The following is a 57,671-nucleotide window of genomic DNA, read 5'->3' as shown; positions in this document are numbered from 1 at the left end:
CCTAATTTGCTGATTAATGGTAGCTCTGGAATTGCTGTGGGGATGGCGACTAATATCCCACCGCATAATTTAAATGAAGTGTTGGAGGCTTGTCTAGCTTTGCTAGAAAATCCAGAAACAACAGTAGATGAATTAATTGATTTAATCCCTGCGCCTGATTTCCCAACGGCCGGCATTATCTATGGCACAACGGGTGTTAAAGAGGGGTATCGCACAGGTCGTGGGCGCGTTGTGATGCGTGGCCGCACCCATTTTGAAGATATGGATAAAGGCGGTAACCGTCAATCCATTATTATTGATGAACTACCATATCAAGTAAATAAAAAGACCTTAATTGAGAAAATAGCAGAGTTAGTCAATGATAAAAAAATCGAAGGCATTTCTGATTTACGTGATGAATCTGACAAGTCTGGTATGCGCGTTGTCATTGAATTAAAGCGTGGTGAAGTGCCAGAAGTTGTGTTGAATAATCTCTATAAGCAAACGCAATTACAAGATACCTTTGGTATGAATATGGTTGCTTTGTTAGATGGTCAGCCTCGTTTATTAAACCTCAAGCAAATTCTTGAAGCATTCTTGCGTCATCGTCGCGAGGTGATTACGCGTAGAACTGTTTTTGAATTAAGAAAAGCACGCGATCGAGGTCATGTGTTGGAAGGCTTGGCTGTTGCTTTAGCGAATGTGGATGAAATGATTGCCATCATTAAAGCTGCGCCAACACCACCAGAAGCAAAAGAAAAATTAATGGAGCGCGCATGGACATCGCCAGTAGTCGAGGAAATGCTCAAACGTGCGGCAATGGAGGCCTCACGCCCTGATGGTTTGTCGGTCGACTTTGGCTTAACGCCGACTGGCTACAAACTCTCTGGTGTACAAGCGCAAGAAATTCTACAGATGCGTTTGCAACGTTTAACCGGCTTAGAGCAGGATAAAGTTGTTAATGAATATAAAGAAGTGATGGATGTGATCGCTGACTTATTGGATATTTTGGCAAACGCGCACCGTGTCACAACAATGATTAAAGATGAATTGACTGAAATAGGTAAAGGTTTTGGTGATAAGCGACGCAGTGAAATTGTTGAAAACACACAAGACTTATCACTAGAAGATTTAATTACACCACAAGATGTCGTGGTAACTCTGTCGCATACCGGTTACGTAAAATCACAGTTGTTAGAAGAATACCGTGCTCAAAAACGCGGTGGTCGAGGTAAAACAGCCGCGCCAACAAAAGAAGATGACTTTATTGATAAGTTATTTATTGCCAATACCCATGATTATATTTTATGTTTTAGCAGCCTGGGACAAGTCTATTGGTTGAAAGTGTATGAAGTGCCGCAAGGTAGTCGAATTGGTCGTGGTAAACCGATTGTTAATTTATTCCCGTTAGCAGAAGGTGAAAAAATTAACGCCATACTGCCAGTAAAAGCGTTTACTGAGAATGAATATATTTTCATGACAACAGCCAAAGGCACCGTTAAGAAAACAGCATTAACCGAGTTTAATAAACCCCGTAAATCAGGCATTATTGCCATTAAGTTAGATGAGGGTGATTATCTGATTGGCGCTGAAATTACGAATGGTAAAAATGACGTTGTTTTAGTATCTGATGGTGGTAAAGCGGTTTGGTTTAGCGAAGATGATGTGCGCCCAATGGGTCGTGCTACGCGCGGTGTGCGCGGCATGAAACTTGCCGCTGGTCAGCAAGTGTTGTCGTTGTTGATTGCTGACGATGATCAGCAGTCGGTATTGGTTGCAACTGAAAATGGTTACGGTAAACGGACGATATTATCCGATTTCCGTCATTCAGGTCGGGGTACACAAGGCGTAAAAGCAATTGCGATTAGTGAACGTAATGGTAAAGCGATTGCGGCTAGATTAGTGAGTGCAGAAGACGAGATTATGTTGATTACAACTGGTGGCGTGCTGATACGTACACGTGTGAAAGAGATTCGTGATATGGGGCGTGCGGCACAAGGCGTGACGCTGATTAATTTAGGTCAAGGTGAAAAATTATCTGGGCTGGAAAAAGTAGTTGAAACAGAAGATGACGAAGAATAGCGACGCAACAGATGAAGAAAATCTATAATTTTTCAGCTGGGCCGGCGGTGTTGCCGCCATCCGTATTAAAACGTGCGCAAGCAGAGATGTTAGATTGGCACGGCAGTGGCATGTCGGTGATGGAGATGTCACATCGCGGAAAAGAGTTTTTAAGTATTTTAGCGAAAACAGAAGATGACTTTCGACATTTGCTCAATATACCCAAGACTTATAAAGTGCTTTTTCTACAGGGTGGAGCGATTGCTGAGAATGTGATGGTTCCTCTTAACTTGTTGAATGGAAAACGTGCCGATTATGCGATTACAGGAAGCTGGAGCCAACGCAGTGTAAAAGAAGCAAAAATGGTAGGCAATATTGATGTTGTGGCCAATAGTGAGCCATTTACATATGTACCAAACTTTGCAGATTGGACATTAAATACAGAAGCTGCTTACTTGCATATCTGCACAAACGAAACAGTGAATGGTGTCGAGTTTGATGGTTTGCCTGATGCTGGTGATGTACCGATTGTAGCCGATATGTCTTCCCATATTCTTTCTCGCCCTATCGATGTGTCAAAATATGGCGTTATCTACGCTGGGGCACAAAAAAACATTGGGCCAGCTGGATTGTGTATCGTGATTGTTCGAGAAGATTTGCTCAATCAAGCATCACCCTCAACGCCTGGTGTTTTTCATTGGAAAGAGCAAGCGGAAAATCAAAGCATGGTGAATACCCCGCCCACCTATGGTATTTATATGGCGGGATTGGTATTTGAATGGTTACTTGACCAGGGCGGTGTTGTCGCGATTGAGCAGTTAAATATTGCAAAAGCTAATTTGTTGTATAACTACATTGATTCAACTGATTTTTATATTAACGATGTCGCTATTAAAAATCGCTCACGCATGAACATTCCTTTCTTCTTGAAAGATGAAACACTGAATGATGCGTTTATTGCGGGAGCAGAAGCCAATGGTTTGTTGCAACTAAAAGGACATCGTTCCGTTGGAGGTATGCGTGCTAGCATATACAATGCAATGCCTTTAGAAGGGGTGCAGGCACTCGTCGATTACATGCAAATTTTTGAGCAATCGCATTAGCTAAAATTTAAAAATGACAGATTTATTAAAAAAGTTTAGACAGAAAATTGACGCAATTGATGCGCAAATACTGAAGCTTATAAACGAGCGAGCAAATCTTGCGCGAGAGATTGGCCACGTTAAAGAGGATGGTGTTATTTATCGTCCTGAGCGAGAGGCACAAGTGTTGCGAGCTATGCAAGCCGCTAATGCAGGGCCGCTTTCAAGTGAAGCGGTGAGCAATGTATTTCGTGCAGTTATGTCTAACTGCCGGGCACTAGAAAAAGAACTATCAATTGCTTTTTTAGGGCCGATTGGCACCTATACCGAAGAAGCGGCATTGAAACAGTTTGGGCAGGGTTGTCATGCTATTGTTTGTGGCACAATTGATGAAGTATTTAGGACATTAGAAGCTGATCAAGCAGATTATGCTGTTGTGCCTGTTGAAAATTCAACGGAAGGCGCCGTGGGTCTAACATTAGATTTATTACTCTCTAGCTCGCTAAAAGTATGTGGCGAAGTAACACTACCTATTCATCACTGCCTATTATCAAAACAAACAGACATTGGCCAAATTTCCCATGTTTTTTCGCATGGGCAATCACTCTCGCAATGTCACCAATGGCTCAATAAAAACTTGCCAACTGTGCAAAGAGAAGCTGTTACCAGTAACGCGTTTGCAGCAAAAATGATTCATGACTTGGTGGCTACAGATGGTACGTTTGCCGCAGCCATTGCCAGCAAAAGAGCGGCAGAATTATTTGATCTGAATATACTCGCATCGAATATTGAAGATGATCCAAAAAATACGACACGGTTTTTAGTATTGGGTAAACATGATGTGGCTGCTTCAGGTAAAGATAAAACATCATTGGCGCTTAGTACAAAAAACAAGCCTGGCGCAATGTTTGATTTGTTGGAGCCTCTTTCACGTCATGGTGTCAGCATGACCAAATTAGAATCTCGGCCTTCAAAACAAGGCTTGTGGGATTATGTATTTTTTATTGATATTGAAGGCCATCAAACTGACACAAAAGTTGCGGTTGCTATTGCTGAATTAGCGGCACGAGCGTCTGTCATAAAAGTGCTTGGGTCTTATCCTGTTGCGATTGTTTAATTTTTTGATAGACATAAATATATATGAGCAAATCATCTAATCTTGCACCATCTTATATCCGTGCTATAGCGCCTTATCAAGGCGGTAAACCTATTTCCGAAATTGCGCGTCAATTTGGTATTGATGAAGCGGACATCGTGAAATTGGCATCCAATGAAAATCCTTTGGGTATGAGCCCTAAAGCACAGGCAGCAATTGACGATGCAATACTTGATATTGCACGTTACCCCGATGGTAATGGGTTTTTGTTGCGTGAAGCAGTTAGTCAAAAATTTAATGTTAGGCCAGCACAAATTGTGTTTGGCAATGGGTCGAATGATATTTTAGAGTTATCGGCTCGTGCGTTTTTACAAGTAGGTGATGAGGCTATCTATTCACAACACGCTTTTGCTGTTTATGCATTGGTGACACAGGCAGTTGGTGCGACAGGTGTTGTTGTCCCAGCAAAAGCATTTGGACATGATTTAGATGCTTTTTTAACCGCCATTACACCAAAAACGCGCTTAATTTTTATTGCCAACCCAAACAATCCAACAGGCACACTCATTGAAAAAACCGTCTTAAAAAGATTTTTACAGCAAGTGCCTAGCAATGTTTTGGTTGTGTTGGATGAAGCTTATGATGAATATTTGTCGGCAGATCATAAATCCGAAGCGATTAGTTGGTTAGCCGAGTTTGATAATCTTCTTATTTCACGCACATTTTCTAAAGCTTATGGTTTGGCTGGCTTGCGTGTTGGCTTTGGTTTAATGCATGCCGATATCGCTGATATTTTAAACCGCGTGCGCCAACCATTTAATGTGAATTCACTTGCACAAGCGGCGGCAGTTGCTTCGTTAGACGATGATGACTTTGTCATGAAAAGCTATGCGGCCAATCAAGCAGGGATGTTGCAATTAACAAAAGGCCTTGATCAATTGGGCTTAAAACGTATTGATTCTTATGCTAACTTTATTAGTTTTTCTGTTAACAATGCGGCAGCAGTTAATCAGCAATTATTGGAACGCGGCATCATTGTGCGTCCCATCGCCAATTATGAAATGCCTGATTATTTACGCGTTAGTATAGGGCTATTTTCTGAGAACCAGCGTTTTTTAGAAACGCTAGCATTAATTGTAAAAGACAATGACTGAATACGAGAAACAAAAACTTGAGAAGCTGGCAACAGATGATGTTCGCATTATTGAAATCAAACCTTTAATTAAACCAGCTGAAATCATTGAGAAGCTAAAAGAGAGTGACGTTAGTACAGAGAATATTTTAGCAACACGCACGGCTATTCATCGTGTATTACATGGTGAAGATGATCGTCTTTTGGTGGTTGTTGGTCCTTGTTCTATTCACGATACCAAAGCAGGCTTAGAGTATGCGCGTCGACTATTAGCGGTTCGCCAACATTTATCAGATGATTTGCTAATCGTGATGCGGGTGTATTTTGAAAAGCCAAGAACAACAGTCGGCTGGAAAGGCTTAATCAATGACCCACATTTAGATGGTAGTTATGATATTAACTTAGGCTTAGAAAAAGCCCGCCAGTTTTTATTAGATGTCAATGAGCTTGGAATGCCAGCGGGTATGGAGTTTTTAGACACAATAACGCCACAATATACCGCTGATTTAGTTAGCTGGGGTGCCATTGGTGCGCGCACAACTGAATCACAAGTGCACAGAGAGTTGGCATCTGGCTTATCCTGCCCAGTTGGTTTTAAGAATGGCACTGATGGCGGTGTAGGCGTTGCAATTGATGCAATTAAAACAGCGAGTAGCCCGCATCGATTCTTATCGGTGACTAAAGAAGGCGAATCTGCCATTATTGTGACATCCGGTAATGATGATTGTCATATTATTTTGCGCGGAGGAAAAGTACCCAATTATGAGGCGCAGGATATTGATACAGTTGGAAATCAACTAAAAGAAGCAGGGCTATTGCCTAAAATTATGGTTGATTGCAGTCATGCCAATAGTCAGAAACAATACGCGCAACAAATCAATGTAGCAGCCAATATTTCAAACCAAATGATCAATGGAGAACAACGCATAGCTGGTGTCATGTTAGAGTCGCATCTAAAACCAGGTAAACAAGTACACACGCCTGGTTGCGAGCTTGTTTATGGCCAATCCATTACTGATGCATGCTTAGGCTGGGAAGATACTGAGCATATTTTATTGCAACTCGCTGATGCAGTTCGGCAGCGTCGTCAAGCATAATGGCACATTGATAAGGTGTGCTTTATCAGCTTTTTGTCTAGATTAATCGCTTGTCAAAGCATCATGAAAATCACTAGCACGAACTCATTGTAGCTTGCATGGATGATTGAGAACCAATGGTTAAGATAAGCCTCATATTAACAACTTAGTTAATTTTGATGATGACAAGGATATGATGATGTGGACAACACCCGTAGTAACAGAAATGCGTTTTGGCTTTGAAGTTACGATGTATGTAATGAATAAGTAATCTATTTTCTAAAGACCGTGAAGTGAGGCGGTCTTTTTTGTTTTTAATTTTATTAGTCAAAGAAACCAATGTATATACACGTATTAGGCTCAGGCGCTGGTGGTGGATTTCCTCAGTGGAATTGTAATTGCGAGAACTGTAAAGGTGTTCGCGCCGGCACAATCAAAGCTTCGCCACGCACACAATCATCCATTGCAGTTAGTGCCAACGGTACTGATTGGATATTATTTAATGCTTCACCAGATATCAAGAAACAACTCGACAGTTTTCCAGGTTTTCAACCCGCCCGCATGGTGCGTGACACTGCGATTACAGCGATTGTGATAACAGATGCACAAATCGATCATGTGACTGGTTTATTAACGCTACGTGAACATAATAAGCCTTGGGATATCTATTGTACGGATGCTGTTAAAGAAGACTTAACAACTGGATTCCCTGTTTTTAATATTTTGGGGCATTTCCGGGGGATTAATAATCACGAAATTGCGACGGATCAATCCATATTCACCATTCCAACTGCCGAAGGTATTGAGTTTACTGCTGTACCATTGCTGAGTAATGCGCCACCTTATTCACCACATCGAGACAATACTGTGCCTGGTGACAATATCGGTATGCTGATTAAAGATACGCGCACAGGTAAAAGTCTATTTTATGCGCCCGGCTTGGGCGTAGCTGAACCGCATGTGTTGGATTATATGCGTAACGCAGATTGTATTTTAGTAGATGGCACTGTTTGGACCGATGATGAAATGTCTAAAGAAGGCATAAGTAATAAGCGCGCCAGCGAAATGGGTCACCTAGATCAATCTAGTGACGGCGGCATTATGAGTATTTTAAATGCTATGCAAAAACCAAGAAAAATTTTGATTCATATCAATAACACCAATCCGATTCTGAATGAAGATTCACCGCAGCGAGCAACATTAAATGCAGCAGGCATTGAATTAGCTTACGACGGTATGGACATTACACTTTAGGAGAATCAACAATGACTGAAACTAACAACAACCTACAACCTTGGTCACGTGAAGAGTTTGAAGAGAAGCTGCGTGAAAAAGGCAGAGGCTATCATATTTATCATCCTTTTCATGTGATGATGTATGAAGGCAAACTCACGAAAGAGCAATTGCAAAGCTGGGTGGCTAATCGTTTTTATTATCAAATTGCCATTCCAATGAAAGATGGCGCAATATTATCAAATTGCCCAGATGTTGAAGTGCGTAAACAATGGATTGTGCGTATTACCGACCATGATGGTATCGATGGTGCAATGGGTGGCATTGAAGCGTGGATTGAACTGGGTAAAGCCGTAGGATTGACACGCGAGCAAGTGACTAGTTTAGAGATGGTAAGTCCTGGTGTGCGTTTTGCAGTAGATGCCTACATCAATTTTGCTAAACAACGTCCATGGCAAGAAAGTATTTGTTCTAGCTTGACTGAGTTGTTTGCACCGCATATTCATCAGCAGCGTATCAGTTCATGGCCTAGTATGTATCCATGGATAGATGAAACGGGTTTAATCTACTTTAAAAAACGGTTAACAGAAGCTCGTCGTGATGTAGAGCAGGGTTTGGATGTGACGCTGAATTACTTTAGTACTTCTCGTGAAATGCAATTGAGAGCGTTAGAAATTTTGCAGTTTAAGTTGAATGTTCTGTGGGTTATTGCAGACTCAATTATGTTGGCATCTACAACGATAACGACAGAAGGACGCGCCTATAATCGTCAGCCTGTCATTCATTTTAATTAAAAGAAAAGCAAATTGATGGAAAACAATATTAAACATACTGACATTTATGACATTGCTTTGCATCACCGCTTTCAGTGGGAAGAAGCACAAAATAGTTATGTCATTTTATTTCCAGAAGGTATGGTGAAATTACATGGCGGTGCTGGAGAAGTAATTAAGCGTGTTAATGGAAAAGCAACAGTTGGTGAGATTGTCAGTGAATTAAAAGCGGCATTTCCAGATGCAGAAAATATCGAGGCAGACATCATTGGGATGTTTGACATGGCAGTAGGTAAAGCTTGGTTACGTCAAGTTAACTAAGGACTTAGGAGTAACACATGACACAAAATTCATTAGGTGAATCAGCGGTACAAAAAACAGTGCAAGCACAAGCTAAAAACAATGGTGTGGCTGCCAATATTACGCAAACACAACCATTATGGCTACTTGCAGAAGTCACATACCGTTGTCCTTTGCATTGTGCATTCTGTTATAACCCTACCGATTATGATAAGCATACACAAAATGAGCTTTCTACTGAACAGTGGATAAAAGCCTTGCGTGATGCCAGAAAAATGGGCGCTATTCAATTAGGTATTTCAGGTGGCGAGCCGTTATTGCGCGATGATATCGAAGATATTGTGATTGAGGCGAAAAAACTCGGTTATTACAGCAACTTAATTACCTCAGGCGTTGGGTTAACTGAAAAACGGATTCAGGCATTTAAAGAGGGTGGTTTGGATCATATCCAGCTTTCTATGCATGATATTACCGAAGAAATTAATAACTTTATTACTAATACGAAAACCTTTGAGCTCAAGAAAAAAGTGGCTGCTATGATTAAAAATCATGGATATCCGATGGTATTGAATGTAGTGATACACCGTTATAACATTGGCCACATGAAAGAAATTTTGGAAATGGCTGAGGCCTTGGGTGCAGATTATATTGAGTTGGCAAACACCCAATATTATGGTTGGTCTTTGGTTAATCGTAGTCAACTCATGCCGCTTAAAGAGCAAGTGGAAGAGGCAGAAAGAATTACCAACGAATTTAGAGAAAAAGCTGGCAGTAAGATGAAAATATTTTTTGTGGTGCCAGATTATTTTGGCGATAGACCCAAAAAATGTATGAATGGCTGGGGCGAAGTTTTCATGATTGTCACTGCAAATGGTGACGTATTGCCTTGCCATTCTGCTCGCGTATTGCCTAATATGGAATTTCCAAACGTTCGCGATCAAGGCTTGGAATATGCCTGGAAGGAAAGTCCTGCATTTAATAAGTATCGTGGTGATGATTGGATGAAAGAGCCATGCCGTAGTTGCCCAGAAAAAGAGAATGATTTAGGCGGTTGTCGTTGTCAGGCGTTTTTACTTTCTGGTGATGCAGAAAGTGCAGATCCTGTTTGTTCGCTTTCACCCAATCATTATCTGATAGAAAAAGCGATTGAGGATTCAAAAAATCCAGTGTTATCTGAGCAACCTATTATCTTTAGAACGGATAAAAACTCTAAGAAATATGTGGCTGGCGACAAAGAGCGTGTTGAAGATTTTCATGCGCTACCTTAAACATTAAAACGTTATAATCAAAGGCGCAGAAACTGCGCCTTTTTTCATACTAAAAGAAGTTATTTTGAAAGCACACTCAATATTTTTAGCTTATGCACTCGCGGCACTGGCAGCATTGGCTCCTTTTGCAATTGACACCTATTTGCCCGCTTTTCATGTCATAGGCGAGGCGCTTGGTGCCACTGACTTGCAAATTCAACAAAGTCTGACTTTTTATTTGCTACCCTATGCGGCCATGACTTTATGGCATGGTGCAATATCAGATGCCATTGGACGGATTACCACCATTAAATGGGGGTTAGGTATTTTTGTATTGGCTAGCATTGGCTGTGCATTGGCGCCTAATGTTGAGACACTATGGTTTTTTAGAGCCATGCAGGGGGTAAGTGGCGGGGCAGGGAACACCGTTGCGCGCGCAATGGTAAGAGACTTGTTTGAAGGTCCGCAGGCGCAACGTGTCATGGCTACAGTGCAAATGCTATTTGGTATTGCCCCTGCAGTAGCACCCATTATTGGCGGGATTTTATTGGGGATAAACTGGCAGTTTATTTTTATATTTCTCGCTATTTATGCAAGTTTTAGTTTGTGGGCAGCTGTGAAATTTTTGCCTGAAACGATGCCACCAGAAAAGCGATTGACACTTTCTGTAAACAACATAATAGCGAGTTACAAGATTATCTTTAGCGATAGAGAGTACATGAAGCTGATCATTGCAATAGGTGCCAATTTTTCAGGCTTCTTTCTATACGTATTAGCAAGCCCAGTTTTTTTAACCAAGCATCTACATTTATCACCACAACAATATGGCTATCTATTTATTCCTACTGTGATTGGTATGATTGCTGGATCATACTTAGCTAAACGTCTAGCGGGCGAGTGGCCATCAGATAGGGTTGTGAAATTAGCATATGCGTGGATGATCTCTATTGCTTTGCTCAATGTTATTCTTTGCCTCACCCAGTCAGCTAGTTCTGTTATAAATATTGTACCAATTGCACTGTATAACATCGGAATGGCGGTATGTATGCCTATTCTTTCGCTAGCAGCATTGGATAGGCATGCTAAGATTCGCGGGACAGCCTCTTCAGGGCAGGCGTTTATGCAAATGTTGTTATCGACTGTTTCAGCTGGCATAGTTGTGCCATTTGTTTGGTATGCACCATCAGGATTAGCGATGGCAATGTTAGGGTATGTGTTAGTTGGTTTATCTGTTATTACAATGACTCGCTTGTGGCAAAAAAGCCATTTGAAATAGCTGATTAAACGTCAGTCATTGCTTGCCAGCTCAAATAAACACGACAATCAAATTCAAGTTGATGGTAGTTTGGTTCCATATGTTCACATAATTGATAAAAGGCTTTGTTGTGATCCCGCTCTTTCATGTGCGCCAGTTCATGCACCACGATCATCCGCAAAAATGCTTCTGGCATCTTTTTGAATAAATCAGAGATACGAATTTCTTTTTTGGTTGTCAGTTTCCCACCTTGTACACGAGAAATAGACGTATTTAAGCCAAATGCATGTTGCTGCATGGTTAAACGGCTATCATAAGTTACCTTAGCCAGTGCAGAGACATTACGCATATAACGTTGTTTAATGTCATTGCAATACACAAATAGCGCTTTGCTTGTTTGAATAGCATGTGATCGCGGATAACGAGAATCAAAATAGTCCTCAAGTTTATTTTGTGCTTGAAGCTGTCGAACTTGTTCTTGTAATGCTAAAGAGTAGTGTTGGATATAATGAAATTCTGACATGATAAAAATAATCAAATAAAAAAAATAAGCAATCAGCGTGATGTCATCAACTGTTTCTAAAGCGACGACAAGCGCACAATATCATTATCAAATATTAAAAGATAGTATCAGCAAAGCTCGCTTCTATTCTGACTTTTCGGCGCTACAACACTATCAATATTTAAAACCATTAATACTGTACTAATGCGATAAAAATCAGTAGGATTTAACCAAATGATTACCCATAGTATCGCAATTCTATTTTTTCGTTAATGTAATCACTTCAATTTCAAGTAATACGTGCAGGATGCATATGATAAAAAATAAATTACTTTGGCTTGTATTCATCACTAGCACCAACGCTCAGGCGGGAGGGTTTGCCTTAATGACGCAAAATGCCAGCGGAATGGGAAATGCCTACGCTGGCGCAGCAGCTGAGGCAGAAGATGCAAGCACTATCTTTTTTAATCCGGCAGGTATGACTTATATAGACGGCACTCAAATGGTGGGTGCCATACATCTGATTAACCCTAGTATAGCGTTTCATGATAAAGGTTCATTGGGTGCAACAGGCGATCAAGGCCCTAATGCAGGTAGTTTGGCATTGATACCAAACTTTTATATCATGACCGAGCTAACACCTGCTATTAAACTAGGCCTTGGTGTGAGTGTGCCATTTGGGCTTACAACGGAATATGATGATCATTGGATAGGGCGTTTTCAGGCCAATAAATCAGAGCTTAAAACGGTTAATATCAATCCTTCCATTGCTTTTAAAGTGAATGATCAGCTTTCTTTCGGATTAGGTCTTTCTGCAATGCGTGCGGAAGCAACATTGACGCGATCCGTTAATTTTGGTCTTGCGGGTGAAGGAAATGTGAAGGTTGAGGGTGATGACTGGGGTTTTGGTTTTAATTTGGGCGCAATTTATCAAGCAACAACAGACACCCGTATTGGATTTGCTTATCGCTCGAATGTGAAACAAAAGCTTGAAGGTAAAGCAAGCTTTATACGACCCGCACTTGTTCCTAATGCAGGCGCTGCTGCTGATGGCAACGTCATTGCAAACATTGATTTGCCCGAGACTTTGTCAGCAAGTATATTTAGTCACATCAATGCTAAATGGGACGTGATGGCAGATATAACATGGACCCGATGGAGCCGTTTTCAAGCGTTGCGCATTTTGAGAGATAACGGATCGACTTTGTCGGTGACGCCAGAAAACTGGGAAAATACGCTACGCTATGCTATGGGTGTTAATTATCGCTATAGCGACACTGTTAAATTACGTGCTGGATTAGCTTATGATGAAGAAGCAAACAGTGATGCATTTCGTTCGGCTCGTACGCCAGCTAATGATAGGACATGGTTGACTTTAGGTGCAGGCTGGCAACTATCGCCAGCATCAACAATGGATATTGGTTATGCACATTTGTTTATGCGTAATGCCCGAATTGATAATAATCAATTAGATAGCGGCAATGGAAGGCTAATTGGTGAGTTTCAAGGAAGTGTCGATATACTGAGTTTGCAATATACGCATCTTTTTTAATCGTTTAATCGCACGATTCTAAATAAAAAAAGAGACGCAATGTCTCTTTTTTTAATGACTATTATGTATTACTCAATTAGCAAATCTAATTTTCCTGGTACGCCATTCATCGCATCTGCATCTTCTAATGGCTCTTTGCGCGCAGAAATAATGGGCCAAGTCTTAGCCAGGCGGGCATTTAACTCAATAAAATGCTGTTGATCTGCTGGCACATCATCTTCAGCGAAAATTGCCTCTGCTGGGCACTCTGCAACACACAGTGTGCAATCAATACAGTCATCAGGATTAATCGCTAAGAAATTTGGGCCTTCTACAAAACAGTCGACAGGGCAAACATCTACACAATCAGTATATTTACATTGAATACAATTTTCGGTGACTACATACGTCATTTTTCATTCCTTTTGTTAATCTTTTGTCATTTTAATCTAATTTTCGCTTTATACAATCATGCCTGCACCAACCGTGCTATTCGTACTTTCATCAATCACAATAAACGCGCCAGTGGCACGATTGGTTTTATAGCTGTCTATCATTAATGGTTGTGCAAGTTTGAAGCTTAAACGGGCAATATCATTCATTTTTAAATCATTGGTTTGCTGTTCTTCTAATGTATTCACATCCACTTTATAATGAATCGCACCAATTTTAGCTTTCGACTCACGTGTTGTATGGCGCACGATATAAGTACGCGCTGTAGACAGTGGCGTTTCGCCCAGCCAGCATACAAATGCTTCAATTTGCTTGACGGGCTCTGTTGCTTCATTGCTTTTTACAATCATATCGCCACGAGAAGTATCAATTTCATCTTCTAATAGCAATGTAATACTTTGTTCAGTGATCGCGCTTTGTAGTTGCTTATCGCCAAGCTGAATTGCTTTTACAGTTGATTGATAGCCATTTGGCAATACAGTCACTGCATCACCGACTGCAATTTCACCAGATTCTATCCTGCCCATAAAGCCTCTAAAATCATGTAAATCGGCATCGGCACTTGCATGCGGACGACAAACAAATTGCACAGGGAAACGGAACTGTTCGGATTGTTCAGTGTGTGCGGCAGGTGCTTTTTCTAGCATTTCTAATAGCGTTTCACCCTGATACCAAGACATATTATCCAAACGATCAACCAGCATATCTCCATTGAGTGCTGACATCGGAATAAAGCGAATATCACGTGCACCAGCCAAGCCAATTTCTTTTGCAAACTGGGTATAGTCTGCACAAATCTTGTCATAAACGTCTTGACTGTAATCAACCAAATCCATTTTATTAACAGCAACCACAATATGCGGAATACCAACCAAATGGGCTAAGTAGCTATGGCGACGTGTTTGCGTTAATACACCTCTGCGGGCATCAATCAAAATAATCGCAAGGTTTGCTGTCGATGCTGCTGTCACCATATTACGCGTATATTGTTCATGCCCAGGCGCATCGGCGATGATATATTTACGTGTGCCAGTACTAAAATAACGATAGGCGACATCAATCGTAATGCCTTGCTCACGTTCTGCTTGTAAGCCATCGGTGAGTAATGACAAGTCAACTGCCGCCATACCACGTTTTTTAGAGGTGTTAGAAATATTGGTCATGGTGTCGGCAAGGATGGTTTTGCTATCAAATAGCAAACGCCCAATCAGGGTGCTTTTTCCGTCATCCACACTACCACATGTCATAAACCGTAATAAAGAGTCGTTGTGCTGCATGGTATCTGCTTGGTTGTTATCTTGGTGTATTGTAGTCATTAGAAATAACCCTCTTTCTTACGTAGCTCCATAGAGGCATCAGAGGTTTGGTCATCCAAACGCGTTGCCCCGCGTTCAGTAATCGTGGTTGTAGCGGTTTCAATCACAATTTTCGCAGTAGTATCGGCATCAGAATAAACGGGAGCAGTACATGTAATATCGCCAACCGTTCTAAAGCGCACTTGTTTGCTAACAATTTGTTCGCCAGCTTTAGGTTTGTTAATGATTTCTCCACTTGCCAGTGGCACATTAGCTGGAATAATGTCGCCATTGCGGAGAATCACATCACGTTGATGCGCAAAGTAAATGCTGGGCAATTCTAATTGTTCGCGTTCAATATATTGCCATACATCCATCTCGGTCCAATTGGAAATGGGAAAAGCACGGATATTTTCGCCCTTATGTGAGCGTGCATTGTATAAATTCCATAGTTCAGGACGCTGATTTTTCGGATCCCATTGACCAAACTCATCACGAAAACTCATGATGCGCTCTTTGGCTCTCGCTTTTTCTTCATCACGCCTTGCGCCACCAATGCAGCAATCAAATCCAAATTCCTCAATGGCTTCTAATAAAGTCACTGATTGATGTTTATTACGTGGCTCATCTGGGTGCTTGAGCACTATTGTGCCGCGTGCCATCGAATCTTCTAATGAGCGCACAATCAATCTTTCGCCAATTTCTGCTACGCGGCGGTCGCGAAAATCAATCACTTCTTGGTAATTGTGACCGGTATCAATATGCATTAAAGGGAAGGGAAAGCGGCCTGGTCTAAACGCTTTTTCTGCTAAACGCACAATACAAAGTGAATCTTTGCCACCAGAGAATAGAAGCACAGGATTACTGCATTGACCTGCCACTTCACGCAAGATATGAATGGCTTCAGCTTCTAGCCAATCTAAATGAGATAATGTTTTTTTAGTCATATTATTCAATATTTTATTGTATATATTTAATTTAAATTCTTATTTCTTTACATGCAGTCCGCACTCTTTGCTATTGGGGTCTTCCCACCACCAACGGCCAGCACGAACATCTTCGCCCATCGCTACCGCGCGCGTGCAAGGTGCACAACCAATGCTTGGATAAAACTGATCATGAAGCGCGTTGTAAGGCACTTCATACATACGAATATAAGCCCAAACTTCTTGCTCAGTCCAATCGCTCAATGGATTAAACTTTTCCAGCTGGTTGCCTTCATCAAAAGCGCGTATTGGCAAGCTGGTACGCGTAGCCGCTTGTTCTGCGCGCATACCAGTCACCCAGGCGCCTTTATTGTTTAATGCACGTTTGAGCGGCTCTACTTTACGCATAAAGCAGCATGCCTTACGTAATTCAACACTCTCATAAAAAGCGTTAATACCTTTGGTTCTCACATAATCTTCTACCGCATCATGCTTGGGAAAAAACACAACAGGTTTTATTTGGTATGTTTTTTCCACTTCATCCATCAACGTGTAGGTTTCGGCAGGCAATCGACCTGTATCGAGTGAAAAAATTTCTATCGCCAACTGTTCTTTGGCAATCATATCAGTCAGCACCATGTCTTCCGCGCCATAGCTATTGGCAAAGGTGATGGCAGCAAACTCACTGCTAGCCGATTTCAACAAAGCCAGCACCTGTTCACGTTTTGCCATGACACGTTGTTTTAAGGCATCTGTTAACTCAGGCGATGTTGCAGGGTTATTTGCTAATGGCTTAAGCATGGTCACGCCGAATGTCATTAGCGACTCAATCTGCGCCAGACTGGCACATCATCCACAGCGCCTTGGTAGGGCTGTGTGAAGTCATTTAAGCTTGCAATCGCCTCTTCGGCATTGCGACCTTCTTTGATTAAATAACTATCAAAACCAGAGCGTTTTAAGAAAAATAATTGGTCACGCATAATGTCGCCAATTGCACGTAACTCATTTTTAAAACCGTAGCGTGTGCGTAATAAATTGCCTAATGTAAAGTTGCGACCATCCGCAAAAATCGGCACATCAATAGCAATGATAGGCAAGCTATTTATATCATCAAATGCCGCTACTAAATTTTCGATTGGCTCATGCGTTTGAAGTACAATTCCAATATCACCAGCCGCTAAACGAGCGACCAAGTGCTCTTTTTTTGCTAGCCAAATTGTCAAAGGCACCAGTATTTTTCCTGATGCTGGGATTTCAGTTGCATCAATTTGCTTTTGGGTAAAGGTTTCTTCGCCATGCAATTTAAACATAACCACTTTACCAGCTTGCTTTCTCACCGGCTCATCACCAAAAATAGGCGGTTTTACGATTGTCCATTCATTGGGTGCAATTTGATTGCCTTTAATTAACTGGCTCATGCTGTTGCCTCTACTTTCTCAGCATAAACATGTGCTTTAAAAGGCTCTAGCCCCAAGCGTCTCACGGTATCAATAAAACGTTCTTCAGGTGTACGCTCTTTTACATACACATCAATTAGCTTTTGTATCACGCTTGGCATTTCTTCGGCTGAGAAAGAAGGGCCAATCACATTGCCTAAGCTGGCATCGTTACCTTGCTTGCCACCAATAGACACTTGATACCATTCAGTATCACCTTTATCAACGCCCAAAATGCCAATGTGACCAATATGATGATGCCCGCAAGCATTCATACAGCCTGAAATATTAATTTCAATATCACCAATATCATGTAAATAATCTAAATTATCAAATTGCGCTTGAATAGATGTTGCAATTGGGATGCTTTTTGCGTTGGCTAAGCTACAAAAGTCGCCACCAGGACAACAAATAATATCGGTTAATAAGCCAATATTTGGCGTTGCTAAACCGGCAGCGCGCGCTTTTTCCCACACCGCATACAAATCGCTCAATTTAACATCAGCCAAAATTAAATTTTGTTCATGAGAAACGCGTAGCTCACCAAAGCTATAAGCATCGGCCAAATCAGCCACCGTATGCATTTGTGCACTAGATGCATCGCCCGGTGCTTCGCCATGCTTTTTGAGAGACAATGTAACGGCGCGGTAGCCTGCTATTTTATGCGAATGTACACAACGTTTTACCCATGCAGCAAAGGCAGGATTACTGGCAAGCTGAGTATCAAAACTTGCATCGTTAGCTGGCAAAACTTCGTAAGGCATCGGCTCAAAATAAGCAGAAACACGATCAAATTCCGCCTGTGTAATGGTGAGTGGACCATCTTTTGTGTGTGCCCATTCAGCCTCTACTTGTTCTTTAAAAGCTTCGATACCAATCGCCTTGACTAAAATCTTAATTCGCGCCTTGTAAGAGTTATCACGACGGCCATGAATATTATAGGTGCGGATAATCGCCTCACAATAGCTCAAGACATGCTGCCATTCTAGATTGTCATGAATAACGCTGCCCAAAATTGGCGTGCGACCTAAACCACCACCAACCCATACTTTAATGCGCAGTTCGTTGTTTTCATTTTTAAAAAACTCCAAACCAATATCATGCATTTGCACGACTGCGCGATCGTTTTTTGTACCTGAAACAGCAATTTTAAATTTACGTGGCAATAAAGCGAATTCAGGATGGAAAGTACTCCATTGTCGAATAATTTCAGCCATTGCTCGCGGGTCAAACAGCTCATCAGGCGCCACGCCAGCAAATTGGTCTGTTGTGATATTGCGAATACAATTACCCGAAGTTTGTATGGCATGCATTTCAACAGTAGCTAGCTCAGCCAAAATATCAGGCACATCCTCTAATTTAGGCCAGTTTAACTGCAAGTTTTGACGTGTGCTAAAGTGACCGTAATCTTTATCGTATTTTTTGGCGATGTCACCCAGTTTGCGTAATTGACGGCTTGACAGTAAGCCATAAGGGATTGCAATGCGTAGCATTGGCGCTAGGCGTTGAATATACAAACCATTTTGTAAACGGATAGGTCGAAATTCTTCTTCAGTTAATTCGCCAGCCAAATAGCGGCGGGTTTGGTCGCGGTATTGGGTTACGCGTTCATTTACCAGTTGTTGATCAATTTTGTCGTATTTATACATGGTTTTTGCTACTTAAAGTTAGCCCTCTATTTTAATCTAAAACGCCTTTTTTAATAAGGCTTTGTGTAAATTTTTGTGTTAGCTTTTTCGATAATTAAGCTGTTTTAATGCAATGATGATACAGAGCGACGCCAGCCCAATGGCAACATGCATATGCGGGAAAGCAAGCTTTTGTCCCACATAAACCAAAATCAGTGCTAATAATAATCGAATCCAATGTTCTGCCACTTTTGCACTTAAATGGCTGCCCAACCAAATGCCTGGGATAGACCCAATTAATAATGTGCCGAGTAATGTGTAATCAACCGTACCCAAGCTAACATGACCCAAGCCTGCGACAAGTGTGAGTGGCACAGCATGAGCGACATCGGTTCCAACAATTTTGGTGATAGATACCTTAGGATACAACATTAATAAAGCAGTGACACCCAGGGCGCCTGCGCCAACAGACGTTAATGTGACCAAAAACCCCAAGAGGATGCCCAATAATACAGTCAGCGTTGCTGCATATTGGGGGTTAATCCAATGGCCGTTTTTAGAAAAGCTTGCTAGTTGATTGCGGAAAATAACAGAAAGTGCCGTCAACATCAGTGCAATACCAAGCCAAAACTTTATGGTTTGTACAGCGCCATCAGAAGAAATATCGATATTGGCCAGTAAAGTAGTTGTGATAATGGACGCAGGTACGCTGCCGTATGCCAATAGCCTGACAATGCGCCAATCAATGTTGCCGAGCTTGCCATGGGCAATAATGCCAGCCGATTTGGTGATTGCAGCATAAAGCAAATCGGTACCAACGGCGACAGCAGCGGGTTGATGAAAGAACAGCAACAGGATAGGCGTCATTAACGAGCCGCCACCAACCCCGGTGAGTCCCACCAGCAGCCCTACAACAAAGCCAGCTAAAATGTGAAAAATATCCATACTTGTTTAGCGTAAATTCGATTTTTTTGATGATAGGCGCGTAATATAGCAGTTTTTTATATAATCATTTAATATTATTTAATTATTAATTTATGTTATTTTGTTATATAGCAAAGGTATGCATAATTGTAGGCATCTATAAGGGCATGATATGAAATTACACCAACTAAAATATGTACATGAAGTGGCGCGACAAGGACTAAGCGTTTCTGCGGCTGCTGAGGCTTTGCATACATCACAACCTGGGGTGAGTAAGCAAATTCAATTGTTTGAAGAAGAGTTAAACCTGCAAATTTTTCAACGCAATGGCAAGCGCCTAACAGGTATTACTGAACCAGGTAAACAAATTTTAAAACTTGCTGCCAATGTGATGTTTGAGTTAGAAAACATTAAGCGGGTGGGCGATGAATTTAGTCAAGTTGAAACAGGTATGCTGACCATTGCAACAACGCATACGCAAGCACGTTATAAATTACCAACGGCTATTCAACAGTTTATGCAAACATACCCGCAAGTGAAGTTAAATATTCATCAAGGCAATCCAACGCAAGTGACAGACTGGGTGGCGACAGGAGAAGCGGATATTGGCATTGCAACTGAATCGATTAGCCAAGAAGGGCGGTTGGTATGCTTGCCATGCTATGAGTGGAATCGTAGTGTTGTGGTGCCGAAAGGCCATGATTTAGAAAAGGTTACTCAGTTAAGTTTGGATAATATTGCGAGTTATCCTTTGATTACTTATGATTTTGCGTTTACTGGTAGTACCACAGTATCGAAAGTGTTTCATGATGCTGGTGTTATACCAAACGTCGTGCTCACGGCAATTGATGCCGATGTTATTAAAACCTACGTCAATTTAGGTTTGGGCATTGGTTTAATTGCCAACATGGCGTTTGATGATAAGCGCGATGAACAGCTGGTTCGTCTCGATTGTAGCCATCTCTTTCCGCAAAGCACCACTTTTTTGGGCATGCGTAAAGATACTTTTATGCGTGGTTATCTCTATGACTTCATTACGATGCTATCGCCACAATTTAATCGGGCTACCATTGATGAAGTATTTAAAATAACAAGATAGAATGATAAGGGCATTGTTGATAAGGAGTAGTATGTTTGCACGTTGTTGTATAGCACTACTTGGACTGATGATGGCTGCTTGTGTCACAAGCCAAAGCGCCATGTCCGAATTCAGTGAAATCAATCCTAAAACTGCTATTTTTGAAGTGGCAGTTAAAGAAGGTATCAGCTATCAAGAGGTGATTGAAAGTTTAAAAAGCATTTCAGAAGGCATGAATTTTGTTAATCCTGCTAACTTTCCAATAGGTGAGCATCTACAATTGCGTGGCATTGACCCGCAAGGAATCAAAGAAGTACACTCTTTTTGTAACTTAAGTATGGGTGCAGACATCATGCTTGATCATCCTGAATTTTTAGTATTTGCACCGTGCAGAATTGCCATCTACGAAAAGTTAGACGCCAACAATAAGCATCAATTATTCATTGGTTTAGCTCGTCCTACTTATGACTTAAAAAGCATCAAAAATCCAACAGAGCGTGCCAAACAATCAGCACAGCAATTAGAAGATGCATTGATCAGTTTGATACGAAAAGCCAGTGTTGGTGATTTTTAATACAGCGCCGCTACAGAGCATACAATTGTTTACGATGTTTGGTGACAAGATGGGAAAAGCACTGATCATTCATCACATTGAAATACATAATAATCAAGCAAAACCAAAAAATAGAAGCTTGAATTGAATAAAAAAGCTCACTATAACCGCTTAAATCCGTTTAATACTTTTTTTACAATGCGCTATCATAATCCAGTGTCAATATCAATTATGATGCCGGTCTATCAAATTAGGGTTCCAATACAGTAGATTCTTTTTCATCTTTTCGTTGACGTTAAAAAATGGTCGTGGCTATTTTTATCATCGAAATTAAGTGAGGGTTCTTAGATGATTCGACAGATTCAAGCAGAGTTAAGTATGATTAAAAAGTGCCGAGAAGACTTCAGGGTGCTTTACTTTACTTTGCTCGTTGTAACGCTCATGCATTTATTATTCATTTTTTTATTTTGGATAATCAATGTTCCCGCTATGTCGATTATTAATGTGGCAAGTGTGGTGTTTTACCTTGGCTGCCTAAAACTATTTATTCGTTCACTGATTAATCAAGATTTTGGAACACTTGTCTGGTTAATTACGGCTGAGGTGATATTGCATGCTTATTTGGCCTGCTATTATTTAGGCCTAGAAAGTGGCTTCCAATATTATATTTTCCCATTAACAGCCTTTCCATTGTTTGCAAAATCTGGCAACTTAATGTTAACGATTGTCAGATTATGCATTATCGCTGCTGGCTATATATTTCTAGAGCAATGGGTAAGTCAGATCGTTCCGCAAGTAAGCTTAGATCAACACATGCTGCAAATCATACGCTACGCTAATTTATCTGGTTTTGTATTGTTGTCTGGCAGCATTTCATTTGCCTTTGCCAAGGCAACCAATTTGAGCCAAGACGCACTATTAGAAATGGCCACATTTGATAAGTTAACAGGCCTACATAACCGATACAGTTTAGAAGCATTTGTTGAATCCAATGTCGAACAAAGTAAACAAAATGGCAAGCCATTATCTATGCTCATGGTTGATATTGATTACTTTAAAATAGTTAACGATCACTATGGCCATTTATGTGGTGATGCTGTTTTATCAACAGTGGCTAAGGTGATGCAAGGCGCATTAAGAGCGCAAGATGAACTTGGTCGGTGGGGTGGGGAAGAATTTATGGTGGTATTGCCAGACACAGATGCGTCAACTTTAGGCTTGCTAGCCGATCGTCTCCGTCTGGCAATTATGCATACAGACTATGTATATAAAAACAAACATTTATCAATTACTGCAACGGTAGGGGGCACAAGCCTAATAGCAGGAGACACGGTTGAATCGTTAATCTCTAGAACAGATCAAGCCTTGTATCACGGTAAGCGCAACGGCCGCAATTGTTACTATTTTCAATCTACATAATTGCATGATGATAGGATGCGCTGGCTGTTGAGGTTGCTTTCAGGCATCAATTCATCGTACTATTATTTTGACGATTTCAACTTTCAGGTGGTAGATAAATATAATGTTGAGCGATATTGAAATAGCGCAAGCAGCCACACTAAAGCCTATTCAAGCCATTGCAAAATCAATTGGCTTTGCTGAGGCAGATTTAATCCCATACGGGCATCACATTGCAAAGCTCAGCTATGCGGGATTAAATCAACTACAACATCAACCTAACGGCAAATTAATTTTAGTCACTGCGATTAGTCCAACACCACCAGGCGAAGGAAAAACAACCACTACCGTTGGTCTTGCAGATGCGTTAAATCGTATTGGTAAAAAAACGGTCGTGTGCATACGTGAACCCTCTCAGGGGCCAGTATTTGGTATGAAAGGCGGCGCTACTGGTGGTGGTTATGCGCAAGTAGTGCCGATGGAAAATATTAATTTGCATTTTACTGGTGATTTTCATGCAATTTCTGCAGCTAATAATTTGTTGGCTGCGCTGATCGATAATCATATTCATCACGGTAATGCTCTAGCTATTGATTTGGCTCGCATTACTTGGCGTCGATGTATGGACATGAATGACAGGGCACTACGTAAAGTGCACTTACATCAATTGCGTCACGAGACCGATACCGGCTTTGATATTACAGTTGCCAGTGAAGTGATGGCTATTTTTTGCTTGGCAGAAAGTTTAGATGATTTAAAGGTTCGTCTAGGCAAGATTCAAATAGCCAGAAGTGTCACAGGCAAAGCTATTTTTGCAAGCGATATTAAAGCAGAAGGGGCAATGACAGCACTCTTAAAAGATGCCTTTCAACCTAACTTAGTACAAACGTTGGAGGGTAACCCTGCCGTTATTCATGGTGGTCCTTTTGCTAATATTGCCCATGGTTGCAATTCAGTCATTGCCACCAAAACAGCACTTAAGTTGGCGGATTATGTGGTAACAGAGGCAGGTTTTGGTGCCGATTTGGGCGCAGAAAAGTTCTTTGATATTAAATGTCGGCAAGCGCATTTACAGCCAGATGCCGTTGTGTTGGTGGCTACAGTACGCGCATTAAAGTATCACGGTGGCGCAGCATTAGATGAGCTTAACAATGAAAATATTGATTTATTAAATAATGGAATCAATAATTTAAAAAGACATATTAATAATCTACATGAATATTTTGGCATGCAAGTAATTGTGGCTATTAATCACTTCAGTAATGACACGCCAGCAGAACTCGCTGCTTTAACACAAGCAGTTGTGCCATTAGGCTGTCAAGTGGTGGTTTGTAAACATTGGGCAGAAGGCGGCGCTGGCGCAACAGATTTGGCGCAACAAGTGGTGGCCAGTATAGACGCAAAACAATCGCAATTTAAACTACTTTACCCAGATGAGTTGCCCTTACGAGACAAATTGGCAACCATTGCCACACGCCTCTATGGCGCTGCTGGCATTAAGCTAAGCGACGAAGCCGAGCAACAAATATCAAACTTAAGTCATGATTACGCGCATTTGCCTATTTGTATTGCCAAAACACAATATTCGTTTTCATCCGATGCGACACTACGTAACGCACCTACAGGCCATGTTTTAGAAGTGAAAAGTGTGCGTTTATCGCGCGGCGCAGGTTTTGTTGTTGCATTATGTGGCGACATGATGACCATGCCAGGCTTGCCAATAAGACCTGCGAGTGAGCGTATCAATGTTGACCAAGCAGGTACTATCTCGGGGCTTTCTTAATCAAGGTCATAGTCGCATTATATGCAAATCATTGAACAAGGCGCAGTCGCCGATCAAATTATTGAACAAGGCGCAGTCGCCGAGCAAACCATTAGTAAATCTAAATTTCTGGCTTGGACAGCGTATTGTGAAAATGAGCGAGAAGTTGCTGCATTTCTGCGAGCAATCGCTGCCCAGCACCCACATGCCAGTCATCTTGCCTATGCCTTTCGATTAAAAACATCCGACGGCATTGTGCCAAGATTTTCTGATGCAGGAGAGCCATCTGGCACGGCTGGCATGCCAATTTTACAAAGGATAGAAGGCCTACATTTAATGAATGCCTGTGTTGGTGTGATTCGTTATTATGGCGGTATTAATTTAGGTAAGGGCGGCTTGGCGCGCGCTTATGGCGGCACAGCTAAATTAGCCCTAGATGCATCAACATTAGGTGCTTACATCGAAATGCAACAATTAAGCCTCACAATAGCATACAATCGCCTTGATGCCCTGACCAAGGCCTTATCACACATCAATGGGGAAATATTGGATAAAAGCTTTGATGAAAAAGTCCATATTGTTATCCGTTTACCACTAGCCGAACAACAAGCTTTTATGAATCGATTTACCAATGAATATGCCAACTAAACCAATCAGCCGAATAAAGCCGGTAACCACAATCGATATTGCTTCATGGCTCATCATGGCGATAGCCATGGTTTATATTTTAAAGTTTCACCTATTACCTGGCTTGCTAGCAGGATTACTGGTGTTTGAATTGGTGCATATTATTTCACCCTATATTGCCCAACAATTTCCTGGTTACAGATCTAAAGTGATTGCTGTTGGATTATTAGCAGTAGCGGTAGTTGGGGTGTTGATACTTACTACTGTTGGTCTAATAGCATTCTTTAAATCAGACGCCGGGAGTATTGCTAACTTAATCGGTAAAATGGCACAGATTATTGAAGATTCGCGCACTATATTGCCAGATTGGCTAGATTCACGGCTCCCAGCCGATGCCGTCGTATTGCAGCAGTTAGTAACAGAATGGTTACGTAATAACGCCACCAATCTGCAATTTTTGGGTAAAGAGGTTGGGCGCTACCTGGCACACATTTTGATTGCCATGATTATTGGCGGCATGTTGGCACTGCGCGAAGCCATGACGGATGATCATTACAAACCGTTTGCAAAAGCAATGATTCAGCGAACGACACAATTTGGCCGCGCGTTTAGAAACATTGTATTTGCTCAAGTTAGAATTTCAGCAGTCAATACCATCTTTACCGCTATTTATCTTTCTATTGCCTTGCCATTAATGGGGGTTGAGCTTCCATTCATCAAAACCATGATACTACTTACGTTTATTGTGGGCTTATTGCCAGTCATTGGCAATTTAATATCCAATACCATCATTGTGATTGTGAGTATGAGTCATTCGTTTGCAACCGCATTGGGATCGCTTGCCTTTTTGATCGTCATTCATAAATTAGAATATTTCTTAAACGCACGGATTATCGGTGGAAAAATCAGAGCCAATGCGTGGGAGCTACTCATCGCAATGGTATTAATGGAAGCAACATTTGGCATTGCGGGCGTGGTAGCAGCGCCAATCTATTATGCTTATATAAAAACCGAATTAAGAGTACGTGAACTGATTTAAAGCCCTATATTTAAATTAAGCATGCCACAGGTAAGCCGCCAATCCCAAGCCTAGCATTGCAATCGTGATAGATAAGATAAATGCAATCTTACTAGAATAAATTGCAGGAAGTTGTGTGTCAGCCAGCGTATCGTAAAAACGCTGATGTTGAATCGCTGCGGTACCAATTGCCAACGAACCAATAATCACAAACGCTATACCCAGCGCGGATGATAAGGGCGAACTCACATTATGTGCCAACGCTGGCGACTCCAAAGCCACCAATTTTACAAATAAACCAAAGCGCGAAATCACAAAACCTAGCGCAATAATGGTTAAGCCAGTGCGTAGCCAAGCCAGTAAAGTACGCTCAGCTGCAAAAAATATACGTGGATCATGATCAACTGCCATTCAATTTCCTTTTTAATATCACTATTATTAAGCGCCTAAAGGCCGTTTCATTGTGTTGCTGCCATGACTGAATGACAACGTGCTTGCTGATGCGGTTCGCAAGCAAGACTCATTTCATCAAGATATAGTACCTTGTTGATTAACAGCTTTTCAAGTCTTGTTGTTTTCTTGTGCTGTTCATAAATGTTAATTCCAGTGACAATTGTCTGCTGACCTAACACATAATCAAAATGTTCCTCAGTGGCATTACCACTGATACGTTCAAGCGCTCGCTTATCAAATCCAGTCAATCGAAAGCGTTCGTTTTCATAGCGAAAGCTAAACGTATGCTGCGTTGTATCATAGCCGCTACAGTTTAATTGATAGTTTAATATCACCTTCACAATACCATCCATAATGTTAATTTCACCTGCCTCAACTAAAGGGTCAGCTAAACAAGGCTTTTCCATACTATGCTGCGTAGGAAAGCCATTAGCAACATTCAACACTTCTTGATAGCCTGTTGGCGTTTGAAACAAAATCAGCATTTTTCTCGGGTTCATATTCAAGATAGTGGGTCCAACTCTGCGATTCCTACTCAGATAGCGCTTATCGGTATTTTCAATCACCATAATGGCATCTTCTTGACCATCTTGATTGATATCACCTAAGGCGTAATAAACCAAAATCCAATTGTTAGGCACACTGTCATTTATCATCTCTACTTTTGCCTCAGCAAAAGCGTAAGAGGCAGATAGAAATAAAGCAATGATAAAGATTGGTTTTATTAGTATGGTCATTCAGATATCTCAAATACGCCATTCAAAGCATACCATGGTCAGTTTTATTTACGATTAATGCCACTTTACAACCAATGCGATAATCAACATTGTTATGGCTAAATGTTGTTTTATCAACTGCATTTTTGTACAGTGGCAATGGTGTGGTCGCATTGATAGTAAACCATATAACAAGGTTCACAACCCATGCTAGCGCCCGCAAGCAGAGGCATGCTAGGCTTAAGATTGTGTTTAACCATCAGCGATTTGCCTTTTGTGCTTTTTTCGCATGGCGTTAACTCGGTTATAATTCAAGGCATGAACGCATTCACACTACTACTCATTTTGCTTGTTTTGCTCACCTGCATGGTACTCTGGTTGGTGTGGCAAACCATGCAAACAACAAAAGCTAAGTTGCAACAGCGCGCTGAAGAAGAAAAGCGTCTAGAAGAAAAGCACAGGGCCATGCTGATGGATTTGCACGATGGCTTGAATAAATTAGGCGATCGTTTAAATGCGGTTGCACAAGATAATAGTGACCGCTTAAAAACGAGTGTAGCGCAAGAGCTAGCATCCACGCGCGAAGCGATGCAAAAATTACAAATTGAGCAAGCCAATAATTTGTCGCAAACACGCGAAACAGTACTCGAAAAACTACATATCACCTTGGCCGAGCAAGGCAAGTCACAACAAGGTTTGATTAACGACACCATGCTAAAAGCAACCACCACGCTAACGCAAACCATAGAAAGCTTGAGCAAAGTGGTCGATGCGCGCTTAGAAGAGATAGGCGGCAAAGTTTCTGAACGCTTAGAAGAGGGCTTTAAAAAGACCAATGAAACCTTTGTGAGCGTGATGCAACGCCTTGCCACCATTGACGAAGCGCAGAAAAAAATTGATGGTTTAAGTAGCAATATGGTGAGTTTGCAAGAGTTGCTGGGAGATAAAAAAAGCCGAGGCGCCTACGGTGAAGTACAGTTAGAGGGCTTGATTCGCAATGTATTGCCAGAGCAAAGTTTTAAAATGCAGCATCAATTTGACAACGGCACACGTGTGGATTGCGCCTTGTTTTTGCCAGAGCCAACTGGCACCGTTGCGGTGGATAGTAAATTTCCGTTAGAAAATTATCACCGCATGTTTGATAAATCGCTAAATGATCTTGAAAAAGCCTTGGCAACCAAACAATTTAAAGCCGATGTGAAGCGTCATGTCGATGATATTGCCACTAAATACATTATTCCCAACGTGACTTCTGATGGTGCTGTGATGTTTATTCCTGCAGAGGCCGTCTTTGCTGAGATTCATGCATACCATCCCGATGTCATTGATTATGCGATGAATAAGCGCGTTTGGGTGGTTTCACCCACCACATTAATGGCGGTGTTAAACACCGCACGCGCCGTGTTAAAAGATGTCGAAATGCGCAAACAAGTGCATATTATTAAAGATGAGCTTGGTAAGCTGAGCGTTGATTTTAAACGCTTTGATACCCGTATGAAAAAACTGGCCGATAACATCCGGCAGGCGCATGAAAATGCACAAGATGTTCATATTAGTAGCCAAAAAATATCGCGCACATTTGCCCGTATTGAGCGTGTAGAACTCACCAATGATCCTAATCTTGACTTATTAGATGCGGTTGATGAAGATTAATTTAACACGTTAAATAAAGTAATTAACTATCTGAATTAAAACATATGAATATAAAAGTATTGTATTTTGCAAGAATTAAAGAATCTGTAAATTATTCAACAGAGGACATCGTATTGCCAGCTGAGGTTTCAACCATCAGCACCCTTAAAAGTTTTTTGGCGCAACGTGGTGCAGTGTGGGCAGATTTATTTAACGGCAAACAGCTGGTGCGCGCTGCCATTAATCATGAGTTGGTGGATGACATGATGACCATTAATGATGGCGATGAAGTGGCATTTTTTCCACCGGTAACAGGCGGATAGGCTAATTAATCGATATGACAGTGCGCGTACAAACAGCAGATTTTGATGTGGCAATCGAATTGACGGCCATCCGCACCGCCAGTGCTGATGTTGGTGCTGTGGTGAGTTTTGTTGGGCAGGTGCGCGACATGAATGATGGCGATACCGTGAAGACGCTAACGTTGGAACATTATCCAGGCATGACAGAGCGCGCACTTGAGCAGATTGAAACTGAAGCAAAATCGCGTTGGGATATCCTAAACAGCTTGATTATTCATCGGGTCGGCACCCTCAAGCCGCTCGATCAAATTGTATTGGTCGCGGTCAGTAGTGCCCATAGAGGTGAGGCCTTTAAAGCCTGTGAATTTATGATGGATTATTTAAAGACACAAGCACCGTTTTGGAAAAAAGAATCGACCCCTGATGGAGAGCGTTGGGTAGAGGCAAAAAGTAGCGATGATCAAGCGCAATCACGCTGGAACAATCATGACTAGGCAATTGGTACAAGTCAGCAATACGTAAGATTAGACAATAGGAAAGTATGCAAATTTTAAATGAACAAGCACTCAATGCGAGTGTGCCTTTACATGATTTGACGTTTAAAACCACTAAAGAGTTGATTCACGCACAAGAAAATCAACCACATGTGCATGGCTGGATAGCGCAAGCAGAAGCCAAAAAAGCGGCCATGTTTGGTCTAAAAATGCGCCAAGCAGGCTTTAATATGCTGGTGCTAGGACAACATGGCAGCGGTCGCACGTCTTTAATGCAAAGTGCCATGCAACAAGTGGCAAAAGAAACGGGCGGGCAATTGCACGATTTGGTCGCGGTCTATCATTTTAGTCGCACCAACCAACCTTTCTTAATCAAATTACCTGTTGGTTTAGGCGCTGAGCTGTCTGCACACATGGATGCGTTTTCCCGCGTATTTATGGCCGAATTGCCAACGCTCATTACCATTAAAGATAAAACAGAGGCAATAAATAAGGCAAAGCCATGGCTAGCCAGTGCCTTGCAAGATTTACTAGAACTGGCTCAAGATAATGGCCAATTGATGCAATATGTTGAATTGGTTAAAAAAGACGTGATTGGCTTTTTAAAAGTCTATCCAACACCAGCCAATAACGATGTGGAAGGCGCTTTAGAAGCGCTGATGAGCGATGGCTTTTTGAATCGTTTCCGCGTCAATCTATTGGTGGATAATAGCATTGCCGCTGCCGAAGGGCTGTTGCAACCCATTGTTTATGATAACGACCCAAGCTATCAATCATTGTTTGGCAGTTTAGAATCTGGCGCAGAACACACACACGAGTTTATGCGCTTGCGGGCAGGTAAATTACATAAAGCCGATGGCGGCATGTTATTGGTGCAATTGCGCGACATTTTGAACGATGAGCAAAACGGTGCACAAATGATAGAAAAGCTGTATCGCTTTTTGCGCAACGGCACCTTGCAATTTGAAGATGTTGCAGGAAGCGGACAAAGTGCAGGTTATGTGCTGGCCAACACGCTTATTCCATTGCGGGTTAAATTAATATTAATAGCAATGCGCGAAGATTTTTATAGCTTGCTTGAAGAAAACCCCGATTTTTTTGATCACTTTCCCATCAAAGTAGAGTTTGCCGATAGCATTAATGCCAATGCAGAAAGTTATGCGGCTGTGGCTGGTTATGTGGCACAAAAGTGTGAGCAGCATCAATGCGCGCATTTTAACGCCGAGGCGGTGGCAACGCTGATTGGTGCGCTGCAACGTTTAGAGGAAGATCAAGTGCGCATTAGCACCAACTTTGCCTTTTTAGAGCGCCTCATGCTAGAGAGCGCCTCTTACGCAGGTGAGGCAGATGTAGTCACACGCGAGCATGTCCACGCGGCGATTAATGCCAGAAATCGACGCCACCAATATTTTGAGACGCAAATTCGTGAATCAATCATTGATAATGAGTTGCTCATTCAAGTGCATGGCGAAGTAGTGGGTCAAATTAATGGCTTAACCCATATCGAGCTAGGCGATGCCAGTTTTGGCTCGCCCATTCGTATCACTGCACGCTGTTATCCTGGTCAAAAAGGCTTGATTAATATCGACCGCGAAGTGAATATGAGTGGCCCCAATCACGATAAAGGCATTTTTATTTTGCAAAATTGGCTCAGCGCCAGTTTTTCACATTTGGCGCCATTAAGCCTCAATGCATCATTGGTGTTTGAGCAAGAATATAACGGCGTAGAAGGAGATTCTGCATCATGTGCAGAGCTATTCGCGCTGTTGTCTGCAATGGCCAATCTGCCTATTCAACAAGGCATTGCCATCACTGGTGCGTTAAATCAGTTTGGCGAAGTAATGCCAATTGGCGGCGTCAATGAAAAAATAGAAGGTTATTTTAGAGTATGCAAAGCGCTAGGATTAGATGGCAAACAAGGCGTCATTATTCCCAAACGTAATCAACGCCATTTACTTCTGGATGATGAAGTAGTGCAAGCGGTCAAAGATGGCCAATTCCAGATTATTACCATTGATCATGTATTAGAAGGCATCCAACATTTAGTTGGCGTTAATGCTGGCGAAAAAGATGCAACTGGCAGCTACCCGCCTAATACCGTCATGGGACATGCGCAAGCAGTGTTGGCAGAGTATCGTAAAACCCTAGAAACAAACCAACCGCAAACAAAACATAACATGTAGTAAAAAACGCGTCACACTATGCCGCTTAATGACAACATCCGTCACTGCGAGCGAAGCGCGGCAGTCTAGTATGTTAATTATGTTAAGTGTGTAAGGGACATAGATGGTAACTAACCTTGATGAAAAATGTCGATTAGATAAATGGCTGTGGGCAGCACGTTTTTTTAAAACGCGTAGTCTGGCGGCCGATGCCGTGAGTGGTGGTAAGGTGCGCGTCAATGGCGACCGCGCTAAAAGCGCAAAAGAAGTGCAACTGGGTATGCAAATACAAATCACCACCAAAGACATGGAAATGGTGATAGAAGTAACAGGCTTATCGAATACGCGACGCAGCGCGACGGATGCTACATTTTTGTACAAAGAAACCAAAGAAAGCAAAGCCAAGCGTGACAATATCAAAACCACCCGCAGCAATGAACACGCCGAGCGAGAGCGTGGAGCAGGGCGTCCAACCAAACGACAACTGCGTGAGATTGCCAAATTTACAGGCATTAAAAACTACGATGGGCTATAAAAATTTGTCAAAATCTGTCACTACCATCAGTGAAAAAGCAAAGAGACAAAGCACAAAAAAGACCTATTTATCGACCATATTGCACTATAATGCAAAATAGTCGCGACTTTTATCCATTATTGTGTAAAATAGTCGCATGAAAAGATATTTATACGAACAGATTCGTCAAGATCTGCAGAAAAAACTCGTAGTGCTGACTGGTCCTCGGCAGATCGGCAAGACCACGCTGAGTCAGCAGCTAATGGAGGCGCTACCTGATAGCCAGTATCTGAATTTTGATGTACTACCACACAGGCTAGTCATCAATGCGCAACAATGGCGTCAGAGCTCACCACTGCTGATTTTTGATGAAATACATAAAATGCAAGATTGGAAGACTTGGTTAAAAGGCGTATTTGATGGTCGTGCAGCTCAGCAACAAATTCTCGTCACTGGAAGCGCGCGCATGGAGACATTTAGGCAAGGAGGAGATTCTCTTGCTGGACGATATTTTAGATTAAGATTGCATCCCTTATCAGTACGAGAGTGGGTGGAGGTGCAACGCGTTTCACCACAACTTGCGCTTAACCACCTATTGAAAAGAGGGGGGTTTCCCGAACCTGCACTTGCAGATAATGATACTGAGGCTGACCGTTGGCGTTACAGTTATTTTAACGACCTGATTAGAGAGGATGTGCTTGAGTTTTCACGAGTGCAAGAAATTAACACCATGCGCCTTTTTGCTGAGATGCTGCGCTCCCGCGTTGGATCTCCACTGTCACTTGCCTCTATAGCGCGAGACCTTAGCGTTTCACCAACAACATTAGCTCGATATTTAGAAATACTGGAGTCACTTTTTATTGTTTTCTCTGTCAGACCGTGGCACCACAATATCGCTAGAGCGATATTGAAATCTCCCAAAGTCTACTTTTATGACACGGGATTAGTATTAGGAGATGAGGGCATTCGATTTGAAAATTTGGTTGCCTGCCATCTATTAAAAAAAGTTCAATGGCAACAAGATGTAGCGGGAGAAACAGTCAATTTGCATTACATTAGAACGAAAGATGATGCAGAAGTTGATTTTGTATTAAGCCAAGCAGGCAGCATCACCGATTTAATTGAATGCAAGCTTCATGCCACTAGCTCGCACAAACCGCTTCATCGATTTTCCGCGCAGTGGCCGTTAGCAAAAGCGATTCAATTAGTAAAAGAGTGCAGTAATGAGGCCGATATACAAACAGTGCAGGTTCGAAATGCAGCCAATTGGCTAAACGCTTTAGCGGTTTAATATTACGGAGTTAAGCGCAGGTTCCCAACCAAATGCCAATTACGGAATATCGTCCAGTTTACTGGCATTAAAAACTACGACGGGATTTAAAGAAACGCTTTAAAGACTTTTTGCTGTGATTGCGCATTTCAGCCCAACGGTCATTGTGAGGAATGTAATGACGAAGCAATCCAGTCTTTCAGTAATTAAGCGTTATAACAGCCAAAATAAACTATCCATCCAGCATGCTACATAACACCCAAATAGAAACTAATTGTGTTGCATGTAACTTCCGAGTATAGTTGTTACATGTAACACAATTAGGAGTATAACAATGCAATCAAATAATGCTTCACGCGTACAAAAACATCGTGCCACTTTACGTGCATCTGGATTACGTCCTGTACAAATCTGGGTTCCAGATACGCGCCAAAAAGGCTTTGCAGAAGAATGCCAACGACAATCACTTGCGTTGCAAAGGGACTTTAAGGAAGCTGAGTTATTGGGTTGGATGGAAGAAGTTGCCGATACTGAAGGTTGGAAATGAGGCGTGGTGATTTAGTCACAATTGTACTAGCAGGTGCATACGGTAAACCACGCCCAGCAATCATTATTCAATCCGACCTATTTAAAGAGCATCCTTCCGTCACCATACTGCCTGTGACAAGCGAACTTCGTGATTTGCCTTTATTTCGCATAGGGGTTCAGCCCGATTCAAATAATGGACTGAGTAAACTATCTGAGATTATGATAGATAAAATACAAACTGTGCCTCGCGACAAGGTAGGTCAAGTGTTCGGACACCTATCTGATGAAGCAATGCTCGCAGTCAACAGAGCGCTCGCAGTATTTGTTGGTATCGCTTAGTAATGTTGTAGTTATTAACCCATCTTTCTGAGCCAAGCGAAGCAATATAGTTATCTTTCAATTCCATGGACTGCCACGCTTCGCTCGCAGTGACGAGTGCTGTCATTGCGAGGAATGTAATGACGAAGCAATCCAGACAGCTTCAAACACCGTGCACTGCCACGCCTTTCACCCTCGCAGTGACTCATTCGTCATTGCGAGCATCGCGAAGCAATCCAGTAAACTGCTACTTTTACTCAAAAAGCTTGCAATCCATAAACAATTATTGATAAACTGCGTTCATTCATTGAACGGTAAAACCATTTCAGCATGCTAACTGACGAATACCGCTACAAAATTTTAAAAGCATTAGAAAAAAATCCTGAGATTAGTCAGCGCGATTTGGCGTGTGAATTAGGTGTTAGCTTGGGTCGCGCGAACTATTGTTTAAAAGCGCTGATTGATGTTGGTTTACTTAAAGTGTCCAATTTTAAAAATAGCAAAAATAAACTAGCCTATATGTATCTATTGACCCCAAGTGGCGTAAAAGAAAAATCTGCCATTACCGAACGCTTCCTAAAAGCCAAATTGCAAGAATACGCTTCTTTAGAAGCGGAGATTGAAGCACTTAGGGCTGAAGCGAAAAAGACAATAGATGCCGAGGTTTATCACTCATGAGCAAGCATTACGCGCTTATTCTAAGTGGTGGATCTGGCACACGTTTATGGCCATTGTCGCGCACATTACGACCTAAACAATTGCTAGCATTAAATGGCAAAGAAACGTTATTACAACAAACAGCAATGCGTTTATTAGCGCATGTGCCTGCCCAACATCTCTATACCGTTACCCACGAAGATCACAAGTTTGAAGTAAAAGGGCAACTGGCTGAAGTAGCACCAGACGCTGTCGCTAATGTGCTAGCCGAACCTTGCGCTAGAAACACCTTGCCAGCCATTGCTTGGGCAGTCAATCAAATCCAACAACGTGACAAAGATGCCATTATTGGCGTATTTGCTTCCGATCATGCTATTGATAATCAAATTGCGTTTATCGAAGCATGGCAAACAGCAGAAACAATCGCTGAGCAAGATTATTTAGTGCTATTGGGCATTAAACCAGATGCTCCAGCAACTGGTTACGGCTATATCCAACCAAGTAAACAGATTGCAAATGGCAATATGCCTGTTTTTGAAGTGGCGCAATTTGTAGAAAAACCAGAAGCACAAACTGCAAAACAATATGTGGAAAAAGGCTATTTATGGAATAGCGGCATGTTTGTATTTAAAGCCAGTGTTTTTATGAAAATGCTCACCCAATATCAGCCAGAAATGGCCAGCCAATTAAGCAACATGACAACAGAGAATTTTGCACAAACCTATGCTAATTTTGCCAATCTATCCATGGATTATGGCTTAGCAGAAAAAGCAGAAAAAATCGCCGTAGTGCCCGTTGATATGGCTTGGAGTGATTTAGGCAGTTGGGAATCAATTTATCAAAAGCAAACTAAAGATGAAAATAACAATGTCATGCACGGTGATGTGTTTGCACAAGACACAACCAATAGCCTGCTTTGGAGCCAATCTAATTTACTAGCCACTGCAGGATTAGATAATGTGGTGGTGATACAAACGGCCGATGCAACACTGGTTTGTGACAGAAGCAGAACAGAAGAAATTAAATCGCTGGTGGCACGCGTCAAAGAGCACAAAGCAGAATTAGCAGAAACAAACCTAACGGTTCATCGCCCTTGGGGCACCTATACAGTGCTTGAAGAGTCGACAAGCTTTAAAATCAAACGCATCGTTGTGAACCCAGGCGCAAAGCTTTCCATGCAAATGCACAACCACCGTTCTGAACATTGGGTAGTCGTAGCAGGAGAAGCAACCATTACCAATAACGGCAACACTATAACTTTACAAGAAAATCAATCAACTTATATTCCGAAAACACATCACCATCGCCTAGAAAACAAAGGCAAATCGCCTCTTGCAATCATTGAAGTGCAATGCGGCGACTATGTCGGTGAGGATGATATTATTCGGTTTGATGATCAATATGGTAGGGCGGAAACATGAAAAAAGTCGCATTAATTACAGGTGTAACAGGGCAAGATGGCGCATATCTTGCTGAACTTTTGTTAAATAAAGGATATGTTGTTCATGGCATTAAGCGTCGCGCTTCTTCATTTAATACCGATCGTATCGACCATCTATATCAAGACCCGCATTTAGATAATAAGAACTTTATTTTGCATTATGGTGATTTAACCGATTCAACAAATCTCATCCGAATTGTTAAACAGGTGCAACCTGATGAAATTTATAATCTAGCAGCAATGAGTCATGTCGCTGTTAGCTTTGAGTCGCCAGAATATACGGCCGATGTTGATGGTTTAGGTACATTACGTATCCTAGAAGCAATCAGAATTTTAGGGCTTGAGAAAAAAACAAAGTTTTATCAAGCGTCCACTTCTGAGCTATATGGTCTAGTCCAAGAAACACCTCAGACAGAAACCACACCTTTCTATCCTCGTAGTCCTTATGCCGTTGCCAAAATGTATGCTTATTGGATTACCGTTAACTATCGTGAAGCGCATGGTATTTATGCCTGCAATGGTATTTTGTTTAATCACGAAAGCCCATTACGTGGCGAAACGTTTGTTACCCGCAAAATTACGCGTGCGTTGGCGCGTATTAAGCTAGGCTTGCAAGAAACACTTTATCTTGGCAACTTAAACGTTTTGCGTGACTGGGGCCATGCTAAAGACTATGTAGAGATGCAATGGATGATGTTGCAGCAAGAAAAAGCCGAAGATTTTGTGATTGCAACTGGTGTGCAGTATAGCGTACGAGATTTTGTAAACTCAGCGGCTAAAGAGCTAAAAATGGACATCACATGGCAAGGAAGTGGTGTAGACGAAAAAGGGTATATGGATGGAAAATGTATTGTTCAAGTTGATGAAAAATACTTTAGACCAACAGAAGTTGAGACTCTGCTTGGAGACCCAAGCAAAGCTAAACAAAAGCTAGGCTGGACACCAAAAATCACATTTGACGAACTAGTGTCTGAAATGGTGCGAGAAGACTATAAGTCAGCTCAACGAGATGAGTTGATTAAAAAACATGGTTTTCAAACAATGGACTATCACGAATAAACTGGCTATGGATAAACACGCAAAAATATATGTGGCAGGGCATCGTGGACTAGTAGGGTCAGCCTTAATGCGCCAGCTGAAAGAGCAAGGCTATACAAATCTAATTGTACGTACGCACGCGGAACTGGATTTAACCAATCAAGCAGACGTTGAAGCTTTTTTTGCATCAGAAAAACCAGAGTATGTATTTTTAGCTGCCGCCAAAGTAGGTGGCATTCATGCAAACAACACTTATCCAGCGGAATTTATTCATCAAAATTTGGCGATTCAAACCAATGTTATTCACCAATCTTATGTGCATGGTGTCAAACGTTTATTATTTTTAGGATCAAGCTGCATTTATTCGCGAGATTGCCCGCAGCCGATTAAAGAAGAGTATTTACTGACTGGATTATTAGAACCAACAAACAGACCATATGCACTGGCAAAAATTGCAGGTATTGAAATGTGTTGGAGTTATAACCGTCAATACGACACACAATATTTAGCCGCAATGCCAACCAACCTATATGGTCCTGATGATAATTATCACGCAGAAAATAGCCATGTGATTCCAGCCTTAATACGCAAATTTCACGAAGCCAAAGTCAACAAGCAGCCGACAGTAACAGTATGGGGAACAGGTAAACCGCTTAGAGAGTTTTTATATAGCGATGATATGGCAAAAGCATGCTTACACCTCATATCGCTGCCTGATGAAACGTTCCATAAATTAACTGAAGAAAACAGCCTAAAAGGATTACCTCCATTGGTTAACGTGGGGTATGGCAAGGACGTGACAATCAAACAATTAGCAGAATTAGTAGCTACTACGATTGGTTACAAAGGAGAACTGGTTTTTGATACATCTAAACCAGATGGCACGATGCGTAAGTTAATGGATGTGAGCCTTCTTAATACATTAGGATGGCAAGCCAAAATAACGTTGAGTGAAGGGCTTAAATCGGCCTATGCAAACTATTTAGAAAAAGGAAAAACAGAATGAAGGCTGTCATTCTTGCGGGTGGTTTAGGAACGCGCATTTCAGAAGAAACGCATATTAAGCCAAAACCAATGATAGAAATTGGCGGTAAACCAATTCTTTGGCACATTCTTAAACTATATTCTGCACACGGTATTAATGAATTTATCATCTGCTGTGGCTATAAAGGCTACATTATCAAAGAATATTTTGCCAATTACTTTCTGCATATGTCAGATGTTACTTTTGATATGCAAAAAAATGAAATGCAAGTGCATCAACGCAATGCAGAGCCTTGGAAGGTGACATTGGTCGATACAGGCGAAGACACCTTAACAGGAGGCCGTTTAAAACGCGTTGAGAGCTATATAAAAGATGAAGAAGCTTTTTGCTTTACTTATGGCGATGGCGTAGCGGATATTGATATTTCTGCCTTAGTCAAATTTCATCAAAGCCACGGTAAGCTCGCAACAGTGACAGCTGTACAACCACCTGGACGTTACGGCGCCCTCAGTTTAGAGAATCAATTAGTGAAAGGCTTTTCTGAAAAACCTAAAGGCGATGGCGGCAAAATCAATGGGGGTTTTTTTGTGCTCTCACCTGATTGCCTAAAATATATAGACAACGATCAGTCAAGCTGGGAAGGTGCCCCATTAATGCAAATTGCGTCTGAGAACCAACTAATGGCTTTTGAGCATGAAGGCTTTTGGCAGCCAATGGACACATTAAGAGAGAAAAACCTGCTAGAAAGCCTTTGGGAATCTGGCAAAGCACCATGGAAAGTATGGGAATGACCTATCCGTTAAACCAAAGTCAGTTTTGGCAAGATAAAAAAGTCTTTTTAACAGGCCATACAGGCTTTAAGGGCGGCTGGCTAGCGCTTTGGCTTAATAGTCTAGGCGCACAAGTGCATGGTTATGCATTGGTACCATCAACAACCCCCAGTTTTTTTAATGCAGCGAATGTAGAAAGTTTTCTCGCTAGCAATACCATTGCTGATATACGCGATGCCACTAGCCTTGAACGTGCAATGGCAACAGCACAACCTGATATTGTTTTTCATTTAGCAGCGCAGCCGTTGGTGCGTCAATCGTATGTTGACCCAGTAGAAACCTACACAACTAACGTAATCGGCACAGTTAATATGCTAGAAGCTGTGCGTAAAACAGCCTCCATTCGTGCTGTGGTGAATGTCACTACCGACAAGTGCTATGAAAATAAAGAAACCTTAACGCCCTATGCCGAAGATGCTCCAATGGGCGGCTTTGATCCATATTCCAGCAGTAAAGGTTGCTCTGAGTTAGTGACATCCTCCTACAGACAATCGTTTTTAGCAGAAAAAGGCATAGCTCTAGCATCGGCAAGAGCAGGCAACGTAATTGGCGGCGGCGACTGGTCGGTTGATAGACTCATTCCAGACTTCTTGCAAGCGTTAGGTAAAAAAGAAGAATTAGTTATTCGCTCACCCTATGCAATAAGGCCATGGCAGCATGTGCTAGAGCCATTATCAGGTTATTTACAATTGGCAGAAAAACTGCTCACAGAAGGACAGCCTTTTGCACAAGCATGGAACTTTGGCCCCGCAGAAAATGATGCTAAAACGGTCGAATGGATTGTTAAAAAATTGGTTGAGCATTTGCCAAATGCAAAATGGAGAATTGACGACTCACCCCAACCGCATGAAGCACATTATTTAAAATTAGACAGCACCAAAGCAAATACCCAGCTCAACTGGCAACCTAAATGGTCGCTAGAAACAGCATTAGTGAATATTATGGCTTGGCATCAAGCTTGGCATAATAAGGAAGATATGCATCAGTTTTCTTTAGGCCAAATTGCCAACTATCAACAAGCGGAAAGCATTTAAGTCATGAGTCGATTTGATTTTTTTGATGCGCCGTTAAACGGATTGAAAATAATACAAAGAAAAGCCATTGAGGATGAACGCGGCTTTTTGAGTAGAGTTTTTTGTGCTGAAGAATTTGCACAATATGGTTTTGAAAAAGCAGTTAATCAGATTAACCAAACACTTACTCGCCAAAAAGGCGCGGTAAGAGGTTTGCACTATCAATTACCACCACATACCGAAATCAAATTAGTCAGCTGCATTAAGGGCGAAGTGCTGGACATTGCAGTCGATTTGCGCAAAGACTCACCAACTTTTTTATATTGGCATGCTGAAGTATTGAGCGAGAGCAATAGACGTAGTTTGCTTATACCCGAAGGGTTCGCGCACGGTTTTCAAACACTAACTAATGATTGTGAAATGCTCTATTTGCATTCTGCCCCTTATGTAAAAGAATCAGAATCAGCCATTAATATAGCCGACACTAAACTTGCTATTACATTACCGCTAGCCATTACAGATATGTCAGAGAGAGACAAATCTCACCCTATGATTAATCATCATTTTGAAGGAATTGTTGTATGAAGTGCCGCCATTGCCACACAGAGCTAACTATGCCACTAGTTGATTTAGGTAGTTCGCCACCTTCAAATGCTTATTTAACGCAAAAGACATTAAAAGCACCAGAAAAATGGTTTCCGCTGAATGTATTAGTTTGTCAGTCTTGCTGGCTAGTACAAACGGAAGATTTTGCAGGCGCAGAAGAGCTGTTTGATGCTGAATATGCCTATTTCAGCTCCTTTTCAAGCTCTTGGCTAGCGCACGCAAAACACTATGTTGAAACCATGGTTAACCGTTTTGGTTTAACGGACAAAAGCATGGTGATAGAAGTAGCCGCTAATGATGGCTATTTATTGCAATACGTTAAAGAAAAAAACATCGCATGTTTAGGGGTTGAGCCAACAACTAGCACAGCAGACGCGGCTAGAGAAAAAGGCATTGATATTGTTGAAGAATTTTTTGGCGTATCACTCGCCAAAAAATTGGTATCAGAAGGCAAACAAGCAGATTTAACCGCTGCCAATAATGTATTGGCACATGTGCCAGATATTAATGACTTTGTTGCTGGATTTACGCATTTATTAAAACCAAATGGCGTGGCTACATTTGAGTTTCCGCATTTGCTCAACTTAATAGAAAAAAATCAATTCGACACGATTTATCATGAGCATTTTTCCTATTTATCATTAATAGCCGTCAATACAATATTCAAAGCAAACGGGCTCAGCATTTTTGATGTAGAAGAAATCACAACGCACGGCGGTAGCTTGCGTGTCTTTGCGCAGCGCACCGAAACGGGTCAACACACAGCCAGCGATCGCTATAAAGCATTATTAGATAAAGAAAAATCTTTAGGCATGGACACAGCCGCTTTTTATGCAAATTTCCAACAAAAAGCAAACAAAGTTAAATATGATTTAACCAAATTTTTAATCGAAGCCAAAGAATCAGGCAAAAAAGTCATCGCTTACGGCGCGGCTGCTAAAGGCAACACATTGCTAAACTTTGCTGGCATAAAAGAAGATTTATTAAGCTTTGTTGTAGATAAAAACCCAGCAAAGCAAAATAAATATTTGCCGGGCAGCAGGGTGCCAATAGTGAACGAAGATATAATCAAAGAATTAAAGCCAGACTACATCCTTATCTTACCTTGGAATCTTAAGCGCGAAGTAATGGAGCAATTAAATTACGTCAGAACATGGTCAGGCAAATTTGTGACTGCAGTTCCACAGTTGGAAGTTTTATGAAATCAAAAATACATTATACAAAACCATCAATAACCGATTTAGAAGTTGCTTATGCAACTGATGCAGCAAAAAATGGTTGGGGTGAAAAGTGTTACGAATATATAGAAAAATTTGAAACTAAATTCAAAGCATTCACAGGTGCTCAGTATGCAATAGCGACATCTAGCTGTACAGGCGCTCTGCATATGGGTTTGGCAGCAATCGGCGTTGGTTTGGGAGATGAGGTTATACTTGCAGATACTAACTGGATTGCAACAGCAGCACCAATCACGTATTTAGGAGCCAAACCTATTTTTGTCGATATTCTAGAAGATACATGGTGTATTGACCCAGAAAAAATAGAAGCCGCAATTACACCTAACACAAAGGCAATTATAGCTACGCATATCTATGGCAACGTTTGTGAAATGGATAAGTTAATGGCGATTGGTCAAAAGCATGGCATACCAATTATAGAAGATGCAGCAGAAGCCATTGGCTCCCAATGGCATGGCAAGCATGCGGGAACTATTGGTCAGTTTGGCACATTTTCATTTCATGGGACAAAAACGCTAACGACAGGTGAAGGCGGGATATTCATTACAAATGATGCTCAATTGTACGAAAAAGTATTAACGCTTTCAAACCATGGAAGAGCAAAAGGACAAACAAAGCAGTTTTGGCCAGATGAAATTGGTTTTAAGTATAAAATGTCCAACATTCAGGCGGCAATTGGCTTTGGCCAGATTGAGCGAATTGAAGACTTAATAAGACGTAAGCGTGAAGTTTTTCAATACTATAAAACTCAATTAGCAGCAGTAACAAACATCGAAATGAACCCAGAAAAGTCTAATACGATTAATGGCTATTGGATGCCCACAGTCGTTTTTGATAAATCTACTGGCATCACACGAGAAAAGCTACAAGCGGCATTTGCTGAAGAAAATATTGATGCGCGTGTGTTTTTTTACCCTTTATCCAGTTTAGATATGTTCAATAATAGATTGTCAAACACTATTGCGTGGGACATCCCCAATAGAGCTATTAATTTACCCAGTTTTGTTGATATTACTCTTGAAGAGCAAGATCAAGTGGTAGATGTAATTAAAAAATTTTTACAAATAGGTTAATAGATATGAGTAATCAAGCCTTGTTAAGTGAGCGTCAGATTGAAGCATTCAATAACGATGGATATCTTATATTACCGAATTTTTATGAATTGAGTGAAATAAGCGATATTCAAAAAGGTGTTTATGAAATTATAGGTATTATTGCAAATAAATATGACATCAATATTTGCAGACTACCATTTTCGGCATCAACGTTTGACAATGGATACATGGAAATTATCAAAATAAACAGGGCCTATGGAGGGGAAATTTATGATGCTGTCAAACAGATTCCTGCTTTTATTCGTTTAGTCTCGGCACAAAAAAATGAGGATGTATTTAAAAGTCTTAGACCGCAGTCTTGTCCTGGGGTGGCGGCGGCAGGATATGGCTTGAGAATTAACAACCCATTTGAAGAGAAATTCAGGGCTAATTGGCATCAGGAATACCCTGCTCAACTTAGAAGTCTTGATGGATTAGTATTTTGGTCGCCTTTAGTTAGCGTAACAAAAGAGTTAGGCCCTGTCACGATTTGCCCAGAATCACATAAAGAGGGACCAATAGCTGTTTATACAAATGACCCTAAACACAAAGAAAGAACGGGTGCTTATTCTTTAGTGCTCGAAAATGAGTCTGCTTTAATTGATAAGTATAATCAAATCGCACCATTATCAAAACCAACCGACTTAATAGTCATAGACTTTCTGTTGCTCCATGCGTCTGGATTTAATAAAAGCGATAGAGCTCTATGGTCAATGCAATTTCGGTATTTTAACTATTTAGAAAAAACGGGCCTTTCACACGGATGGAAGGGTGGGTTTGCTTCTGGTGTCGACTTTAGAGATATTCACCCAGAGCTATGCATCAACGAGGAAAGTAAATAATGATTAAATGTAATGTATGTAATTCAAGCTTAATTAATAAGGTTTATGACACAGCGGGAGCAACTTCAATAACTTCAGTTTGTACTACAGTAGAGTATCCAACAGAAGTTTATTATTGTACGTGTTGTGAGCATATTCAGACTTTAGAAATGCCAGATGAGCTCTCATACTATGATGAAACATATAACTTCCTTGCTGAGAGCGAAGAAGAAGATCAGGTATATATCGTTGAAGATGGCGAAATTGTATATAGAACACAGCATCAAGTAACAACGATGCTGAAAAAATTAGTTTTACCAAACGGCAGTCGTGTGCTTGATTATGGATGTGCTAAAAGCTCAACAATGAGAGAACTCACGAGACGTGGGCTTTCTATTACACCATATCTTTTTGACATAAGTGAGAGATATACTTCTTATTGGCAAGAGTTTATTGAAGATGGAAAATGGGCGACTTATAAAATCCCTGAAGACTGGAATAATCACTTTAATGTAGTGACCTCTTTTTTCTCATTGGAACACATATCAAAGTTAAGTGAAACACTACAGAGCATAAGGAAAGTATTGATTGACGGTGGAAAGCTGTATGCAATTATCCCTAATACTCAAACCAATCCTGCTGATTTAATTGTTGTTGACCATCCAAACCATTTTACAAAGGCTTCATTAGAAAGGCTTTTGTTTGATAATGATTTTTCGGTTATAGAAATTGACGACACTGCTCATCGTGGTGCATATGTAGTTGTCGCAGAAAAAACCACTCCTCAAAAGAGGCCTCAAACTCCAGACAAGAGTTTAGAAGAAGTAATTAGTGCGATGGGTGATTTCTGGAAGGATGCCGCCCTAAGAGTAAAGAATTTTGAGAAAAATGAGGCAAAAGGACTAGTTTGTGCTATTTACGGAGCAGGTTTTTATGGGTCTTTCTTAGCATCTAATTTGAACGAATTTGATTCCGTTAAATATTTCCTTGATCAGAATCCTTTTTTACATGGTACAAAACTAATGGGTCGGCCTATTATCCACCCTAAAGAGCTTCCCAAAGAGATTGATGTCATATACGTTGCATTAAATCCTAAACATTCGAAAGCAATCATCAGTGAAATAGAATGTCTTTCAACTAGAAATATTTCATACTTCTACATTTAATGCCATGAAGATTGCTATTATTTGTTCGGCTGGAGGTGCTGCGTTCTTTACAGCTTACGACATGTTAATTCAAACGAGCCGGTTTGCATGCCAGGATTTTATTGTTGTTACTGATAGGGCTTGTCAGGCTGAGCAGAATGCAAAAGATAGAGGAATATCTTATAAGAGGGTCGAGTTCGAATCTAAGAGTAAATTTTCACAAACGGTTACAGATATATTAATCGAAGAACAGGTGACTGTAGTTTTAATGCTCTATAGTAGGTTGGTATCAAGTGACTTATATTTAAGGTTACCAACGTTCAATATTCATCCTGCTTTGTTACCTGCTTTTAAAGGGATGAAGGCAGTAGATCAAGCTTTAGAGTCGGGCGTAAAATTTTTAGGTGCCACTATACATTTAACAACTGAAGAAGTAGATGATGGGCAAATTATAGGACAAGTTTCCAGTCCTATTGAAATGAATGCAAATAAAGCGTGGCTTGATAAGCTGTCATTTTTGCAAAAAACCTATTTAATGCTCATGTTTATTGATGCATTACAAACTGGGGCATTAAAAGTAGGTGAAAATGGGACAGTCACCCATGAGGGTAAACTTCTTGTAAGCCCTTCAGCAAACCCTTGTGTGCAGACGAGCTACTTGAGAAATTTATTTGCGACTTACCAAACACAGGAACAAATGCAAGGCGCAATACTGTGAAATTGGTAATATCACAACCGATGTTCTTACCCTGGGTAGGTTTTTTTGAACAAATAAAACTTTGTGACACGTATGTTAACTACGATGATGTTCAATACTCTAAAGGAAGCTTTACAAATAGAGTGCAGGTTAAGTCTGAAAACGGTAGCCAGTGGATGACAGTTCCTCTAAAAAAGGTACATCTTGGTCAACCCATCAATGAAGTTGAAATCAACAATTTACAAGGCTGGAAAAGTAAACACCTTGATTTGTTAAAAAGTTGCTACAAAGATGCACCTTTTTATTCCGAGATGATTTCTATAGTTGAGCACTTGTATGGAAAAGAATGGCTATCAATAGGACAGCTATCACAAGCGAGCCTAGATGCTATCTGTCAATATTTCAAGTTGCATGAAGGTAAGCAGTTCTTAGATATAGCATCACTAAAAATTGAGGGAGCAAGCTCAGATAGAGTGTTATCAATTGCACTTAAACTTGGTGCCACTGAATATATTACAGGCCATGGAGCTAGCAAGTATTTAGACCATAATATATTTGAAAATAAAGGAATTAAAGTTGAATACATGGATTACCAAAAAACAGAGTACCCGCAGCTGTTTGGACAATTTAACCCATATGTAAGCATACTGGATTTGATAGCAAACGTGGGAAAAGAAGGAATTGAATATATTAATTCTGGAACTAAATATTGGAAAGGTTTTTTAAATGAATGAAATAGAAAAATTCAAAACTGAAGTGGCTCAAAACATTGAAAGTTTGAAAAGCGATAAGGATGTTCAGGCATTATCAAGAATATGGATAAGAGAAATAAGTCCACATAAATATGCCTATAACTTTAGTTGGTTAGGTAGGCCTGCTATTCAATTTCCTCAGGATCAAGTTGCGCTACAAGAGCTTATATGGGAAATTAAACCAGATTTGATTATTGAGACAGGAATCGCTCATGGCGGATCACTTGTTTTTAGTGCGTCAATGCTCGCGCTATTAGACATGAGCGATGCAATAGAGTCGGGAAAGTCTTTTGATCCAAACGATTCTAAAAGAAAAGTACTTGGACTAGATATTGATATACGTGACCACAATAGAACTGCGATCGAAGCACATCCAATGTCATCGAGAATACAAATGATTCAGGGATCTTCAATAGATGTAAATATAGTTTCGCAAGTACATGAAATTGCAAAATCATTTAAAAAAATTCTTGTTTGCCTCGATTCTAATCATACGCATGACCATGTCTTGGCCGAATTAGAGGCTTATGCAGGGTTAACCAGCAAAGGTAGTTACTGTATTGTTTATGATACAGCGGTTGAAGATATGCCTGAAAGTCTCTCTGATAATCGTCCTTGGGGACCTGGAAATAATCCTAAAACAGCAGTATGGGAATATTTGAAAACACATCCAGAGTTTGAAATAGATAAATCTATAGAAAGTAAATTGCTTATTACAGTAGCCCCTGATGGCTATTTAAAAAGAATTAAATAAGTAATTGCTGCAAATCGGATAATTAAAAAATTGCTAAAGCGTAATATTATTTTCAATTTTTTGGGTAATGGCTATGTAGTAATATTGCAATTTGCTCTAGTCCCCTTTTTATTAAAGTATTTAGGGGCTGAGGCTTATGGTTTAGTGGGGGTTTATTTAACTTTGCTTGCATCTATCAGCATGTTAGATATGGGGCTTTCACCTGCACTTTCTAGAGAGTTGGCAAGATTGTCTGCATTACCAAACTCTGTACATTTGATCCGTTCAACAGTCACAACATTAGAGAGTATCTATTTTTTTATATCATTAACTATCATCATATTTTTTTATCTTACCTCATCTTTTATAGCTGAGCATTGGTTAATTCAAAATCAATTGCCTAAAGCGCTCATTACAGACTGTTTGATATTGATGGGGTCTCAATGTTCTCTGCAATTTCTAACTAATTATTACAACAACGGCCTAGTTGGATTACAACAAATGGCAAGGGCAAATATTGTCTTATCAATAAACCATACAATTCGTGCATTTGCAGGGTTAAGCGTCTTAATATTCTTACCACCTAATTTAACCAACTATTTTTTTAGCCAGCTATTGGCTACTTTTATTGGGTTATTGTTAACCGCATATTCTCTATATTGCGTACTGCCTATTGATGAAGTCAGGAGTAGAGCTCAATTAAGTTTAATCTCTTATATTAAAGGGAGATTTAGTATTGAAAGATTCAATGCTACTAAAAAATTCGCTGCTGGAATGGCGGTGATAAGTACATGCTCGATCTTAGTCATGCAAGCAGATAAAATTATTTTGAGTAAATTAATTCCCCTTGATGAATTTGGGTACTATACGATAGCCGTTAGTATTGCAGTAACTATTGCAGGTGGTGCCGGCCTTATTTCAAAGGCGGTTCTTCCTCGCCTGACGCAGTTAGTCGCAACGCATAATACAGAGACTATAAAAAAAGTTTACTTAAATTCATCATCTTTAGTCGCATGGGTTATATTGCCGCTTTCCGGATTGCTCATTATTTTTAGCCAGGAGTTTTTAACATTGTATTTAGGAAGTGAGCATAAGGCGGTAATAGTTGCGCCAGTTTTCTCTTTATTAATGATTGGTTACGCAATTCACAGCCTACAGTATATCCCTTATGCATTAAGCTTGGCTTATGGTTGGACTAGGTATGGGATAAATGTATCTTTGGTTAGCATGCTTTTAATGCCAATTTCTATTTTAGGCGCATTAAAATATGGTGTCTTGGGCGCGGCTGCTGGATGGGTCATTATTAGTATTTTATATTTGTGTTTTACTTTAAATTACCTGCACAAAAATATTCTTAGCGGCTTAATGTGGCTCTTTTATAAAAAGGTAAGTTTACCAATATTAATACTGATTATATGTGTGCTGCTGTTAATAAAAAAACAAGGCGTTTAGAATGAAAAAATCCAAAACTAATTTGCAACCCATTGCATGCATAGGGCTATTTGTATACAACGGTGAAAACTATTTAGAAGAATCTATCAAATCTTTGCTTTCTCAATCCTTTGAAAGTTTTGAGCTAATTATTTCAGATAATGCTTCAAGTGATGGTACTCAGAACATTTGCGAAAAATACGCATTACTAGATAGCCGAATTAGATATTATAGACAAGAAACAAATATAGGTATTTTTAATAACTTCAGATTTGTGAAAGAAAAAGGGACGCATGCCAAATATTTCATGTGGGCAGCGCATGATGACTTATGGGATAAGAATTGGCTTGAGGTGTTAATTGCTAATTTCAAAGTTGGCGATTTATCTTTAAGAGGAACTGTAATTAATATAAATGAAAATGGTTCCACATTGTGGAAAACTAATATTCAATCATTTAAAAAAAATCAAGTTGTTAAAACTTTTTTAGATAATGAATCTCATGGTAGAGGATTTTACTGGTATGGACTATTTGATAATCAATTATTACAAAAAATTGATCTTACTTCATTAGATAATGTTTTTGGTTCAGATACCTATTTTATTACAAGTTTAGTACAGTACGGTAACTTAAGAGTTGTTGAAGGTACTAATCAATACTATCGACAGCATACGATGAGTACAACAAAAAAGTTTTCTAAGGACTGGCTAGGCTTGAGAAGGTACATATATCATACGTTCCCAATCAGTCCATATCTTTATTGTTTAAGAATTGTTAAACCAAAGTATAAACCATTAATATTATTAGCAATACCTATTAAGTATGTGAAAAGTATTTTTCTACAAATAATCAAATTATTGCGTCTAATTTTTACCGGGCGTAAGTATTAGTTTTATCTCAAAATGAATCAAGCAATTGCAATTTCTGGCGCATCTGGCTTTATAGGCAGAAAAGTGGTCGAGCATCATTTAAACTCTAACAACGAGGTTCGTTATCTTACGCGCACAGATAGGCAGGCTATTTCTAAAGCCAATGCTTGTATTGGAGATGTGAACTCTTGTGTTAGTCAACTGCTACCATTTCTAAGCAACGTAAACACTTTTTATCACTGCGCTGGCGAGATTAATGATGAGTCTCAAATGCGAAGTACACATGTTCTTGGCACCGCTAATTTATTAAAAGTTGTTGAACAGTTGCATTCGGAAAATAAAGAAATTTTTCATTGGATTCAGTTAAGTAGCTGTGGTGCATACGGTCAAGTGTATTCACACCCATCTGATGCGCGTTATGTGGATGAATATACGATAGAGAGTCCTAATGGAGAATATGAGCGTACAAAAACAGAGTCTGATCAATTAATAATAAACTTTGCTGAAAAGCACGACTGGTTTAAATATACGATTATTCGACCTACCATTGTTTTTGGTCAGGGTATGAGGAGTGCTGCTATTGCGCGCTTATCTAATTTGATTAAAAGAAGGTTTTTTTTCTATGTGGGCAATAAAAATGCAGTGGCAAACTATGTACATGTAGAGGATGTTGTGAGCGCAATGATATTATCTAGCCAAAAGACGGTGGCATATAACCAAACGTTTATTGTTTCAAATGATTGTAAGTTTAGTGATTTCATTAATGCTATCGCTGATACATTGGCTGTATCAAGACCACGATTAGTATTGAATGAATTGATATTGCGAAAGCTCTTGAATATAGTGGGGAAGTGGGTAAAGTTGCCTATTAGCAATGCTTATATTGATGTGATGATGCGACAAACATATTATAGTAATAATAAGTTAAAAAAATACCTCAAATGGTCACCGAAAGCTTCGGTATTGATACAGTTGAGAGAATATATAGGCACTAAAAGTGGCTAAGTTAAAACCATCAATTTGTTTTATATTGACAACTGATTTTTCAGTAAAAGCTTTTCTATTAGCGCACATAAAAGCATTATCAGCGCATTTTGATATTACGGTAGTGACTAACACCAATAATCCAAATTTCTTAATAGAGCTTGGTATTCCTGTTAAAGTAATTCCACTTAATATTGCGCGGAATATACATCTGCTGGCAGATGCGAAGAGTTTATTAGCGCTCATTAACTTGTTTTATAACATGCGTTTTGATGCGGTGCATTCGGTTACACCAAAAGCAGGGTTGTTGGCTATGTTGGCTGCTTGGATGGTGCGAGTTCCTTTGAGGGTGCATATGTTTACAGGGCAGGTTTGGGCTTCAAAAAGTGGTATTAAGCGCCTTATATTAAAGTGGGTTGATTGTTTAATTGCGGCATTAACTACGCATAATTTAGTTGATAGTCCTTCGCAGTTGCAATTTTTGATAGATGAAAGAGTTACAAAACAAGCTAAATCTACTGTTTTTGCTAAAGGTTCTATTTCAGGTGTTGATCTGGCTAGATTTAAGACAGACGTTGAACAAAAGCTGGCTATTCGCAAACAATTAAAAATTGCAGATAATCAGCTTGTTTTTCTGTTTATTGGGCGTTTAAACATTGATAAAGGTGTTTTAGACCTTGCACATGCTTTTGCACAACTTAATGATGAAAATCTACACTTATTGTTTGTTGGTCCTGATGAACAGAATATGCGGGCTGAAATAATCAATCTACAAAACAACAAAAAGAATGTACATTTTGTTGGGCATACAGATAAACCAGAAGCTTTTATGGCGGCTGCAGATGTGTTGTGTTTGCCGAGCTATCGTGAAGGGTTTGGTGCTGTATTAATAGAGGCGGCTGCTTGTGGTGTTCCTGCAATTGCTTCTCGCATTTATGGTATTACTGATGCTGTGGTGGATAATCAAACAGGGTTACTACATCCGCCACGTGATGTTAACGCGATTAAAGGCTTAATGGCGTGTATTGCTAGCAATGAAGCGTTGAGGCATGCGTTAGGTGAGCAGGCAAGACAGCGTGTAAGTAAAGATTTTAGTAGCGAACTGATTACGCAGACATGGGTCGATTTCTATCAATATAAATTAGGTACATCATGAGTAAAAGGCTATTTGATTGATTGCTAAATATTGAGCACCTATTACCTTTGTTTCTCTTCGTGAATTAGAAGCTGACTATCAACATTCAAAATGTTAATTTGATTTGACTTTTTGTTAAAAAAGGACATAATTAAAAAGTTTTTAAATAAAAAAAGGTCTTATATGCGCGTTTCCATACAAGAATTCAAGTCACATTTATCTCGCTATGTGAGTGATGCGCAGTCTGGATTGCTAATTGAACTAACATCCCATCGCAAGGTGGTGGCTAAAGTGATTGGTGTTCCGCCAAGTGATGTTACGGGTGTTTCACGGCTTTTAGCTTCAGGAGCTGCAACTTGGCAGGGTGGTAAGCCAATTGGCGCTTCATTAAAGTTAAATGCATATCACAAATCAGTTTCTGCGATGGTGCTGGAAGATAGAAGATGATTTTATTTTGCGACACTTCTGCACTCATTAAGCTGTATATTGATGAGGATGGAAGTAGTGAGCTGAAAATACGGCTGCAGGAATCAGAAGCGGTAGCTGTCTGTCGTATCGCATGGGCAGAAGCCTATGCGGCGTTGTCTAGACGTGCACGAGAGTTGCCTGCAGATGTAGATAATATTGAGCAAGCTAAAGTCGCTTTGGCGGCTGATTGGCCACATTTTGTCGTGTTAGAAATTGATCAGCCCTTGGTGGAGCGTGCAGGTGAGTATGCAGATACGTTTGCGTTACGTGGATATGACAGTATTCAACTTGCGGCCGCTTTTGAGGCAGGTAGCGTCTCGCAGACCCCTATTTTTTTTGCATGCTTTGATTCTCGCTTGAACAAAGCTGCTAAGTTGTTAGGTATGTCGTGTTTGTAACTTGTTATAGAGTACTTAAAGTGGAAATTTGATGAAACGTTTATTTGATTTCTTGTTGGCAATTGTAGCTACGATGATATTTTTACCCATCATTTTGGTATTGGTGCTGATGATTCGTTGCGTTATCGGTAGTCCAGTTATTTTTAAACAGATGCGTCCTGGACTTAATGGAAATGTTTTTTATATTTATAAATTTCGCACCATGAGCAATGTAAAAAATAGCAAAGGCGAGCTTTTGTCCGATGCTGAGCGTATGACTAAATTCGGTAAGTTTTTACGATCAACTAGCTTGGATGAGTTGCCAAGTTTATTAAATGTATTGAAGGGGGAGATGAGCTTGGTTGGCCCCAGACCTTTGTTGGTTGAATATTTGCCATTATATAATGCAGTACAAGCTAGACGGCATCAGGTAAGACCTGGTGTAACTGGTTGGGCGCAAGTAAATGGGCGCAACGCCATCAGCTGGGAAGATAAGTTTGCGTTAGATGTGTGGTATGTTGATAACCAATCTTTTTTCTTGGATATTAAAATCATATTCATGACGATTAAAAAAGTATTCATTAGAAGCGGAATAAGTGCCGAAGGTGAGGCAACAATGCCGAAGTTTACGGGAAGTATAAAATAACGATGAAACATTATATTTATGGTGCCGGCGGTCATGGTAAAGTTGTGCTCGATGCAATGCAGAAGGCTGGTGCTGTTTGTGATGGTTTTGTAGATGATGGTGTTTTTACTAGCTGGATGGGTTTGCATGTTCATGCATTACCTAGTGTGGATTTAAATGAACAGTTGTCTTTTCATTTGGCTATTGGTAATAACAAAGTAAGAGAGGCTATTGCCGATAAATTAGCAACAATTGCCTTTTTTAGTGTGCTGCATCCTAGTGCTTCGATTGCACAAACTGCTGAAATAGGGTTAGGTTCATTAGTTGCCGCACAAGCGGTTGTGGCGCCAGATGCACAAGTAGGTAATCATTGTATTATTAATCACTCCGCCGTTGTTGATCATGACTGTGTCGTGGGTGATTTTTCGCATATTGCGCCACAGTCTAGCTTGGGTGGTGCATCTCAAGTTGGTAAAGGGGTGTTGGTTGGCGCTGGGGCTGTGATTCTACCAGGTGTTACAATTGGCGATTATGCTGTCATTGGGGCTGGTTCTGTTGTGACAAAAAATGTGGGCGCTGGTACAGTTGTTGTTGGTAGTCCAGCAAAAATAGTGAATAAATAAGGTTACATTCTCTTGTTAAATCATCCCAATATCTCACCCTGGCCGTATTATGAAACAGATGAAATAGATGCGGCCATGCAAACACTTAATTCAGGCAAAGTTAATTATTGGACAGGCGAGCTAGGTAAGCAATTTGAGCAAGCCTATGCAGCCCATGTAGGTAAGCAATTTGGCATTGCACTAAGTAACGGTACGGTTGCATTAGAGCTTGCTTTGCGTGCGCTTGGTATCGGTGAGGGTGATGAAGTAATTGTGGCTAGCCGAAGTTATGTCGCTTCAGCGAGTTGTGTAAAGCTAGTGGGGGCAATACCTGTATTTGCTGATGTTGATAGCACCAGTGGCAATATTTGCGTTGAAACAATTAAACCGTTGATTTCTGGTAAAACCAAAGCGGTAATTCCTGTACATATTGGCGGCTGGCCTTGCGATATGCAAGGCATCATGAATTTAGCCAACTTACATGGTATTAAAGTGATTGAAGATTGTGCGCAGGCGCATGGTGCATTTGTGGCAAATCAACCAGTTGGTGCTTGGGGGCATGCAGCGATATTCAGTTTTTGCCAAGATAAAATTATCTCTACTGGCGGAGAAGGTGGCATGTTGTTACTTGACGATGAGGCACAATATAAAAAAGCTTGGGCATATAAGGATATTGGACGTGATTATGATGCGGTCTATCACAAAGAGCACCATGCTGGCTTTAGGTGGTTGGTTGAAACGGCGGGATCTAACTTTAGAATGACTGAGTTTCAAGCGGCGATTGGCTTAAAACAGTTGGCTAAATTGCCACAATGGATTGCAGAAAGAAACAAGCATGCGAACCATATCATAGAGACTTTGAATGCGTTTGACTTTATTGAAACGCCTGTTTTGTTGGCAGACAATGGCAATCAAAATGCTTACTATCGATTGTATTCAAAAGTTAAACTGGGCGCAGTTAAGCATGGATTAACTGGTAGCGCGCTTAGAGATTATATAATTGAAAAACTTATTTTGTCTGGTGTACCATGTTTTTCAGGCTCTTGTGCTGAGATATACCGTGAAAGACTATTTGATGATTTAATGCTAGCGCACAGGTTACCGAATGCTGCTATTTTTGCTGATTATGCGTTTTGCTTTTTGGTGCATCACACAATCAGCAGCGAGCAGCTTGCCGCAATGACACAAAGAATCAATAAAGTGTTTCGTGCGTTAGAGGCCAATCAACCGATTAATACCTAAAATTAGGTAGAATAGATGTATGTTTTTTCTACCTTCATAAAGAATAATGATGCCTTATTGGACAATTTTTAAAAGCCCCCGCGCTTTATTTGCTTTGCTACACGATATTGTTGTTGCTGCGCTATCATGGATCGTTGCTTATTGGTTACGATTCAATTTTGATATTCCAGTAGCGTTTTTAGAGGATATGTGGCTGAATCTTGCTTGGGTGTTGCCTTTGCAGGCTGTCCTTTTTTATGTATGTGGACTTTATCAAGGGGTTTGGCGTTTTGCTAGTATTCCTGACCTGAAGCGGATTATTAAAGCGGTTGGGCTTGGTGGTTTGTTGGTTGCCTTTATTTATTTGATGCTTAAGCCTGTTGGGGTGATTCCACGTTCTGTTTTGTTGCTTGATCCGATTTTGTTATTGCTTGCTATGGGCGCTAGTCGGTTTGTGTATCGCGCTTGGAAGGAGCACCATCTTTACGGCGCAATAGTGACTAAAGGCAAGCCTGTGATTGTATTGGGGGCAGGTGAGGCGGCAATATCATTGGTAAAGGATTTGGCGCGTAGCGAGGCATGGCAAGTGGTGGGGTTGTTGGATGATGATAAGACCATTTTAGGGCGACAGATAGAGCGGGCGCGTGTTTTGGGGCTTGTGCACGATTTGCCTGCGCTTGCGCAGAAGTATCAAGTAGAACATGTGATTGTGGCGATGCCTTCTGTTGATCATTCAAAAAGACGCGCGGCGGTTGATATTGCCAATGCATGTGGGATGACCGTGCTAACGGTGCCTGCATTTGATGATTTAATGAGTGGAAAAGTGAGCATTTCTCAGATTCGCCAAGTAGAAGTTGAAGATTTGCTGGGTAGAGAGCCCGTGCAATTAGACAGTGTGGGCTTGCACGATTTGATTGAGCATAACGCTGTGTTGGTGACTGGTGCTGGCGGTTCGATTGGCTCTGAGCTTTGCCGACAAATTCTGAAATACCATCCCAGTCAGTTGATTTGCGTGGATACTTCTGAGTTTTCTTTGTATCAAATTGAGCAAGAGTTTAGCCAATTGCGATTGGTTAATAATACCCAGATTCGTTATGTCACTGCCAATGTGAGAAACGAAAAACGAATTAAATCATTATTAGCTACTTATCAACCGAGTGTTGTTTATCATGCTGCGGCTTATAAACACGTGCCTTTGATGGAGAATGTGAATGTGGCAGAAGCGCTGACTAATAACGTGTTGGGCACATATACCGTTGCTAAGGCTTGTAAAGACGCTGAGGTGAGTAAGTTTGTGTTGGTGTCTACCGATAAAGCAGTCAATCCAACCAATGTGATGGGGGCGAGCAAACGCTTGGCTGAGATGGTTTGCCAAGGTTTGCAAGATAAAGCAGGTACCCAATTTGTGACAGTCCGATTTGGTAATGTCTTGGGTAGTAGTGGTAGCGTGATTCCCAAATTTAGGGAGCAAATTGCCAAAGGTGGCCCTGTAACTATTACTCACCCAGAAATTACCCGTTATTTTATGTCGATTCCTGAAGCAGCGCAGCTGGTGATGCAAGCGGGCATGATGGGAACGGGTGGCGAAATTTTTGTATTAGATATGGGTGAGTCTGTCAAAATTGTGAACCTTGCGAAAGATATGATTCGCTTATCTGGCTTGGCAGAAGATGAGATTGAGATTGTGTATACTGGCTTAAGACCGGGTGAAAAGCTGTATGAAGAGTTGTTGGCGGATGATGAGCATACACAACCAACACCACATGATAAGTTGCGCATTGCGTTGGCTCGATCGGCTGATATGGTGTGGGTGAAGAAGCTATTGAAATGGATAGAATCTATTCATGATGAAGATGAACAGCGGATTAAAGCAGGTTTGAAAACATGGGTTGAAGAATATAGAATGGATTTATCGAGCAAAAGCCATGCTGGTTTTGTGCCTGAAACGACAACAATACACTAGGTGACCATGACACACATTACAAAAGCAGTTTTTCCAGTTGCAGGCCTAGGTACCCGATTTTTGCCAGCAACCAAGGCAAGCCCAAAGGAGATGCTGCCGATTGTCGATAAGCCATTGATTCAATACGCGGCAGAAGAAGCGATTGCCGCTGGCGCGACAGAACTCATTTTTATTACCGGTAAAAATAAACGAT

At 40.8% G+C, this 57,671-nt stretch carries 61 protein-coding genes (2 of these 61 cut by a window edge); 51 read left to right on the top strand and 10 right to left on the bottom strand.

From position 1 onward, the window contains the following. The 11 genes from gyrA to KFB94_00565 form a co-directional block, all read left to right on the top strand. A protein-coding gene (gene gyrA, locus KFB94_00615) for a DNA gyrase subunit A (protein ID QVL45666.1) crosses the window boundary here: on the top strand, positions 1-2,061 show its 3' portion. It extends 489 nt beyond the left edge of the window; only the last 2,061 of its 2,550 coding nucleotides appear in the window; its start codon lies beyond the left edge, outside the window; the stop codon is at positions 2,059-2,061. 11 nt (positions 2,062-2,072) lie between these two features. Further along, positions 2,073-3,143: a 3-phosphoserine/phosphohydroxythreonine transaminase gene (gene serC / locus KFB94_00610; protein ID QVL45665.1), complete on the top strand. Its 1,071-nt coding sequence runs from the start codon at positions 2,073-2,075 to the stop codon at positions 3,141-3,143. Positions 3,144-3,156: 13 nt separating this feature from the next. Continuing rightward, complete coding sequence (gene pheA, locus KFB94_00605) at positions 3,157-4,239, top strand: prephenate dehydratase (GenBank protein QVL45664.1); 1,083 nt, start codon at positions 3,157-3,159, stop codon at positions 4,237-4,239. Positions 4,240-4,262: 23 nt separating this feature from the next. Next, a complete protein-coding gene (locus tag KFB94_00600; GenBank protein ID QVL45663.1) occupies positions 4,263-5,372 on the top strand; it encodes a histidinol-phosphate transaminase in 1,110 nt (369 codons plus the stop codon). Then, positions 5,365-6,447, top strand: a complete 1,083-nt coding sequence (locus tag KFB94_00595) for a 3-deoxy-7-phosphoheptulonate synthase (protein QVL45662.1) — start codon at positions 5,365-5,367, stop codon at positions 6,445-6,447. The genes KFB94_00600 and KFB94_00595 overlap by 8 nt, the downstream gene beginning before the upstream one ends. Positions 6,448-6,625: 178 nt before the next feature. After that, positions 6,626-6,697, top strand: coding sequence for a pyrroloquinoline quinone precursor peptide PqqA (gene pqqA / locus KFB94_00590; protein ID QVL46504.1), 72 nt, complete (start codon positions 6,626-6,628; stop codon positions 6,695-6,697). A 68-nt stretch (positions 6,698-6,765) separates the two neighbouring features. After that, entirely contained in the window at positions 6,766-7,680 is a 915-nt protein-coding gene (pqqB, locus tag KFB94_00585) for a pyrroloquinoline quinone biosynthesis protein PqqB (protein ID QVL45661.1), read from the top strand. 11 nt (positions 7,681-7,691) lie between these two features. Continuing rightward, entirely contained in the window at positions 7,692-8,453 is a 762-nt protein-coding gene (pqqC, locus tag KFB94_00580; protein QVL45660.1) for a pyrroloquinoline-quinone synthase PqqC, read from the top strand. Positions 8,454-8,468: 15 nt separating this feature from the next. Then, positions 8,469-8,753, top strand: coding sequence for a pyrroloquinoline quinone biosynthesis peptide chaperone PqqD (pqqD, locus tag KFB94_00575; GenBank protein ID QVL45659.1), 285 nt, complete (start codon positions 8,469-8,471; stop codon positions 8,751-8,753). A gap of 17 nt (positions 8,754-8,770) precedes the next feature. After that, positions 8,771-10,000, top strand: coding sequence for a pyrroloquinoline quinone biosynthesis protein PqqE (gene pqqE, locus KFB94_00570; GenBank protein ID QVL45658.1), 1,230 nt, complete (start codon positions 8,771-8,773; stop codon positions 9,998-10,000). Between the two features lie 61 nt (positions 10,001-10,061). Next, on the top strand, positions 10,062-11,255 hold the full coding sequence (locus KFB94_00565) for a multidrug effflux MFS transporter (GenBank protein QVL46503.1): 1,194 nt from the start codon (positions 10,062-10,064) through the stop codon (positions 11,253-11,255). Positions 11,256-11,259: 4 nt separating this feature from the next. Here KFB94_00565 and KFB94_00560 read toward each other — a convergent pair whose 3' ends face one another. Continuing rightward, positions 11,260-11,757 (bottom strand): M48 family metallopeptidase, encoded by a 498-nt coding sequence (locus KFB94_00560; GenBank protein ID QVL45657.1) that lies wholly within the window; start codon positions 11,755-11,757, stop codon positions 11,260-11,262. Between the two features lie 292 nt (positions 11,758-12,049). Here KFB94_00560 and KFB94_00555 point away from each other — a divergent pair, with 292 nt between their 5' ends. Beyond that, positions 12,050-13,288, top strand: a complete 1,239-nt coding sequence (locus KFB94_00555; GenBank protein QVL45656.1) for an outer membrane protein transport protein — start codon at positions 12,050-12,052, stop codon at positions 13,286-13,288. Between the two features lie 68 nt (positions 13,289-13,356). On the opposite strand, the gene KFB94_00550 is transcribed toward KFB94_00555, so the two are convergent. The 7 genes from KFB94_00550 to KFB94_00520 all read right to left on the bottom strand — a co-directional run bounded on the left by KFB94_00550 (position 13,357) and on the right by KFB94_00520 (position 19,950). Then, positions 13,357-13,680 (bottom strand): ferredoxin family protein, encoded by a 324-nt coding sequence (locus tag KFB94_00550; protein ID QVL45655.1) that lies wholly within the window; start codon positions 13,678-13,680, stop codon positions 13,357-13,359. Positions 13,681-13,728: 48 nt separating this feature from the next. Beyond that, entirely contained in the window at positions 13,729-14,967 is a 1,239-nt protein-coding gene (locus tag KFB94_00545; protein ID QVL46502.1) for a sulfate adenylyltransferase, read from the bottom strand. A 68-nt stretch (positions 14,968-15,035) separates the two neighbouring features. Further along, positions 15,036-15,962, bottom strand: a complete 927-nt coding sequence (gene cysD / locus KFB94_00540) for a sulfate adenylyltransferase subunit CysD (protein QVL45654.1) — start codon at positions 15,960-15,962, stop codon at positions 15,036-15,038. Positions 15,963-16,001: 39 nt separating this feature from the next. After that, positions 16,002-16,760: a phosphoadenylyl-sulfate reductase gene (locus tag KFB94_00535; protein QVL45653.1), complete on the bottom strand. Its 759-nt coding sequence runs from the start codon at positions 16,758-16,760 to the stop codon at positions 16,002-16,004. After that, entirely contained in the window at positions 16,760-17,359 is a 600-nt protein-coding gene (locus KFB94_00530) for a DUF934 domain-containing protein (protein QVL45652.1), read from the bottom strand. Before KFB94_00530 ends, KFB94_00535 begins: the two co-directional genes overlap by 1 nt. After that, complete coding sequence (locus KFB94_00525) at positions 17,356-19,026, bottom strand: nitrite/sulfite reductase (GenBank protein QVL45651.1); 1,671 nt, start codon at positions 19,024-19,026, stop codon at positions 17,356-17,358. The genes KFB94_00530 and KFB94_00525 overlap by 4 nt, the downstream gene beginning before the upstream one ends. 78 nt (positions 19,027-19,104) lie before the next feature. Then, positions 19,105-19,950, bottom strand: coding sequence for a sulfite exporter TauE/SafE family protein (locus KFB94_00520; protein ID QVL45650.1), 846 nt, complete (start codon positions 19,948-19,950; stop codon positions 19,105-19,107). A 151-nt stretch (positions 19,951-20,101) separates the two neighbouring features. Here KFB94_00520 and KFB94_00515 point away from each other — a divergent pair, with 151 nt between their 5' ends. The 6 genes from KFB94_00515 to KFB94_00490 all read left to right on the top strand — a co-directional run bounded on the left by KFB94_00515 (position 20,102) and on the right by KFB94_00490 (position 26,386). Continuing rightward, positions 20,102-21,028: a CysB family HTH-type transcriptional regulator gene (locus KFB94_00515; GenBank protein ID QVL45649.1), complete on the top strand. Its 927-nt coding sequence runs from the start codon at positions 20,102-20,104 to the stop codon at positions 21,026-21,028. Between the two features lie 31 nt (positions 21,029-21,059). Beyond that, complete coding sequence (locus KFB94_00510; protein ID QVL45648.1) at positions 21,060-21,581, top strand: DUF302 domain-containing protein; 522 nt, start codon at positions 21,060-21,062, stop codon at positions 21,579-21,581. 327 nt (positions 21,582-21,908) lie between these two features. Continuing rightward, positions 21,909-22,979, top strand: coding sequence for a GGDEF domain-containing protein (locus KFB94_00505; protein QVL45647.1), 1,071 nt, complete (start codon positions 21,909-21,911; stop codon positions 22,977-22,979). A 103-nt stretch (positions 22,980-23,082) separates the two neighbouring features. Further along, positions 23,083-24,741, top strand: a complete 1,659-nt coding sequence (locus KFB94_00500; protein ID QVL45646.1) for a formate--tetrahydrofolate ligase — start codon at positions 23,083-23,085, stop codon at positions 24,739-24,741. Between the two features lie 21 nt (positions 24,742-24,762). Next, positions 24,763-25,368 (top strand): YigZ family protein, encoded by a 606-nt coding sequence (locus KFB94_00495; GenBank protein ID QVL45645.1) that lies wholly within the window; start codon positions 24,763-24,765, stop codon positions 25,366-25,368. Positions 25,369-25,423: 55 nt separating this feature from the next. Continuing rightward, positions 25,424-26,386 carry an AI-2E family transporter gene (locus KFB94_00490; protein QVL46501.1) on the top strand — a complete coding sequence of 321 codons (963 nt, stop codon included), beginning with the start codon at positions 25,424-25,426 and terminating at the stop codon, positions 26,384-26,386. A gap of 15 nt (positions 26,387-26,401) precedes the next feature. Here KFB94_00490 and KFB94_00485 read toward each other — a convergent pair whose 3' ends face one another. After that, positions 26,402-26,776 (bottom strand): DUF202 domain-containing protein, encoded by a 375-nt coding sequence (locus tag KFB94_00485; protein ID QVL45644.1) that lies wholly within the window; start codon positions 26,774-26,776, stop codon positions 26,402-26,404. A 47-nt stretch (positions 26,777-26,823) separates the two neighbouring features. Then, positions 26,824-27,555 carry a hypothetical protein gene (locus tag KFB94_00480; GenBank protein QVL45643.1) on the bottom strand — a complete coding sequence of 244 codons (732 nt, stop codon included), beginning with the start codon at positions 27,553-27,555 and terminating at the stop codon, positions 26,824-26,826. 297 nt (positions 27,556-27,852) lie between these two features. Between KFB94_00480 and rmuC the strand changes: the two genes are divergently transcribed. The 33 genes from rmuC to galU all read left to right on the top strand — a co-directional run. Continuing rightward, entirely contained in the window at positions 27,853-29,187 is a 1,335-nt protein-coding gene (gene rmuC / locus KFB94_00475; GenBank protein QVL46500.1) for a DNA recombination protein RmuC, read from the top strand. 44 nt (positions 29,188-29,231) lie between these two features. Further along, positions 29,232-29,489, top strand: a complete 258-nt coding sequence (moaD, locus tag KFB94_00470; GenBank protein ID QVL45642.1) for a molybdopterin converting factor subunit 1 — start codon at positions 29,232-29,234, stop codon at positions 29,487-29,489. A 14-nt stretch (positions 29,490-29,503) separates the two neighbouring features. Next, entirely contained in the window at positions 29,504-29,962 is a 459-nt protein-coding gene (gene moaE / locus KFB94_00465; GenBank protein ID QVL45641.1) for a molybdopterin synthase catalytic subunit MoaE, read from the top strand. 47 nt (positions 29,963-30,009) lie between these two features. Further along, complete coding sequence (locus KFB94_00460) at positions 30,010-32,145, top strand: AAA family ATPase (GenBank protein ID QVL45640.1); 2,136 nt, start codon at positions 30,010-30,012, stop codon at positions 32,143-32,145. Between the two features lie 103 nt (positions 32,146-32,248). Then, positions 32,249-32,659 (top strand): RNA-binding S4 domain-containing protein, encoded by a 411-nt coding sequence (locus KFB94_00455; protein ID QVL45639.1) that lies wholly within the window; start codon positions 32,249-32,251, stop codon positions 32,657-32,659. A 136-nt stretch (positions 32,660-32,795) separates the two neighbouring features. Continuing rightward, a complete protein-coding gene (locus KFB94_00450) occupies positions 32,796-33,929 on the top strand; it encodes an ATP-binding protein (GenBank protein QVL45638.1) in 1,134 nt (377 codons plus the stop codon). Positions 33,930-34,242: 313 nt separating this feature from the next. Continuing rightward, positions 34,243-34,455 carry an antitoxin MazE family protein gene (locus tag KFB94_00445; protein QVL45637.1) on the top strand — a complete coding sequence of 71 codons (213 nt, stop codon included), beginning with the start codon at positions 34,243-34,245 and terminating at the stop codon, positions 34,453-34,455. After that, positions 34,452-34,775 carry a type II toxin-antitoxin system PemK/MazF family toxin gene (locus KFB94_00440; GenBank protein QVL45636.1) on the top strand — a complete coding sequence of 108 codons (324 nt, stop codon included), beginning with the start codon at positions 34,452-34,454 and terminating at the stop codon, positions 34,773-34,775. Before KFB94_00445 ends, KFB94_00440 begins: the two co-directional genes overlap by 4 nt. A 309-nt stretch (positions 34,776-35,084) precedes the next feature. Next, a complete protein-coding gene (locus KFB94_00435) occupies positions 35,085-35,432 on the top strand; it encodes a MarR family EPS-associated transcriptional regulator (protein QVL45635.1) in 348 nt (115 codons plus the stop codon). Next, the gene (locus KFB94_00430; GenBank protein QVL45634.1) at positions 35,429-36,832 is read left to right on the top strand and encodes a mannose-1-phosphate guanylyltransferase/mannose-6-phosphate isomerase; all 1,404 of its coding nucleotides are present in this window, start codon (positions 35,429-35,431) and stop codon (positions 36,830-36,832) included. The genes KFB94_00435 and KFB94_00430 overlap by 4 nt, the downstream gene beginning before the upstream one ends. Continuing rightward, a complete protein-coding gene (gmd, locus tag KFB94_00425) occupies positions 36,829-37,911 on the top strand; it encodes a GDP-mannose 4,6-dehydratase (protein ID QVL45633.1) in 1,083 nt (360 codons plus the stop codon). Before KFB94_00430 ends, gmd begins: the two co-directional genes overlap by 4 nt. Positions 37,912-37,918: 7 nt before the next feature. After that, positions 37,919-38,896 carry a GDP-L-fucose synthase gene (locus KFB94_00420; protein QVL45632.1) on the top strand — a complete coding sequence of 326 codons (978 nt, stop codon included), beginning with the start codon at positions 37,919-37,921 and terminating at the stop codon, positions 38,894-38,896. Then, complete coding sequence (gene rfbF, locus KFB94_00415; protein ID QVL45631.1) at positions 38,893-39,666, top strand: glucose-1-phosphate cytidylyltransferase; 774 nt, start codon at positions 38,893-38,895, stop codon at positions 39,664-39,666. Before KFB94_00420 ends, rfbF begins: the two co-directional genes overlap by 4 nt. Beyond that, the gene (gene rfbG, locus KFB94_00410; protein ID QVL45630.1) at positions 39,648-40,739 is read left to right on the top strand and encodes a CDP-glucose 4,6-dehydratase; all 1,092 of its coding nucleotides are present in this window, start codon (positions 39,648-39,650) and stop codon (positions 40,737-40,739) included. Before rfbF ends, rfbG begins: the two co-directional genes overlap by 19 nt. A 3-nt stretch (positions 40,740-40,742) precedes the next feature. Next, positions 40,743-41,303 (top strand): dTDP-4-dehydrorhamnose 3,5-epimerase family protein, encoded by a 561-nt coding sequence (locus KFB94_00405; GenBank protein ID QVL45629.1) that lies wholly within the window; start codon positions 40,743-40,745, stop codon positions 41,301-41,303. Then, on the top strand, positions 41,300-42,526 hold the full coding sequence (locus tag KFB94_00400) for a methyltransferase domain-containing protein (GenBank protein ID QVL45628.1): 1,227 nt from the start codon (positions 41,300-41,302) through the stop codon (positions 42,524-42,526). The genes KFB94_00405 and KFB94_00400 overlap by 4 nt, the downstream gene beginning before the upstream one ends. Then, a complete protein-coding gene (locus KFB94_00395; protein QVL45627.1) occupies positions 42,523-43,635 on the top strand; it encodes a DegT/DnrJ/EryC1/StrS aminotransferase family protein in 1,113 nt (370 codons plus the stop codon). Before KFB94_00400 ends, KFB94_00395 begins: the two co-directional genes overlap by 4 nt. A gap of 5 nt (positions 43,636-43,640) precedes the next feature. Beyond that, positions 43,641-44,498, top strand: a complete 858-nt coding sequence (locus KFB94_00390; GenBank protein ID QVL45626.1) for a phytanoyl-CoA dioxygenase family protein — start codon at positions 43,641-43,643, stop codon at positions 44,496-44,498. Continuing rightward, positions 44,498-45,643: a methyltransferase domain-containing protein gene (locus KFB94_00385; protein QVL45625.1), complete on the top strand. Its 1,146-nt coding sequence runs from the start codon at positions 44,498-44,500 to the stop codon at positions 45,641-45,643. The genes KFB94_00390 and KFB94_00385 overlap by 1 nt, the downstream gene beginning before the upstream one ends. Before the next feature lie 4 nt (positions 45,644-45,647). Continuing rightward, positions 45,648-46,340, top strand: coding sequence for a hypothetical protein (locus tag KFB94_00380; protein ID QVL45624.1), 693 nt, complete (start codon positions 45,648-45,650; stop codon positions 46,338-46,340). Further along, positions 46,337-47,053, top strand: coding sequence for a WbqC family protein (locus KFB94_00375; protein ID QVL45623.1), 717 nt, complete (start codon positions 46,337-46,339; stop codon positions 47,051-47,053). The genes KFB94_00380 and KFB94_00375 overlap by 4 nt, the downstream gene beginning before the upstream one ends. Next, the gene (locus KFB94_00370; GenBank protein ID QVL45622.1) at positions 47,046-47,825 is read left to right on the top strand and encodes a cephalosporin hydroxylase family protein; all 780 of its coding nucleotides are present in this window, start codon (positions 47,046-47,048) and stop codon (positions 47,823-47,825) included. Before KFB94_00375 ends, KFB94_00370 begins: the two co-directional genes overlap by 8 nt. Positions 47,826-47,855: 30 nt before the next feature. Continuing rightward, positions 47,856-49,256: an oligosaccharide flippase family protein gene (locus KFB94_00365; protein QVL45621.1), complete on the top strand. Its 1,401-nt coding sequence runs from the start codon at positions 47,856-47,858 to the stop codon at positions 49,254-49,256. Position 49,257: 1 nt separating this feature from the next. Next, positions 49,258-50,124 carry a glycosyltransferase gene (locus tag KFB94_00360; GenBank protein QVL45620.1) on the top strand — a complete coding sequence of 289 codons (867 nt, stop codon included), beginning with the start codon at positions 49,258-49,260 and terminating at the stop codon, positions 50,122-50,124. A gap of 12 nt (positions 50,125-50,136) precedes the next feature. Next, a complete protein-coding gene (locus KFB94_00355; protein ID QVL45619.1) occupies positions 50,137-51,108 on the top strand; it encodes an NAD-dependent epimerase/dehydratase family protein in 972 nt (323 codons plus the stop codon). After that, entirely contained in the window at positions 51,101-52,243 is a 1,143-nt protein-coding gene (locus KFB94_00350; protein QVL45618.1) for a glycosyltransferase family 4 protein, read from the top strand. Before KFB94_00355 ends, KFB94_00350 begins: the two co-directional genes overlap by 8 nt. 162 nt (positions 52,244-52,405) lie before the next feature. After that, the gene (locus KFB94_00345) at positions 52,406-52,669 is read left to right on the top strand and encodes a type II toxin-antitoxin system prevent-host-death family antitoxin (protein ID QVL45617.1); all 264 of its coding nucleotides are present in this window, start codon (positions 52,406-52,408) and stop codon (positions 52,667-52,669) included. After that, a complete protein-coding gene (locus tag KFB94_00340; GenBank protein QVL45616.1) occupies positions 52,666-53,088 on the top strand; it encodes a type II toxin-antitoxin system VapC family toxin in 423 nt (140 codons plus the stop codon). Before KFB94_00345 ends, KFB94_00340 begins: the two co-directional genes overlap by 4 nt. Before the next feature lie 31 nt (positions 53,089-53,119). Then, the gene (locus tag KFB94_00335; protein ID QVL45615.1) at positions 53,120-53,713 is read left to right on the top strand and encodes a sugar transferase; all 594 of its coding nucleotides are present in this window, start codon (positions 53,120-53,122) and stop codon (positions 53,711-53,713) included. 2 nt (positions 53,714-53,715) lie between these two features. Then, positions 53,716-54,315, top strand: a complete 600-nt coding sequence (locus KFB94_00330) for an acetyltransferase (GenBank protein QVL45614.1) — start codon at positions 53,716-53,718, stop codon at positions 54,313-54,315. 12 nt (positions 54,316-54,327) lie between these two features. Further along, entirely contained in the window at positions 54,328-55,536 is a 1,209-nt protein-coding gene (locus KFB94_00325) for a DegT/DnrJ/EryC1/StrS family aminotransferase (protein ID QVL45613.1), read from the top strand. Positions 55,537-55,585: 49 nt separating this feature from the next. After that, on the top strand, positions 55,586-57,478 hold the full coding sequence (locus KFB94_00320) for a polysaccharide biosynthesis protein (GenBank protein ID QVL46499.1): 1,893 nt from the start codon (positions 55,586-55,588) through the stop codon (positions 57,476-57,478). A 6-nt stretch (positions 57,479-57,484) separates the two neighbouring features. Continuing rightward, positions 57,485-57,671, top strand: partial view of a UTP--glucose-1-phosphate uridylyltransferase GalU gene (gene galU / locus KFB94_00315; protein ID QVL45612.1) — the 5' end (the start) only. 683 nt of this gene lie beyond the right edge of the window; 187 of the gene's 870 nt are visible here — the first part of the coding sequence; it begins with the start codon at positions 57,485-57,487; its stop codon lies off the right edge, out of view.

It is taken from the genome of Methylophilaceae bacterium, assembly GCA_018398995.1.
Lineage (GTDB): Bacteria > Pseudomonadota > Gammaproteobacteria > Burkholderiales > Methylophilaceae.
The sequence above is the reverse complement of the archived record's forward strand: the minus strand, read 5'-3'. Positions and strand labels throughout refer to the sequence as shown.

Excerpts from the sequence above, each read along its gene's own strand:
- serC (QVL45665.1), top strand. The coding sequence starts at position 2,073 with ATGAAGAAAATCTATAATTTTTCAGCTGGGCCGGCGGTGTTGCCGCCA.
- pheA (QVL45664.1), top strand. The coding sequence starts at position 3,157 with ATGACAGATTTATTAAAAAAGTTTAGACAGAAAATTGACGCAATTGAT.
- KFB94_00600 (QVL45663.1), top strand. The coding sequence starts at position 4,263 with ATGAGCAAATCATCTAATCTTGCACCATCTTATATCCGTGCTATAGCG.
- KFB94_00595 (QVL45662.1), top strand. The coding sequence starts at position 5,365 with ATGACTGAATACGAGAAACAAAAACTTGAGAAGCTGGCAACAGATGAT.
- pqqB (QVL45661.1), top strand. The coding sequence starts at position 6,766 with ATGTATATACACGTATTAGGCTCAGGCGCTGGTGGTGGATTTCCTCAG.
- pqqC (QVL45660.1), top strand. The coding sequence starts at position 7,692 with ATGACTGAAACTAACAACAACCTACAACCTTGGTCACGTGAAGAGTTT.
- pqqD (QVL45659.1), top strand. The coding sequence starts at position 8,469 with ATGGAAAACAATATTAAACATACTGACATTTATGACATTGCTTTGCAT.
- pqqE (QVL45658.1), top strand. The coding sequence starts at position 8,771 with ATGACACAAAATTCATTAGGTGAATCAGCGGTACAAAAAACAGTGCAA.
- KFB94_00560 (QVL45657.1), bottom strand. The coding sequence starts at position 11,757 with ATGTCAGAATTTCATTATATCCAACACTACTCTTTAGCATTACAAGAA.
- KFB94_00555 (QVL45656.1), top strand. The coding sequence starts at position 12,050 with ATGATAAAAAATAAATTACTTTGGCTTGTATTCATCACTAGCACCAAC.
- KFB94_00550 (QVL45655.1), bottom strand. The coding sequence starts at position 13,680 with ATGACGTATGTAGTCACCGAAAATTGTATTCAATGTAAATATACTGAT.
- KFB94_00545 (QVL46502.1), bottom strand. The coding sequence starts at position 14,967 with ATGACATGTGGTAGTGTGGATGACGGAAAAAGCACCCTGATTGGGCGT.
- cysD (QVL45654.1), bottom strand. The coding sequence starts at position 15,962 with ATGACTAAAAAAACATTATCTCATTTAGATTGGCTAGAAGCTGAAGCC.
- KFB94_00535 (QVL45653.1), bottom strand. The coding sequence starts at position 16,760 with ATGACATTCGGCGTGACCATGCTTAAGCCATTAGCAAATAACCCTGCA.
- KFB94_00530 (QVL45652.1), bottom strand. The coding sequence starts at position 17,359 with ATGAGCCAGTTAATTAAAGGCAATCAAATTGCACCCAATGAATGGACA.
- KFB94_00525 (QVL45651.1), bottom strand. The coding sequence starts at position 19,026 with ATGTATAAATACGACAAAATTGATCAACAACTGGTAAATGAACGCGTA.
- KFB94_00520 (QVL45650.1), bottom strand. The coding sequence starts at position 19,950 with ATGGATATTTTTCACATTTTAGCTGGCTTTGTTGTAGGGCTGCTGGTG.
- KFB94_00515 (QVL45649.1), top strand. The coding sequence starts at position 20,102 with ATGAAATTACACCAACTAAAATATGTACATGAAGTGGCGCGACAAGGA.
- KFB94_00510 (QVL45648.1), top strand. The coding sequence starts at position 21,060 with ATGTTTGCACGTTGTTGTATAGCACTACTTGGACTGATGATGGCTGCT.
- KFB94_00505 (QVL45647.1), top strand. The coding sequence starts at position 21,909 with ATGATTCGACAGATTCAAGCAGAGTTAAGTATGATTAAAAAGTGCCGA.
- KFB94_00500 (QVL45646.1), top strand. The coding sequence starts at position 23,083 with ATGTTGAGCGATATTGAAATAGCGCAAGCAGCCACACTAAAGCCTATT.
- KFB94_00495 (QVL45645.1), top strand. The coding sequence starts at position 24,763 with ATGCAAATCATTGAACAAGGCGCAGTCGCCGATCAAATTATTGAACAA.
- KFB94_00490 (QVL46501.1), top strand. The coding sequence starts at position 25,424 with ATGGCGATAGCCATGGTTTATATTTTAAAGTTTCACCTATTACCTGGC.
- KFB94_00485 (QVL45644.1), bottom strand. The coding sequence starts at position 26,776 with ATGGCAGTTGATCATGATCCACGTATATTTTTTGCAGCTGAGCGTACT.
- KFB94_00480 (QVL45643.1), bottom strand. The coding sequence starts at position 27,555 with ATGACCATACTAATAAAACCAATCTTTATCATTGCTTTATTTCTATCT.
- rmuC (QVL46500.1), top strand. The coding sequence starts at position 27,853 with ATGAACGCATTCACACTACTACTCATTTTGCTTGTTTTGCTCACCTGC.
- moaD (QVL45642.1), top strand. The coding sequence starts at position 29,232 with ATGAATATAAAAGTATTGTATTTTGCAAGAATTAAAGAATCTGTAAAT.
- moaE (QVL45641.1), top strand. The coding sequence starts at position 29,504 with ATGACAGTGCGCGTACAAACAGCAGATTTTGATGTGGCAATCGAATTG.
- KFB94_00460 (QVL45640.1), top strand. The coding sequence starts at position 30,010 with ATGCAAATTTTAAATGAACAAGCACTCAATGCGAGTGTGCCTTTACAT.
- KFB94_00455 (QVL45639.1), top strand. The coding sequence starts at position 32,249 with ATGGTAACTAACCTTGATGAAAAATGTCGATTAGATAAATGGCTGTGG.
- KFB94_00450 (QVL45638.1), top strand. The coding sequence starts at position 32,796 with ATGAAAAGATATTTATACGAACAGATTCGTCAAGATCTGCAGAAAAAA.
- KFB94_00445 (QVL45637.1), top strand. The coding sequence starts at position 34,243 with ATGCAATCAAATAATGCTTCACGCGTACAAAAACATCGTGCCACTTTA.
- KFB94_00440 (QVL45636.1), top strand. The coding sequence starts at position 34,452 with ATGAGGCGTGGTGATTTAGTCACAATTGTACTAGCAGGTGCATACGGT.
- KFB94_00435 (QVL45635.1), top strand. The coding sequence starts at position 35,085 with ATGCTAACTGACGAATACCGCTACAAAATTTTAAAAGCATTAGAAAAA.
- KFB94_00430 (QVL45634.1), top strand. The coding sequence starts at position 35,429 with ATGAGCAAGCATTACGCGCTTATTCTAAGTGGTGGATCTGGCACACGT.
- gmd (QVL45633.1), top strand. The coding sequence starts at position 36,829 with ATGAAAAAAGTCGCATTAATTACAGGTGTAACAGGGCAAGATGGCGCA.
- KFB94_00420 (QVL45632.1), top strand. The coding sequence starts at position 37,919 with ATGGATAAACACGCAAAAATATATGTGGCAGGGCATCGTGGACTAGTA.
- rfbF (QVL45631.1), top strand. The coding sequence starts at position 38,893 with ATGAAGGCTGTCATTCTTGCGGGTGGTTTAGGAACGCGCATTTCAGAA.
- rfbG (QVL45630.1), top strand. The coding sequence starts at position 39,648 with ATGGAAAGTATGGGAATGACCTATCCGTTAAACCAAAGTCAGTTTTGG.
- KFB94_00405 (QVL45629.1), top strand. The coding sequence starts at position 40,743 with ATGAGTCGATTTGATTTTTTTGATGCGCCGTTAAACGGATTGAAAATA.
- KFB94_00400 (QVL45628.1), top strand. The coding sequence starts at position 41,300 with ATGAAGTGCCGCCATTGCCACACAGAGCTAACTATGCCACTAGTTGAT.
- KFB94_00395 (QVL45627.1), top strand. The coding sequence starts at position 42,523 with ATGAAATCAAAAATACATTATACAAAACCATCAATAACCGATTTAGAA.
- KFB94_00390 (QVL45626.1), top strand. The coding sequence starts at position 43,641 with ATGAGTAATCAAGCCTTGTTAAGTGAGCGTCAGATTGAAGCATTCAAT.
- KFB94_00385 (QVL45625.1), top strand. The coding sequence starts at position 44,498 with ATGATTAAATGTAATGTATGTAATTCAAGCTTAATTAATAAGGTTTAT.
- KFB94_00380 (QVL45624.1), top strand. The coding sequence starts at position 45,648 with ATGAAGATTGCTATTATTTGTTCGGCTGGAGGTGCTGCGTTCTTTACA.
- KFB94_00370 (QVL45622.1), top strand. The coding sequence starts at position 47,046 with ATGAATGAAATAGAAAAATTCAAAACTGAAGTGGCTCAAAACATTGAA.
- KFB94_00360 (QVL45620.1), top strand. The coding sequence starts at position 49,258 with ATGAAAAAATCCAAAACTAATTTGCAACCCATTGCATGCATAGGGCTA.
- KFB94_00355 (QVL45619.1), top strand. The coding sequence starts at position 50,137 with ATGAATCAAGCAATTGCAATTTCTGGCGCATCTGGCTTTATAGGCAGA.
- KFB94_00345 (QVL45617.1), top strand. The coding sequence starts at position 52,406 with ATGCGCGTTTCCATACAAGAATTCAAGTCACATTTATCTCGCTATGTG.
- KFB94_00340 (QVL45616.1), top strand. The coding sequence starts at position 52,666 with ATGATTTTATTTTGCGACACTTCTGCACTCATTAAGCTGTATATTGAT.
- KFB94_00335 (QVL45615.1), top strand. The coding sequence starts at position 53,120 with ATGAAACGTTTATTTGATTTCTTGTTGGCAATTGTAGCTACGATGATA.
- KFB94_00330 (QVL45614.1), top strand. The coding sequence starts at position 53,716 with ATGAAACATTATATTTATGGTGCCGGCGGTCATGGTAAAGTTGTGCTC.
- KFB94_00320 (QVL46499.1), top strand. The coding sequence starts at position 55,586 with ATGCCTTATTGGACAATTTTTAAAAGCCCCCGCGCTTTATTTGCTTTG.